Here is a 56759-nt window from a genome sequence, read left to right as displayed (position 1 = left end):
GGGCGTCGAGGCCGCGCGCGACGGCGTGACCGCCCAACTGGCGGCGGTGCGAGGCGAGCGTGGAGGCGGCCAACGAGGCGACGACGCGGTCCCGGTCGCCCAGCAGCCCGCCCAAGGCCGTGGCCGCGGCGGCGTAGTGGCCCTGGCCCCCGAGGACCACCGCGGCCAGCCAGCGGTCCCTCGCGGACCCCTCCGCGAGGGTGCTCCAGACGGGTGTCTCCGGGCAGTCCCCGAACGCCGCGCGTCTCAACTGGTCGTCCACGGTTACATCGTGCCGGGTTCCGACGACTCAGTCAGCAGACCGCCTGCTCGATCACGGCGGCCGCCGTGCCCAGGTCATCGATCCGCTCGGCCGTGGACGGGACGACACCCCGTTCCCAGCCGGGGCCGCCCACGAACAGGCGAGTCCGCTGCCTCGTTCGTGGCAACGCCGCGAGCGCCCCCGGATCGGCGTAGCGCGGCAGCTGCGCCCAGAGCACCACGGCGGCGGGCGCGACGCGCCGCACGGCGGACCGCAGCGCCTCGGCGGGCAGCGCCGCGCCGAGCTGACGAATCCCCACCCCGCGCTGCGACAGGACCGCCGCCAACGGGTACAGCGGGATGTTGTGGCGCTCGTCCGGCATGCACGCCAGCAGCACCGGGCGGTGGTTGCGGGGAGTGGTCACCACGGGCGTCACGCGGATCATCGCGGCGAGCACGCACTCGTTCAGGAGGTGCGACACCTCGACGCCCGCGCCCGAGTGCTCCCACCGCGCGGCCATCGCGCCGAGCAGCGGCCGCACCACCTCGTCCCACGTGGTGATCACGCCGTCCTCGCCGAGCGAGTCGGCCAGGATCTGCTGCGCGGCGGCGGAGTCCATCGCCAGCACCGCCCGGCCGAGACCCCGCGCGCGACGGCCCGCCCCCGGCATCCGCAGCCCGCGACCACCGCTGCCCGCCCCGACCTCGCCACCGGTCAACACCGGTTCCGGGGCCTCCGCGACCGACGACGTCGACCGGGGCGCGGGCACCCGCTCGGCGAGCGCGTACTTGGCGGCCTCCGCCGACGACGCCCCCCGCAGCAGGGCCCGCTGCATCAACTCCAAGCGGGCGATGTCACCCGGCGCGTACTTCCGGTGTCGCCCGGTCGTGTGATCACTGGGTCCGAGGCCGTAACGGCGGTCCCACGTCCGGAGAGTCGCCGGAGCCACCCCGAGCCGACGGGCGACCGCGGCCACCGACAACACCAGCCGATCGACCGGATCCTCTTCCGCAGCGCCGGATTCCGGCTCACCGCCGGTCGGCGCGGCGGGATGTTCCGGATGCGTCATCACGCGGTCATCGTCCGGTCACGGAGCCCTCGCGGCAACTCCGGCGGGTGAGTGCCCGAGCACCGGGCGATCACCCATCGGCTGAATAACCGGCTTTCTGGTGCTCGACCCCTTGAACAAGTTTTGGCGCGGTTCTACGGTGGATCAACATTAAGCCGAATGGAGCAGTCCACAGCAGTGGGCCAAGGAGGCGGTCTCGACATGGCGGACACCCGAAGGCTCCCCGGACCCAACGCCGACGTGTGGGACTGGCAGATGACCGGGTCTTGTCGCGGGATGGACAGCGCGTTCTTCTTCCACCCGGACGGGGAACGCGGGCCCGCACGGGCCCGGAGGGAAGCACGGGCCAAGGCGGTCTGCCTCGCCTGCCCCGTGCTGGAGATGTGCCGACGACACGCCCTGGCGGTGCAAGAGCCGTACGGGATCTGGGGCGGGCTGTCGGAGTCGGAACGGGACAACATCATCAAGTCGCGGAAGCGGCAGCTGGCGTTGACCTGAGCGGGACGGCGGGGCGGGTGCTCCGGGCGCGGTCGGCGTGTCGAGGGAGCCGACCGGGCGCGGAGTGCGCGACTCGGTGGTGAAGGGGCGGTTCCTCTGCTGAGGGGCCGCCCTTTCCGCTGTCCGGGGCTCGGCAAGGGGCCCTCTTGCCGAGTCGGTCAACGGGAGCTGGTCAACGCCTTCGGTCGGCGGAAACCGGCCGGCGAGCACTAGTCAGCGTGCTGTCGCCAGCAGAAGCCGGTCAGCACTGTCGATCGGCGGTCGCCGGTCGGTGCTGTCGGCTCGGGTGCCGGTCAGCGCTTCTGCGGCAGGACGCAGGTGGGGGCCGGGTCGTCGACCATGGCGGTCGTCACGGCGACCTGGTCGGGGTTGATCCGCTCGGCGACCAGGAGCAGCGTGCTGCCCTGGGGGATCGAGCTGGGCTGGATGAGGAAGCGGCTGCCCACGAGGTCGGTCGGGGCTCCCGCGCCACCGATCACGAAGGTGTCGCCCGTGACCGTGGACGCGCAGTTGGGGTCCGTCACGACGGCCTTGGCCCGCACCCCCAGCTCGGCGAGCCGGGCGTTGGCGCCGTCCAAGCCCGCTACCTGGGTGAAGGACACCTCCACGTCACCGTTGGACTGGACCTCCACCGCGAACGCGGGCGGTGCGCCGACCCCGCCGGTGGCGGTGAACGCCACCGCCGCCACGGCGGCCACCCCGAACGCGCCGAGCGTGAGCGGCACCGCGCGCCGCTTGGCCGGCCGCACCGTCCGCTCGGCCGTGGCGAGCGCGGAACCGTGCTCGTCGACCAGGTCGGACCACAGGTTCTCCTCGAAACTACCCATAACGCTTCTCCTCTGTGCGCAGTCGGGCACGGGCGCGGAACAACCGGATGCGCAGGGCACCGGAGGAAACCCCCACCGCCGTCGCCGCTTCCTTGGGGGTGAGGCCCGCCAGGTCGACCAGTTCGATCACCGTCTGGTCCAGCGGCGGCAGGGCACGCAGGCGGTCCATGAGCGGTTGGCCCGCTCGTTCGGCGTCGATGCGGCGGACCAGTTCGTCCGCTTCGTCGACGTCGAGGACCCGCCGTCCGGCGTGTCTGCGCGCCGCGTCCTCGCGCCGCGTGGCCTTCTCCAGGGACTGGGCGAAGACGCGGCGCGCGATGGCGAACAGCCATCCGCGAACCGTGCCCTTGGCCGGGTCGAACGTGGCGAACGAGGTCATCGCCTCCACGAAGGTGTCCGCCGTGAGATCGGCGACGGTCTGCGGATCGCTGCTGCGGCGCGCGAAGAACGCCGTGATCCGCTGGGCCTCGGCCCGGTAAACCGCCTCGAACTCAGCGAGCAACCCCTCAGTCGGCACCCGCGGGCCGGATCGGGTCAACGCGTCGGTCGGTTTGTTCACACCCATGACTTGCCCCTCACCCCTCCCACCGTTACGCACCAAGCTCCCCCACCCAGCCCAACCCCACCACCCAACAGCACCAGCCTCCCCTCCCAACACAACGCCCCCGCCCCGTCGACACGCCCCCGTACCGACGAACCGCCCCCGACCCAACGCCCCTGGCTTGAACGGCTCCGTCTCGACGAGACGGTCCCGTATCGACGAAACGGACCCGACGCACGATCACCCGCCATCTGGACAGGACGGTCACGTCCCGACGAGACAGACGCGACCCGACGAGCGGAGCTGGGCAGGCCAGCCTCAACTCGGCTAGGCAAGCGGGCCCTGGAACGGCTGGACTAGATCGGCCTGCCAGAACAAGCCCAGTCCGGCACGAGCTCAGGTGGGCGCGGCTCTGGCGGCGCGCGGTCCGAGTCGGCGCGGTTCGGCGGCGCACGGCCCGGCGGCGCGGCCCTGGCAGCGCGCGACTCGGGAGGTGGGCGGCTCGGGGGTGTGGAAGGCGTGGGCATGCGAAAGGGGCGGCACCGGTGAAGGTGCCGCCCCTTTTGTCGCGTGCTGGTGGAGCTAGTGGCCGTGTCCGTGGCCGTGGCCTGCGGCTGCCGCGGGTTCCTGTTCCTTCTTCTCCACGATGGCGCTCTCCGTGGTGAGCACCATGCGGGCGATGGAGGCCGCGTTGGTGACCGCGCTGCGGGTGACCTTGACCGGGTCGATGATGCCCCAGTCGAGGAGGTCGCCGTAGACCAGCGTGGCGGCGTTGAAGCCGAAGCCCCAGTCGCCTTCGCGGACCTTGTTCACCACGACCGCGCCTTCGAGGCCCGCGTTCGTGGAGATCCAGAACAGCGCCGACGAGAGGGCCTCGCGGACGATCGCGACACCGGTCGCCTCGTCGCCCGTGCGGTCGAGGCCGCCGTCGAGGACCTTCGCGGCGTGCACCAGTGCGGAGCCGCCGCCGGGGACGATGCCCTCCTCGACCGCTGCCTTGGTGGCGGCGACCGCGTCCTCGATGCGGTGCTTCCGCTCCTTCAGCTCGGTCTCGGTGGCGGCGCCGACCTTGATCACGGCGATGCCGCCGGAGAGCTTCGCGAGGCGCTCCTGGAGCTTCTCGCGGTCCCAGTCGGAGTCCGTCGCCTCGATCTCGCGGCGCAACTGCTCCGCGCGACCGGCGATGTCGGCCTTGGAGCCGCCACCGTCGACGATGGTCGTGTTGTCCTTGGACACCACGATGCGGCGGGCGGAGCCCAGCACGTCGAGGCCGACCTCGGACAGCTTCAGGCCCACCTCGGCGGCGATGACCTGGCCGCCGGTGACGACCGCGAGGTCGTCCAGGAACGCCTTGCGGCGGTCGCCGAAGAACGGCGCCTTCACGGCGACGACGCGGAGCGTCTTGCGCAGGGCGTTGACCACCAGGGTGGACAGCGCCTCGCCCTCGACGTCCTCGGCGATCACGACGAGCGACTTGCCGGACTCGGCGACCTTCTCCAGCAGCGGCAGGAAGTCGGCGAGCGCCGAGATCTTCTCGCGGTGCAGCAGGATGAGGGCGTCCTCGAAGACCGCTTCCTGGGCCTCGAGGTCCGTGGCGAAGTGCGCCGAGATGTAGCCCTTGTCGAACTGGACGCCCTCGGTGATCTGCAGCTCGGTGAGCATCGTCGAGGACTCCTCGACGGTGATCACACCGTCCTCGCCGACCTTCTCGATGGCTTCACCGAGGAGGGCGCCGATGGACTCGTCGCGCGAGGACACGGTGCCGACCTGCGCGATGTTCTCGCGGCCCTTCACCGGGGTGGCCTTCGCCTTGAGCGCGTCCACGACGGCGTCGGCGGCGGCCTGGATGCCGAGGCCGAGCGCGGTCGGGTTCGCGCCCGCGGCGACGTTGCGGAGACCGACGCGCACCATGGCCTGCGCGAGCACCGTGGCGGTCGTCGTGCCGTCACCGGCGACGTCGTTGGTCTTGGTCGCGACGGCCTTCGCCAGCTGCGCGCCCAGGTTCTCGAACGGGTCGTCCAGCTCGATCTCGCGAGCGATGGTGACACCGTCGTTGGTGACCGTGGGGCCACCGAACTTCTTGTCGAGGACGACGTGGCGGCCAGCCGGTCCAAGGGTGACCTTGACCGTGTCGGCCAGCTTGTTCACGCCGCGCTCGAGTGCCCGACGAGCGTCCTCGTCGAAGCTGATCTGCTTGGGCATTGCCTAGCCTCTCTTGTGCGAAACGCCCCGGTAGCCCCGGTGTGGGGTCGCCGGGGCGCTTGCGTGTCAGCCGAACGACTAGTTGATGACGGCCAGCACGTCGCGGGCAGAGAGGATGAGGTACTCCTCGCCGTTGTACTTGACCTCGGTGCCGCCGTACTTCGAGTAGATGACGACGTCGCCGACAGCCACGTCCACGGGGACGCGGTTGCCCTTGTCGTCGATTCGGCCCAGGCCGACCGCGATGACCTTGCCCTCCTGGGGCTTCTCCTTCGCGGTGTCCGGGATCACGAGGCCGGAAGCGGTCGTGGTCTCGGCCTCGCTGGCCTGGACGACGATCTTGTCCTCGAGCGGCTTGATGTTCACGCTCACCGGGCTGACCTCCACGGTCATTGAAAGCGTTGGCAGGTGGGTACGGCACCTGCCACCCCGCCGTCGCGGGGGTCGGGGCGGTACTGGCGCCGTGTGATTAGCACTCTACCCACTTGAGTGCCAACGCTTCAACGGAGGGGCGGGCTCGACTGTTCGGGGGAAGCCCCGGAACGCCCCAGCGCTGCGCCGAAGGGGTGGCCTGTGCGCCGGGACACGCCGTCTCAGAACACCTGGATCGTGCTCACCGGCAGGCCCGGAGTCGTGGACAGGTCGATCGGCGACGGCTTCGCGCCCGCCGCCACGAGGTGGGCGCCGATGGCGGCGATCATCGCCCCGTTGTCGCCGCACAGCTTCGGGCGCGGCACGCGCAGGTGGATGCCCGCCTCCGCGCAGCGCTCGGCCGCGAGGCCGGAGATGCGGGAGTTCGCGGCCACGCCGCCCGCGATGACGAGCGTGTCGATGTCCAGGTCCTGGCACGCCCGGATGGCCTTCATCGTGAGGACGTCGGCGACGGCCTCCTGGAACGACGCGGCCACGTCGGCGAGCGGGATCTCCTCGCCCGCGCGCTCGGCCTTCTCGACCCAGCGGGCCACGGACGTCTTCAGCCCGGAGAACGAGAAGTCGTAGCGGGCGTCGCGGGGTCCGGTGAGGCCGCGCGGGAACGCGATGGCGCAGCCGTTGCCGGTCTTGGCGAGCTTGTCGATCGGCGGGCCGCCGGGGTACGGCAGGTCGAGCAGCCGGGCGACCTTGTCGTAGGCCTCGCCCGCCGCGTCGTCGACCGTCGAGCCCAGCTCGGTGATCTTGTGCGCCAGGCCCTCGACCAGCAGGAGCTGGGAGTGGCCGCCGCTGACCAGCAGCGCGAGGCACCGCTCGGGCAGCGGGCCGTGCTGGAGGGTGTCCGCGGCGACGTGGCCCGCGAGGTGGTTCACGCCGTAGAGCGGCTTGCCGAGCGCCGCCGCGTACGCCTTGGCGGCCGAGACGCCGACCAGCAGCGCGCCCGCGAGGCCGGGACCGGCGGTGACGGCGATGGAGTCGATGTCGGACAGGCCGACGCCCGCGATCTCCAGCGAGCGGCGCATGGTCGGGACCATGGCCTCCAGGTGGGCGCGGCTGGCGACCTCGGGGACGACGCCGCCGAACCTGGCGTGCTGCTCGACGCTGGACGCGACCTCGTCGGACAGCAGTTCCACGGCCCCGTCCGGGCCCAGTCGGACGATGCCGACACCGGTCTCGTCGCACGAGCTCTCGATGCCGAGGATGAGCCTGTCGGTCACGGGTTTTCCCTCACAACGGCGGGGCGGGCCATCGTGTGCGCGTCCGCGCCCGACGGCTGGTAGTAGCGGCGGCGCAGGCCGATCTTCTCGAAGCCGTGCGCGACGTAGAGGCCGATGGCGGGGTCGTTGTCCGTGCGGACCTCGAGGAACACCGGGGCGCTCACCTCGTCCGCGCGCTCCAGCAGCGCGCGGAGCAGGCGCTTGCCGACGCCGCCGTGCTGGTAGCCCTGGTCGACGGCGAGGGTGTGGACGCTCGCCTCGAAGTCCGGGTCGCGGCCGGTGATGGCCAGTCCGCCGTAGCCGATGAGCGTGCCGTCGGCGAGGTACGCGCCGAGGTAGTGGTTCCCCACCGCCATCTCGGAGAGGAACGAGGTCGCGCTCCACGGGTCGTCGCCGGGGAACAGCTCGTGCTCGATCTCGACGCAGCGCGGCACGTCCTCGCGGCGCAGCGGCGCGATCGTCACCAGGCCTGCGCCGCTCATGCCCGCGTCACCTTCTTGCGGCCGACGGGCTCGACGGCGTCGGGCCTGCGCAGGTAGAGCGGGGTCAACGGGCCGGGCTCGGCGCCCGCGAGCACCTCGGCGCCGGCCACGGCGACCAGCGCCACCGGCGTCGGGTGGTGCGGTCCGACGACCGGGAAGCCGAGGACGTCGGCGTACAGGGCGGCCCCCTCCCCCACGGCGGAGCGCACGGCGAGGCCGCGGTCGGCCAGGTCGGCGGGGCGGTCGACGCCGGGACCGTCGGTCCGGTGACCGGCGGCGTCGTAGACGGCCCAGTACACCTCCTTGCGGCGCGCGTCGGTGGCGACCAGCAGCGGCTCACCCGTGCCCGCGGCGAGCGCGATGGCGTCCGGGGTCGGCACCGGGTACACCGGGCGGTCCAGCGCCTGGCCCAGCGCGGCGGCCGTGACGAGGCCGACCCGCAGGCCGGTGAACGGGCCGGGGCCCGCGCCGACGACGATCGCGTCCACGTCCGCGAACGTCTTCCCGGCTTCGGCGAGGGCGTCCTGGAGGTGCGGGGTGAGCAGCTCGCCGTGGGCCTTCGCGTCGAGCGTCACCCGCTCGGCGAGGAGTCGGGGCGGCGAATCGGCCGTCAGGTCGACTACACCGGCGGTGACCGCGGGTGTGGCGGTATCGATGGCGAGGACGAGCACGGTTGTCAAGGGTACGGGTGTTCGCGAAGCGGGCTTGCCTTGACGTCGGCGTCAAGGTGGAGCATCGCTGGCGGAGGAGGTCGGGATGCGCATCGGGGAGTTGGCCGAGATGGCCGGGACGACGACCAGGGCGCTGCGCTACTACGAGGCGCAGGGCCTGCTGCCCGCACGGCGGGACGCCAAGGGCCACCGGACCTACGACCGGTCCGACCTGCGGCTGGTCGCCGAGATCCGGTCGCTGACCGGCATCGGGTTCGCGCTGGAGGAGACCCGGCCGTTCGTGGAGTGCCTGCGGACGGGCCACCCGACCGGGGACTCGTGCCCGGCGTCGGTCGCGGTGTACCGGCGCAAGCTGGCCGAGGTCGACGACCTGATCGACCGGATGACGGCGGTGCGCGACCGGCTGCGCGAGCAGCTGGCGCTGGCCGACGTGCCCTTCTCCACGCCCGTGTGCGCGACGAGTGGTGGGAGCGAGCTTGAAGACGACGACTTTGCGGACGCTGACCGATGAGACGTTCGCCGACGCGGTGGGCAGCGGGACGGTGCTGGTCGAGTTCAGCGCCGTGTGGTGCGGGCCGTGCCGGATGATCGAGCCGGTGCTGGAGCAGATCGCCGAGGAGCGGGGTGACGCGCTGACCGTGGCCAAGCTCGACATCGACGCCAACCCGCGGACCGCGCGGGACCTGTCGGTGATGGCCGCGCCGACCCTGCACCTGTACAAGAACGGCGAGCTGGTGGCCCAGATGGTGGGCGCGAAGCCGAAGACGCACCTGGTGGCGTGGCTCGAACCACACTTGTGATGCACGGCGGGCTCGGGGGCCGGCATCGTTTGGCAGATGTTGATCCCCGCGCTCGCCACCGCTGAGATCTCGCTCGACCCTGCAAGCAGGTCTTCGGGAGACGAGATCGCGCTCGACTTCCCCGACAGGACGCTCACCTACCGGGAGCTGGCCGACGAGGCGCGCGCGGTCGCGGGTGGGCTGGCCGGGGTGGAGCGGGTGGCCGTGTGGGCGCACTCCACGGTCGAGGCGGTCGTCGCGATCGTGGGCGCGCTGCTGGCCGGGGTGCCCGTGGTGCCGATCAACCCGAAGATCGGCGAGCGGGAGCTGGCGCACATCATGTCCGACAGCTCGCCGGACCTGGTGCTGGACGGGACGCTGCCGTCCGGGCCGCCGGTCGAGGTGCGGGCGCTCGACCCCGAGACCCCCGCGCTGATCATCTACACGTCCGGGACCACCGGTCCACCCAAGGGCGTCGTGCTCCCCCACCGGGCGCTGACCAGCAACCTCGACTCGCTGGCCACCGCGTGGGAGTGGACGGCCGACGACGTGGTGGTGCACGCGCTGCCGCTGTTCCACGTGCACGGGCTGGGCATCGGCGTGCTCGGGCCGCTGCGGCGCGGCGGGACGGTGAAGCACCTCGGGAAGTTCTCCGTCGCCGCCGCCTCGGAGGCGTTGAGCGGTGGCGGGGTGATGTTCGGCGTGCCGACGATGTACTCGCGGATCGCCGCCGAGGTCGAGGCCGATCCCTCGCTGGCGGCCGGGTTCTCCGCCGCGCGGCTGCTGGTGTCCGGGTCCGCCGCGCTGCCCGCGACGGTGCACGAGCGGATCACCGCGGCCACCGGGCAGCGGGTGGTCGAGCGGTACGGGATGAGCGAGACCCTGATGAACACCAGCGTGCGGGCTGACGGGGACCGGCGGCCGGGGACGGTGGGGCTGCCGTTGGACGGGGTCGAGGTCCGGCTCGCCGGGGAAAACGACACTGCCGACGGCCAGGACAGCGACAGCGCAGGGATCGGCGAGATCGAGGTGCGCGGGCCGAACCTGTTCCTGGAGTACCTGAACCGGCCCGACGCCACGGCCGCCGCGTTCGTCGACGGGTGGTTCCGGACCGGCGACATGGCCGTGCTGGACCCGGACGGGTACGTGCGGATCGTCGGCCGCCGGGCCACGGACCTGATCAAGAGCGGCGGGTACAAGATCGGCGCGGGCGAGATCGAGAACGCCCTGCTGGAGCACCCCGGCGTCGCCGAGGCGGCCGTCACGGGCGAGCCGGACGAGGACCTCGGCGAGCGGATCGTGGCGTGGATCGTGCCCGCCCCCGGCGAGTTCCCGGCCGAGGCCGAGCTGGCCGACCACGTGGCGAGGCTGCTGTCCCCGCACAAGCGGCCGCGGGTGGTGCGGTTCCTGGAAGCGTTGCCGCGCAACGACATGGGCAAGGTCCTCAAGCGTTCCCTCGGAGCGTGATCCCGATGGGCGCGAACCCCCTCGGGTGGGCCGGGTACGGGGCCCAGTTGGGACGGGCCCGGTCGGTCACCGGGGGCGACGAGGCCGTGTCGTGGGAGCGGCGCGGCGACGCCGTGGCGATCTCGTTCGACTTCCGGTTCCTCGGCGGGTCGGTGGGCACGGCCACCGGCGACCTGATCGAGGAGGCGTTCGCGGAAGCCGGGTCCGAGGGGCTGCCGGTGGTGTCGGTGATCGCCACGGGCGGCAGCCGGATGCAGGAGGGGATGGCGTCGCTGCGGCAGTTGCAGCGGATCTCCCACCTGTGCGCGCGGCACGCCGAGGTGGGGCTGCCGCACGTGTCCGTGCTGTGCGACCCGACGACCGGCGGCATCTGGGCGTCGCTGGGCGCGGGGGCGGACGTGGTGCTGGCCGTGCCGGGGGCGCAGGTCGGCTTCGCCGGGTCACGGGTGCGGCCCGGCCCCGATCCCGCGTACACGAGCGAGGGCCAGTTCGACGCGGGCGCGGTGGACCTCGTCGTGGAACCGGCCGAACTGGGCGGCGTGCTCGGGGCGCTGCTGCCGCTGCTGATGGGCGGCGACCTGCGGCCCGCGTCCGTGCCGAGGGCGCTGGGCCTGACCGACCTGCCCGCCGACGGGTGGGCCGCCGTCGAACGGGCCCGCGCCGCGGAACGCCCCCGCGCCGCCGCCTACCTGGACGACTACTTCACCGCGCGGGTCCCGTTCAGCGGCGACCGGGCGGGCGGCGTCGATCCGGGGATGCTGTGCGGGATCGGGCTGCACGAGGGCCGGTCCGTGGTCTACGCGGCGCAGACCGGGACCGCGAACACGCCCGCCGGGTTCCGGACGGCCAGCCGGGTCGTGCGGCTCGCGGACCGGTTGGGACTGCCGGTGTTGACGCTGGTCGACACGCCGGGCGCGGCCAACGACGCCGCCGCCGAACGCGCGGGCGTCGGACCGGCCATCGCCGGGCTGTTCGCCACGATGGCCACCGCGCGGGTGCCCGTCACGACGCTGGTGATCGGCGAGGGCGGCTCCGGCGGTGCGCTGGCGCTGGCCTCGCCCGACCAGACGTGGATCGCACCCGACGCGTACTTCTCGGTGATCGCGCCGGAACTGGCGGCGGCCATCCTGAAGCGCGACCCCGCGCAGGTGGCCGCCACCGCGGACCAGCTCAAGCTCCGCCCGCAGGACCTGGTGGACCTGGGGATCGTCCGCGGGATCGCCGGGCCCTAGGGCAGTTCGCGGTCCACCCACGAGCCGTGCGGGAGCAGGTGGGCCAGGCGCACGTCGTCCTCGCGGCGCTCCAGGCGGATGAGCAGGTGGTCCTCGGAGAGGCGCTCGGCCGCGCCCTCGCCCCACTCGACCGCCACGACGGAGTCGACCAGGTCCGTGTCCAGGTCGAGGTCGTCCAGCTCCTCCAGGTCGCCGCCCAACCGGTAGGCGTCGACGTGGACGAGCGTGATGCCCCGCCCTTCCGGCGCGGGCTCGTGGACGCGCGCGATGACGAACGTCGGCGAGCTGACCCGGCCCGTCACCCCCAGCCCCGCGGCCAGTCCCCGCACCAGCGCCGTCTTGCCCGCGCCCAGCGGTCCAGCCAGGAGCAGCAGGTCACCGCCCCGGAGGAGCTTGCCCAACTGCTCGCCGAACGCCTCGGTGTCCTCCACCAGCGGGAGTTCCAAGGTCTTGTTCACGCTCGTCGCCACCATCGCCGTCGACTTTCGTCCTGCTCGGCGGCGGACCGCCGAATCAAACCGATCAGGTGCCCGGTGACCAGTTCCGGTTGTTCCAGCATGACCATGTGGCCCGCGCCGGGCGCGCGGACCAGTTCGCCGTCTGGCATCTCCTCGGCCATCCGCTCGGCGTGGCTGAACGGCGTGAGCCGGTCCGCGTCGCCGCTGATGACCAGCACCTCGCAGTGGCGGAGGCCCGCCAGCGCGCGGTAGCGGTTGTGCGTCCCCAGGGTCTCCAGGAACTCGGTGAGGACCTTGACGGAGGTCTGGTTGATCATCTTCTCCATCAGGTCCACCAGCAGCGGGCTGACCTTGCGGTCGCCGAACGCCAGCACCCGGATGCCGCCCCAGGTGAGCTTGTCGGCCCGCCTGCGCGCCCACTCGACGAGGCCCGGCTGGAACCCAGCCAGCCTGCCGACACCCAGCGTCACGGGGTTGTAGCGGGACAGCACGGACTTCGACAGGCCCGCGCCGCCGACCGCTCCGGCGGCCGTGCCGACCAGCGCCACGCCGCGCACGCGGTCCGCGAACAGCTCCGGCCGCTGCTCGGCCAGCGCCATGATCGTCATGCCGCCCATCGAGTGGCCGACGAGGACCAGCGGGCCGTCCGGGACGACCGCGCGGATCACCGCGTCCAGGTCGTGGGCCAGCTGCTCGATGGTGCTGCCCTCGGCGGTCGACCGCCCGGAACGGCCGTGGCTGCGCTGGTCGTAGAGGACTTGGCGGACCCGCGGCTCGGTGAGCTTCGCCAGGTCGCGGCGCTGGAAGTGCCAGCAGCGCCGGTCCAGCGCGAAGCCGTGGACCAGGACGACCGTGAGCTCCGGCTCCCCCTTGTCGTTGGGGAGCACCTCCTCGACGGACAGCGGCACGCCGTCGTCCGCGGCGACGGTGGACTCGTGGTCCGGCCGCAGTTCGCCGAGCGGCTCGTCGTCCAGCGGGTCGCCCGCCTGGCGCTCCTGGGACACCTTCTTGCGGTGCGCCGCCGCGCCCACGACCGCGCCCGTGGTGGCCGCGCCGAGGACACCCGCGGCCACGCCGACGGTCTTCCACAGGTTCATGTCTCCACCAGCTCCGGAGCGCCGACGTAGGTGCGGAGCAGGCGGGGGCGGTGCATCCCGGTGACGATCTCGTAGTCGATCGTGCCGGTCAGGTCGGCCCACTCGCGGGCCGTGGGCTCGCCCTGGTCGCCGGGGCCGAACAGCAGCACTTCGTCGCCCTCCTGGACGGGCAGGTCACCGCAGTCGACCATGACCTGGTCCATGCAGACCCGGCCGACGACCGGCAGCCGCCTGCCGCCGATCACGACCTCCATCCGGCCGGAGAGGCTGCGCGGCACGCCGTCCGCGTACCCGGCCGGGACGAGGGCGATCGTCGTGTCGCGCGGGGTCGTCCAGGTCAGGCCGTACGACACGCCCTCGCCCGCCGGGAGGCGCTTGGTCAGCGCCACGCCCGCGCGGAACGTCATGACCGGCTTCAGGTCCAGCGGCACGTGGACGGGGTTGAGGCCGTACGCGGCGATGCCGGGCCGGACGAGGTCGAAGTGCAGGTCCGGGCGGGTGATGAGGGCCGCGGAGTTGGCCAGGTGCCGCAACGGCGTGAGGCCCGCCGCGAGCGCCTGCCGGTAGGCCACGTCGAACCGCTCGGCCTGGAGGCTGATCGACGGGTGGCCGATCTCGTCCGCGCACGCCAGGTGCGACCACACGGCGACGACCCGGACGTCCGGCGTGGCGGCGGCCTCGGCGACCAGCGCGGGCCAGTCGGCGGGCTGGCAGCCGTTGCGGGACAGGCCGGTGTCGATCTTGAGGTGGATCCGGGCGCGCTTGCCGACGCGGGCCGCGGCCTCGGCGATCGTGCGGAGCATCCGCGTGGACGCGACCGAGATGTCCACGTCCGCGGTGACGCCTGCGGCGAAGTCCTCGCCCGGCAGGTCCAGCCACGACAGGACGGGCGCGGTGATGCCCGCCGCGCGCAGGGCCAGCGCCTCGGCCAGCGAGCAGGCGCCCAGCCACGTCGCGCCCGCGGTGAGGGCCGCCCGGCCCATGTCCACGGCGCCGTGGCCGTAGCCGTCGGCCTTGACCACGACCATGGTCGCCGCGCCGGTCCGGTCGGCCAGACCGGCGAGCACAGCGACGTTGCGGCGGAAGGCGGCGAGGTCGATGACGACTTCGGCGCGGGGGGTGGAGGCAGCCATGGCGCCAATCATGGTGTCACAGCCCGCACGGAACGAATCGCGTCCGGGATGGCGGCCAGCAGCGACGACGCCGGGATCGGGGCCCCGTCCGCCGCCAGCTCGCCCGCGAGCGAGTGGACGTGGGCGGCGCTCGCGGCCGCGAGCAGCGGGTAGACGCGCGCGGCCAGCAGCGAGCCGATCACGCCGGAGAGCACGTCACCGGAGCCCGCGGTGGCGGGCCACGCCCCCTTCGACCGGTTCACGGCCACCGCGCCGCCGGGGTCGGCGACGATCGTGGTGTTGCCCTTGAGCAGCACCACGGCGTTGAAGCGCTCGGCGGCCCGTTTGGCGGCGGCGACGCGGTCGTCGCCGACCTCCTCCCCCATCAGCCGCGCGTACTCGCGGTCGTGCGGGGTGAGGACGACGGTGGTGTCCGGGTCGCGGGCGTCCCACAGGTCCGGGTTGTTGGCGAACATGGTGATCGCGTCGGCGTCCGCGCACACCGGGACACCCGCGTCCAGGACGTAGCGGAGGACGTTCTCGGCGCTCAAGCCCGTGCCCAGACCGGGACCGACGGTCCACGCCTGCACCCGGCCCGCGTCGGTGATGGCCCCGGTGCAAATGGACTCGGGCCAACGGGCGCGCACGGCGTCCGCCGCCTGCCCGGCGTAGCGGACCAGGCCGGACGTGGCCAGCACCGACGCCCCGGTCGCGAGCACGGCAGCGCCGGGGTAGGTCGCCGACCCGGCGGCGATGCCCGTGACGCCCTGGCTGTACTTGTCGTCGCCGACACCAGGCACGGGCCAGGCCAGCGCCACGTCCGCGCGTTCCAGCTCCATGAGGTCCGGGCCGTGCAGCTCGGGCGTGAGGCCGATGTCGACCAGCCGCACGTCGCCGCAGGCGGCCAGGGCGTGGACCGGCTTGCGGCAGCCGAACGTGACGGTGGTGTGCGCCTCGACGAACGGGCCGCTGGTGGCGCCCGTGTCGGGGTCGACGCCGCTGGGCAGGTCCACGGCCAGGATCGGCGCGGTGACCCGCGCGACGTGCGCGGCGGCGTCCGGCCGGAGCGGGCCGTGCGCGGACAGGCCTACGACGCCGTCGACGACCAGGTCGACCTCGGGCAGTTCGGCGGCGACCCGGCCGCCCGCCTTCCGGAACGCGGCCAGGCCCGCCGGGTGCGCGCGGTCCGGGTTGAGCAGCACGGCGGTCACGGCCACGCCCCGGCGGCGGAGGAAGTACCCGGCCCAGAGAGCGTCCCCACCGTTGTTGCCCGCCCCGACCAGCAGACCCACCCGCCTGCGGCCGTTCAGCAGCTCCAGGGCGACCGTGGCCACCCCGAAGGAGGCGCGCCGCATGAGCGCGCCATCCGGGGTGCGGGCCAGCAGCCGGTCCTCGGCCTTCTTGACGTGTTCCGTGCTCCAGAAGCCGCGCATGGAACCAGCCTAGGGCGGCGGCCAATCCTCACCCGGTCTTTCCGGGCCCAGCCGCTCGCTCGCTCCACCGCCCCCGCGCCCCCGTACAACCAGTACGAGGGCGCGGGGGCGGCGAAGCGAGGGACCACCTGGACGACGGAACCACCGGATGAGGGTTAGCGGCCGCCGCCCTAGGGCGGCCTACTCGACCGTGACGGACTTCGCGAGGTTGCGGGGCTTGTCGACGTCGTAGCCGCGGCTGCGGGCGATCTCGGCGGCCAGCACCTGGAGCGGGACCGTCGAGATGAGCGGCTGGAGCAGCGTCGGCACGGCCGGGATCTCGATCAGGTGGTCGGCGAACGGCCGGACCGTCTCGTCGCCCTCCTCGGCGATCACGATCGTGCGGGCGCCGCGGGCCTGGATCTCGCTGATGTTGGACACCATCTTCGAGTGCAGGACCGCCCGGCCCTTCGGCGACGGCATGACGACGACGACCGGCAGGCCCTCCTCGATCAGCGCGATCGGGCCGTGCTTCAGCTCACCGGCGGCGAAGCCCTCGGCGTGCATGTACGCGAGTTCCTTGAGCTTCAGCGCGCCTTCGAGGGCCACCGGGTAGCCGACGTGGCGGCCGAGGAACAGCACCGCCTTCGAGTCGGCCAGCTCGCGGCCGAGCGCGCGGACCTGCTCGGTCGTGCCGAGCACCCGCGCGACGGCGTCGGGCATGGCCTCCAGCTCGCGGAACTCGCGGGCGACCTCGTCCGGGTACTTGGTGCCGCGCGCCTGCGCCAGGGCCAAGCCGACCAGGTAGTTCGCGGCGATCTGGGCGAGGAACGCCTTGGTCGACGCGACGCCGATCTCCGGGCCCGCGTGGGTGTAGAGCACGGCGTCGGACTCGCGCGGGATCTGCGCGCCGTTGGTGTTGCAGACGGCCAGCACGCGGGCCTTCTGCTCACGGGCGTGCCGGACGGCTTCGAGGGTGTCGGCGGTCTCGCCGGACTGGGAGACGGCGACGACGAGCGTGTCGCGGTCGAGCACCGGGTCGCGGTAGCGGAACTCGCTGGCCAGCTCGACCTCCACGGGGAGGCGCGTCCAGTGCTCGATGGCGTACTTCGCGATCAGGCCGGAGTGGTAGGCCGAGCCGCAGGCCACGACGATGACCTTGTCGACGTCGCGCAGGTCCTGGTCGGACAGCCGCTGCTCGTCGAGGATGATCCGGCCGCCGTCGAAGTGCCCGCGCAGGGTGTTCGCGAGCGCCTCCGGCTGCTCCTCGATCTCCTTGAGCATGAAGTAGTCGTGGCCGCCCTTCTCGGCGGCCGACAGGTCCCAGTCCACGGTGAACGGCTTCGCCGTGGCGGGCTCGCCGTGGAAGTCGGTGACCTCGTAGCCCTCGGAGGTGATCACGACGATCTGGTCCTGGCCCAGCTCGACGGCCTGGCGGGTGTGCTCGATGAACGCCGACACGTCCGAGGCGACGAAGTGCTCGCCCTCGCCGACGCCGACCACGAGCGGGGAGGAACGGCGGGCCGCGACGACCTGGTCCGGCACGTCGGCGTGCGTCACGACCAGCGTGAACGCGCCCTCCAGGCGGCGGACCACGGCGCGGACGCTCGCGGTCAGGTCACCGGCGGTCTCGCCCTCGGCGTACGCCCGCGCCACGAGGTGCGCGGCGGTCTCGGAGTCGGTGTCGCTGGCCATCTCGACGCCGAAGCCCTCGAGTTCGGTGCGCAGCGCGATGAAGTTCTCGATGATGCCGTTGTGGACGACCGCCACCCGGCCGGTCGCGTCCCGGTGCGGGTGCGAGTTCCGGTCCACGGGCGCCCCGTGCGTCGCCCACCGGGTGTGCCCCATGCCGGAGGTGCCGGTGAAGGCCTCCCGCCCGACCTCGTCGAGCCGGGCCTCCAGGTTCGCCAGCCGCCCGGCCTTCCGCTCGACGGTCAGACCGCCCTCGCCGTCCAGGACGGCGACACCCGCCGAGTCGTACCCCCGGTACTCCATCCGCCTCAGTCCGTCGAGCACGACGTCGAGCGCCGACCGGTGACCCACGTATCCCACGATTCCGCACACCCGGACAGAGTAGCTAGACCACGGCCGTAACCCGAAAGTGTGACCGGCTCGAGTTTGCCCAGGTCACAGGTCAATTTGGTGTAGACCAATCTGGCCGTGTGGCGCGAGTCTCGGGAACGGCCGCCATCCACTACGGTTCCAGGGGTGAGCGGCTACTCGGCGAAGCAGGCGTTGGACCAGCTCAGCAAGCCCGGCGAGCACGAGGTGCTGCGGGGCGACCTGGCTCTCGTCGGGCTGCCGGGGGCGGTGTTCACCCCCGCCTCCGGGTACGGGCTGCCCGCCGTCGCGTTCGGCCACGGCTGGCTCCAGCCCGTGGGCCGCTACCTCGGCCTGCTGCGCCACCTGGCGTCGTGGGGCATCGTCGCGGCGGCCCCGAACACCCAGCGCGGCCCGCTGCTGTCCGCCCGGCTGCACGCCGCGAACCTCAGCACGACCCTCGACATCTGCGCGGGCGTCCGGCTCGGCGACGGCGACATCAGCGTCGACCCGGCCAAGCTCGCCGTCGCGGGCCACTCGCTCGGCGGCGGCGCGGCCGTGCTGGCGGCGGCCGACGACGAGCGCGTGCGCGCCGTGATCACGTTGGCGGCCACGGAAACCCGACCGTCCGCATTGGACGCGGCCCGTCGCGTGACCGTCCCCGGACTGCACCTCGCCGCGGGCGAGGACCGGATCGCGCCGCCCGTCGGGCACGCCGAGGCCATCGCGGAGGCGTGGCTCGGACCGGTGCAGGTGCGGACGCTGCCGAAGGCCGGGCACCTCGGGTTCGCCGAGGGCAGGCACTGGAGCGAACTCCTGTTGGACGGCAAGGGGGAACGCGTCGCGAACAAGCTCGCGAAGGCGTTCACGACGGCGTTCCTGCTGCGGACGCTGACCGGCGACAAGACGTACGACGCGTTGCTGGACAACGACGTCAAGGGCGGCACCCTGACCTACCAGCGCGGCGCGCTGGCCCGCGCCCGGCACTGACCGGGTGGACCTGCGCCAACACGGCCTTCCCGGCGTGGACGACCCGCTACCGTCGGGGCCGTGACGCAACAACCACCACCGGGCTGGGCCCCTCCTCGCCAGGGGAGCATGGTCTTCGTCGTCGTAGCGGCTGTCGCGGCCGCCGGAGTCGCGCTGTTCTGGGCCGTGCTCGGCCTGATCAGCGTGCTGCACGCCGACGAGTTCGACACGAACCCGGACCTCGTCGCGGTGCAGATGAAGCAGACCGGCGGCAGCGCCGACACGTTGGCGCTGCTGGGGCGGCTCGCCGAGTGGAGCCAGTTCCTGCCCGTGCTGCTGTTCGGGTTCGCGGCGGTGCTGCTGGTGGCCCGGAAGATGGCCGGGGTGCTGGTGATCTGGCTCGGGGCGCTGCTCGCCGTGGCGCCGACGGTGCTGAAGGTCGTGTACCTGGACTACTTCGGGTTCACCGGGGTGAGCGTGGACGGCACGCAGGTGTTCGCGGTGGTGCTGGGCGTGGTCGCCGCGCTGCTGTCGGTGCTGCCGCCGTCGATCGCCGCACTGCGGGCGGGGAAGCCGCCGCAGGGGCCGCCTCCCGGTTTTGGGCCACCGCAAGGGTTCGGGCCGCCGCAGGGGTACGGACAGCCGCCGCAGCAAGGTTTTGGCCCGCCGCAGCAGGGTTACGGGCCGCCGCAGCAAGGGTATGGCCCGCCGCAGACCGGGTACGGGCCACCCGCGCCGGGCTACGGCCCGCCTCCGCGCTGACGATGTGACAAGGGCCTCCCCGCTTCGGCGGGGAGGCCCTTCGTCGTGGAGCAGATCAGGTGAGGTAGCTCTCGTTGCCGAAGTCGTCATCGTCGTCGGTCACCGGGCGGTGAGCGGGGCGGCGCGACGGCGGGGGCAGCGGCGGCCGGACCGGCGGCTGGGCCGGTTGTTCCGGGGCCTGGTGCTCACGGGCCCAGCGGCTGGGAGCCGGGGCCGGTGCGCCCTGGAGGAACGAGCCCTCCTCGGTGTGGGAGTTGCCCGCCAGGCGGGCGCGTTCCATCGCGGCCAGCTGCGCGGCGAACTCGTCCGGGGTGGCGTCGTCGTCCTCCACCGCGAAGTCGAGCTCGCTCGGCTTCTTCTTGACCGCGCCCTCGCGCTGGGTCTTCGCCATCTCACGCAGGCGGTCCACCAGGCGCTTCTGCTTGTCGACGAATTCCTTGTGGTTCTCGGCCGTGGCCTTGTCGACCTCGTCGAGTTTGCGGGTCGCCAGCTCCATCCGGGCCGAGTGCTCCGCCCGGATGCCCTCGAACGTCCGCTTGACGCTCTCCAAGGACTCCGTCATCGTGCGTTCTCCTCACCGAGAGCGCTCTGCACGCGGCCCAGCACGGCGTCGTCGTCGAACAGCGACCCGGTGGTGCGCCACTGGCTCGCGCCGCGCTCGGACTCGCCGTTGCCGCTCTGCTGCTGGCCGCCGCCCATCGGAGCGCCGCCCATCATGCCGCCACCCATCATGCCGCCGCCGGTCTGCGCCGCCTGGCCGCCGTCCTGCATGGACGGCAGCGTGGCCGAGCCGGGGTGGTCCGCCTGCGCGGCCGTGGTGTCGGCGAGGCTCGCGTCACCGCTCGGCGCGGGCGGGCCCCACATGGGGTCCGGGGCGGGCGCGGTGGGGATCTGCGGGCCGAACGCGCCGTCAGCGCGGTCGAAACCGCCGACCGGGCCCGCCGCCGACGCGCCGGACGTGGAGGTGGTGCCCTCCAGCGACGGCTCGCGGAACACCGGGTCCGCGCCGGACTGGGAGAAGCCCGGCTCGGTGAAGAACGACTGGGACGCCGAGGCGGGCTCGGTGAACCCCTGCTGCGCGAAACCCTGGTCGCTGAAACCGGGCTCGGTGAACCCCTGACCCGCGAAGCTCTGGCCCGCCGGCTCGGTGAAGCCCTGCCCGCTGAAACTCGGCTCGGCGAAGCTCTGGCCGCCGTCGAACGACTGGGCGGCGAAGCTCTGGTTCGCGGGCTCGGCGAAGCTCTGACCGCCCTCGAACGCGGGGTTGCCGAAGCTCTGGGCGAACGCCGGGTCGGTGAAGCCCTGGCCGCTGGTGAAGTCGCGGCCGAACGCGCGGTCGGCACCCGGTTCGGTGAAGGCCGGACCGCCGTCGGCGTACGCGGGCATCGTGGAGACGTCCGGCTTGCCGCCCGTCTCGGGCTCGTCCTCGCCGAACTCGACGCCGTACTGCTGCGGCTCGCCCTCGCCGTCGTCGACGGAGAGGCTGATCTCCCCGGTCAGCGGGTCGACCTCGGCCGTGATGGTCAGGCCGTCCAGTTCGATCACGGCCTTGCCGTCCGGGCCCGCCTGGATCGGGGTCGAGCCGTCAGGGGGCGAACCGGGCGTCGTGCCGCCCTGACCGCCACCCGCGGCCTGGCCGCTGGAACCGGCACCGGCACCGGCCTGACCGGACAGCGCCTGCGCCAGGCCCGCCGCGCCGTTCTGGCCCATCAGGGCCCTGGCGGCGTCCGGGTTCTTGCTGAAGTCGAGGTCGTAGGTCTTCGGCGGGGCGTTCGGCGTGTCGACGGTGACCTTGACGTGGCCGCGCGCGTCCGGCTCGGTGATCTTGATCTCGTTGGCGCCACTGGTGATCGTGACGCTCTCCGGGTTCTTCTCCTCGCCCTTGGTCGGGTCCGGCTTGCCGCCGTCGCCACCGGGGTGGTCCGGCTTCCCGTCGCCGTTGGCGTCGTCGGGCTTGCCGTCGCCGTCCTTGTCGAGCGGGTTCTGCGGCGTCGGCATCTCCGGGATCGGCGGCGTCGGAGGCGGGGTCCCGCCACCACCGCCACCCGTGCCCGAACCGCCGCCGCTCCCGCTGCCACCGCCGGTCCCGGAACCGCCACCGGTGCCCGTGCCGCTACTGCCGCTGGTGTTCGTGTTGCCGTTCCCGTTGCCGTTCTGCTGCGGCTTCTCCGCCGGGGGCTGCTCCTTGGGCGGGTCGAACGGCTTCGTGTTGAAGGCGTCGATCTGCTTGCCCAGCTCTTCCCACGTCTTGTCGACGGAGTCCTTCGTGGTCTTGCAGATGGTGTCGAACTGCGTCCACTTGCCGCTCACGTCGGGCTTGAACGTGTTCCTGATCCACTTGTTCGCCTCGTCGCGGACCAGGCGCTTCCACTCGTCGCCGTCGCCGCAGCTGTCGTCGATCGTGTAGTGCACGAACCCGGCGACGCGGCGCAGCTTCGCCTCGTCCTCGGCCGTGCAGCCGTCCACGACCTCCTTGATCTGGTCCGGGCTCAGACCGGCGATGTCGTTGACGTTGCGCACGCCTTCGAGGACGGTCCTGGCCTTGGTGTTCACCAGGCCGGACACGGTGTGGCACGCGGCCCTGGTGACCTCGGCGATGTGGTCGATGGCGTCGGCGTGGGTCGCGGCCTTCTGCGACATGCTCGTCACGAACGCGCGGGACGCGTCGGCGGCCTTGCCCGACCAGCCGGACCAGAGCTTGCTCATCGACTTCTCGGCGTCGCCCTGGCGGTCGCGGGAGTCCTGCGCGACCTGGCGCAGCTCGACGATGTCGATGTCGATCTTGTGGAAGTCGATGTCGCGCTGCTCGTCGTACCGCTTGCGCATGTTGTCGACGTTCGTGTCGACGGTGCCGCCGTCGATGATCTTCTTGGCGTACTCGTACACCGGCAGGAAGTTCTCGAAGTACTTCAGGCCGGGCGCGCCCGCGTTCAGCAGGTCGTTCGAGTTGCCGACACCCGCGCCGCCGTCGGACGCGCGCTGGTTCGACGCGTCCAGCGCGTCCTGCCCGGCCTTCTTGTCCTTCTCGTGCTGGGCGTTGCGCGCGTCACCGGCGTCCGCGGCCTTCTTGCCCTTGTCGTAGGCGTCGTTCAGCCGGTCTTCCGAGCTGTCCGCCCACGGCATGGCGTCCTTGGTCGCCTGCCACTGCCCGTCGCCCCACGAGATGTCGTAGTCGTCGAGGTACTCCTCCAGCTCGTCGTTGTGCGTGCCGGTGATGTCGTCCTTGACGTCGTTCGTGTAGTAGGCGAGGAGCAGCGCTTTCTTGTCCTCGTAGGACACCGCCGGGTTGTCGGCGACCTTCTTGACGTCTTCCCACGACGGAGTCGCCATCACTTGCCCCCGGCGTTGGAGAGGTTCTGCGCGTTCGCCGTGTCGGACCAGTCGTAGCCGTTGGCGGAGTTGCGGAGCTTGTCGGAGAGGCCCTTGAGCGCGGCGGCGTGCGAGGCGACCGCCTCGGCGATCTTCGGCAGCCCGGCGAGGTAGCGGGAGCCACCGGCGGTGTGCGCCCGACCGAAGTCCTGGGCGCCGACCGCGCTGGCCGTGACCTTCGCCTTGTACTCCTCGACGTCGGACGCGACCCCCTGGATGGTGGTCGCCGACGACATCATCTCGCCCGCATTGGCCTGGTAACCCGCCATGTGCTCCTGCCTCCCCTGAAGTCCCCGGTGAGACGCGGCCATGGCCCGCCGGGTTCCGCCCAGACTCCCAGGCCGCCGGTCCGCAAGGGGCCGGTTGGACCAGTCGGTTGCCTTAGTAAACAGCGACCGGGCGCGGTCGGCAGCGGATCACCACTGGCGGGGCGGCTGCTGGCCCTGGTTCGGCGGGTAGCCCGGCTGCTGGGGCGGGAAGCCCTGGTTCGGCGGCGGAAAGCCCTGGTTGGGCGGCGGAAAGCCCTGGTTGGGCGGCGGGAACTGCCGCTGCTGCTGCGCCTTGGCCTTGGTGATGGCGAAGACGCCACCACCGCCCACGGCCAGCCCGACGACGAACCCCAGCACCAGATTGACCACAGCCGCCAGCCCCCAACTCCGAGATCAGTGGACCGAGGAAACCACACCGGCGAGCCTGCGCGCGGCGGACTCGGCCACCTCGTGGCTGGTGGCCTCGACCATCACCCGGACGAGCTGCTCCGTGCCCGACGGGCGCAGCAGCACACGACCGGTGTCGCCCAGCTCGGCGGACACCTCGGCCACGGCGTCGCTGACCGACGTGTCCTTCGCCACCACGGCCTTGTCCGACACACGGACGTTGATCAGGACCTGCGGCAGCCTGCTCATCACGCCCGCCAGCTCGGCGAGGGACTTGCCGGTCTCCGCCATCCGCGCCATCAGCCGCAACGCCGTCAGCAGGCCGTCACCGGTCGTGGCGTGCGCGGGGAGCACGACGTGACCGGACTGCTCGCCGCCGAGCGCGAGGCCACCGGCCCGCAGCTCCTCCAGCACGTACCGGTCGCCCACCCCGGTCGTGCGGAGCGCGATGCCCTGCTCGCGCATGGCGATGTGCAGCCCGAGGTTGCTCATGACCGTGGCGACGAGCGTGTTGTCGGTCAGCTCGCCCGCGTCGCGCATGGCGACCGCGATGACGGCCATGATCTGGTCGCCGTCGATCTCGTTGCCCTGCGCGTCCACGGCCAGGCAGCGGTCGGCGTCGCCGTCGTGCGCGATGCCCAGGTCGGCGCCGTGCTCGAGGACCGCGGCGCGCACCACGTCGAGGTGCGTCGACCCGCAGTTGTCGTTGATGTTCAGACCGTCCGGAGTGGAGTTGATCTCCACGACCTCGGCGCCCGCGCGGCGGTAGGCGTCCGGCGCGGCGATCGAGGCGGCGCCGTTGGCGCAGTCCACGACGACCTTGATGCCCTCGAGGCGGTGCGGGGTGATCTTGAGCAGGTGCTCGACGTACTGGACCTCCGCGTCCTCGACGTCGCGAACCCGACCGATGGCGGCACCCGTCGGGCGGCCGTCGTGGGTGAGCATCTTCTGCTCGATCTCGTCCTCGACCGAGTCGGGGAGCTTGTGGCCACCGGCGGCGAACAGCTTGATGCCGTTGTCCGGCATGGCGTTGTGCGACGCGGAGATCATCACGCCGACGTCCGCGCCGAGCGCGGCGACCAGGAACGCGACGGCGGGCGTCGGCAGCACGCCGACCCGCAGCACGTCCGCGCCCGCGGAGCTGAGACCGGCGACGACCGCGGCCTCCAGCATCTCGCCGCTGGCACGGGGGTCACGACCCACCAGTGCCACCGGCCGGTGCGTTCGATCGTGCTCGGCGAGCACCCGCGCCGCGGCGGCGGCCACGGACAGTGCCAGTTCGGGGGTGAGGTCCGCATTGGCGAGACCGCGTACTCCGTCGGTGCCGAACAGGCGAGCCATGATCCGAGGGTCCTCCGTGATCAACCGCACAGCAAAAGGGGCCGGAAAGCACTGCGGGAGCAGCAGTTCGGTGAAGAACTGGCTGCTCCCGCAGGGTAGAACTGGGCTCGATCAGCGCTTGCTGTACTGCGGCGCCTTGCGGGCCTTCTTCAGACCGTACTTCTTGCGCTCCTTGACCCGCGGGTCACGAGTGAGGAAGCCGGCCTTCTTGAGGACCGGGCGGTCCTCGATGTCGATCGCGATCAGCGCACGCGCGATGGCGAGGCGCAGCGCACCGGCCTGGCCGGTGGTGCCGCCGCCACGCAGGGTGGCGAGCACGTCGAACGTCTCGGGCTTCTCCGTGGTGACCAGGGGCTCACGGATGAGCTGCTGGTGCACCTTGTTGGGGAAGTACTGCTCGAGGGACTTGCCGTTCAGCGTGAACTTGCCGGTGCCGGGCACGAGGCGCACGCGGACGATGGCCTCCTTGCGCCGACCGACGGTCTGCGCGAGGTGGTGGGCACCGTTCAGCGAGTGCTTGACGACGGGCGCGACCTCGACCTCGGCCTCTTCGGCGTCGGTCTCGTCGGCGTCGGCCTCAACGGCCTCGACCTCGGTGGCGTCGTCGGCCTCAACGGCGTCGTCGACGACGACGTCGGTCTCGACGGCCTCGACTTCGTTCTCAGGGGTGGTCACAGTGACTTCCTCGGTGTGCTCGTCGCCGGTCACTGGGCGATCTTGGTGATCTCGAAGGGCTGCGGCTGCTGCGCTGCGTGGGGGTGCTCAGGGCCGCTGTAGACCTTCAGCTTGCTGCCGATCACGCTGCCGAGGCGGTTCTTGGGCAGCATGCCCTTGATGGCCTTCTCGACGAGCCGGTCAGCGCGGGTGTCAAGCACCTCACCGAACGACTGCTTGCGCAGACCGCCCGGGTGACCGCTGTGGCGGTAGACGAACTCCTGGTCCCGCTTGTTGCCGGTCAGGGCAACCTTGTCAGCATTGATGATGACGACGAAGTCGCCAGTGTCGACATGCGGGGCATAAGTCGGCTTGTGCTTGCCGCGCAGCAGCGTCGCGGCCTGGGTGGCGAGCCGACCGAGCACCACGTCCTGGGCGTCGATCACATGCCAGGCGCGGGTCACCTCGCCGGCCTTCGGGCTGTACGTGCGCACGGATCTACCTCGTCGTCACTTGCGTCTGGTGGACATTGCGGCGGCTGCTCCAGGCCGGATTGCCCCTCGAGAACGAGCTGGGCAAGTGGACCAGAACACACGCGGCGCGCAATGTCGCACCGGATACCGCACAACAACGTAGGAAGATACCGGTTGGGTCATGGCCGGGTCAAAACGGCCCCCGTGAACCGGCGTTCGGAACGTGCGCGGGCCCCGAAACCGTGGAGGTTCCGGGGCCCGCGAGGTCACGCTGGGTGACGAGAGTGCTCAGCCGCCCCAGCGGGCGGTGTTCTGCTGCTCGCCCTGCTGGAAGGCCTCGCCCGCAGCGCGGACGGCGGTGGCGATCTGCGCGAGCACCTGCTGGAGGTCGAGCGCGGCGTCGTCCCACTTCTTCTGGGCGGCGGCGTAGGCGGCCCCACCGGAACCGTCCCACTGCGCGACGACGGGCGCGATGCGGCCCTTCAAGTCTTCGAGGGTGCTCTCGAGGGTGCTCGCCTGGGAGCTGATGTCGCCTGCGAGGCCCTCCAACTGCGCGAAATCGACGGCAATGTGCTGGTCGCTCATGAAATTCCCCAAGTCCTGTTAACGGTGAGAAGCTGGAATGGTCGAGCGGGAGTCGAGAATCAGCTGCCGCCGCCGAGGCGGTTTGCAACGTTGCTCATCGCCTGCGCCTGCTCTTCCTGCTGCTGGATGTACAGGTTCGCGCCGCCGGTCATCTGCTCGGCGATTTCCTTCAGCGCCTGGTTCAGCTTCTTCGCGTCCTCGTCGAACCGGAGGTTCAGCGTGTCGAAGGCGCTCTTGGCGTTACCCTGCCACTGGCCGCCGATGCCATCGATGATGCTGTTCAGGTTCTTCAGGATGCCGTCGATCTGGTCGCCGGTGTTGACGATGTCCTGACCCGCGGTCAGGAGTTCCTGGCTACCGGTTGAAAACTTGGCCATCGGTAAAACCCCCTACTTAGATGTTTCATCGGGCCGCACGTTCTCGGCTTGCACTGCCCCTACGACGGACACAGTGCCATGCCGGTTCCACCCTGTCGCGACTTCGCTCGAAACAGTTGCTCTAGTGAACGGCACCGGGTGAACCCGTGACGGTCAGTAGAGGATTTGCCCTTGCGAAAAGTCCTCGTCATCGTCACCCGCACGGGGAAGTTGACCCCGCGGACCGGGTGCCGGACGAGAACTCGGAACATTTGCATTCGCGTCGACAGACTTTTCAGGAGCAAACGCTTCTGTCGCCTCGGGCAGCTTTTCGACGGGCAGCCCGCGCTCCTCGCGGAACCCGTTGGCCACCCGGCGGACGTCCGGCGACGTGGCTTCCACGCCCGGCGCGGGCGTGCGACTCCTGGCCTGCTCGGCCAGCTCCCGGTTGCGGTCGCGGGCCCGGCCGTTGCGCGCCCCGGCGTCGGCGGCGGCCCTCCGACCCCTGGTGACGGCCGCCGCGAGGTCCGCGCGGAACCTGGCAAACGCTTCCGAGGTCATGCCGAACCCTCCTGCTCGATCAGCTCGTCACGGCCATCGACCTGACCACCTGCTCACACGCCGTGCGCACCTTCTGCTCGCCCGTCGGCGTGTACTGGCAGCCCACGCTGACCTGAGCCTTGCCCTTGAGCACGATGTACCAGTCGATGGTCAGGCCTTGCGGCCGTTCCCTGTAGTGCACGACATCCTTGTCGCCGAAGCGGGTCGACGGGGTGAAATCGGCGAGGTTCTTCGCCTTGTCGTACTCGGTGCGGAGTTCGTCGACGGCCCGATCGCGATTCGCGCTGCTGTCATAGGTCAGCTGTTGTTCCTGAACCGCTATGACGTCCTTCGTCGAATCCCCGCCGATCGGCCGGACCTGCACCTTCCGCGTTGTCGGATCGCCGCCGCTCTGCTCCCATTCGACGGGCGCGGTGAAGCTGTAGTCGTAGATGGAAATCTGCTTTCCGGACGGCGTGCTCTGCGTCGTGCTCGGTCCCGCTTCGGGCGATCCGTTGTCCGAATTGAGCGCGTAGGCGACCGAAGCCCCTATCACCACGACCAGCAGAACCGCGCCGCCGATGAAGAACGGGACGCGCGATCGACGTTTCGCCGGAATCTTCACCACGGGGAACTGCGTTGGCGGGGGAAATCCCGGTGCGGGGGTTGCCGGGTACGCGGCGCGGTAGGCCTCGACCGCCTGCTGGGTCTCGGCCGCGCCGATCCGTCGGGTGATCTTGCGGGTGCTCTCCTCGGGAACAGGGACCAGTGGTCTAGGAGCCGACTCCACCCGCACTGCCCGCAGCGCTCCCCGCGCGACCACGGTTTCCGGCTGGTCGATGCTCGTCGGCACGACCCCGGACTGCTCCATGACCAACCGCGCCACCATCGGGATCCGACTCGACCCGCCGACCAGGAAGATCCCGGTGAGCTGCCGGGGGTTCAACCCGGTGTTGCGGACCGCCCCGAGCACCAGCGCGACCGCGCGGTTGAGCGGCGAGCTGATCAGCCGCTCCAGGTCGCCGCGGGTCACGTGCGCGTCCCGAAACGGGGGCGGCATCGGCACGTCGGTGTACGCGTGCCGCGACAACGTCTCCTTGGCCCCGCGCACGTCCTGCCGCAGCACTCGGCGACGACGCCGGTCGGCGAGCGCCTGGCCTTCCACGAGCTGCTGCCAGGCCTCGCGCTCGGCGGGCGGCACCTGGGAGCCGAGGTGCTCCAGCAGCATCTGGTCGACGTCCGCGCCGCCGAAGCTCTGGTCCCCCTTGGTCGCCAGCACCCGGAACGCGCCGCCTTGGCGGCTGATCACCGTGGCGTCCACCGTCCCCGCCCCGAGGTCGAGCACGGCCAACGTCGACCCTTCGGCCATCGCGTGGCCTGCGGAGTGGAAGACGGCGGCGGCCACCGGCTCCGGCACCAGCCGCACCTCGTTCGCCAGCCCGTTAGCGGCCTGGAGCAGCACACGGGTCCGGACCGCACCCCAGTCGGCCGGGTGCGTGAGCACCAGCAGGTCAACGGGCACCCCGCCCGCGACCCGCCGAGCCTCCCCCACGGCCCTGGTCAACACGGCCCGCACGACGTCCGACACCCGCAACACGCTCGTGCCCAGCAGGAGTTCGCCCTCGTCGATCCGCCGCTTGGGGTTCGGCTCGTACCGCGACGGGTCCACAGCGGCCTGCCGCTCGGCCTCGTGACCGACGAACAACGTCCCGTCGGCGGCCGCGAACACGGCGGACGGCACCAACGGCTGCCCGTCGAACACGACGACCTGCGGCTCCCGCCCGTGCACCGACAGGGCGACGCAGGTGCTGGACGTGCCGAAGTCGACAGCGACGTGCAAGCTCATACCCATCCCCTCGTCCGGCCGCTCCCCGGCCTGGACCGCGCAGGCATAGCCAATCACGCCTCCCCGGCCGCCGCGACGAGTCTCGCCCTCAAGGCGTGCGCTTCCGGCATGTCCAACTCGGTGAAAACGTCGAGCGCCTGCTTGCGGTAGACCTCCGCGCCCGCCTCGTCCCCACCCGCCTCCCGGACGTCGCCGAGCAGGGACAGACTGGTCGCCTCGTTGTAGCGACTGCCATTGGCCCTGCTCAACTCCAACGCCTCCACCAGGACCTCTCTGGCCTGGTCCCACTTCCGCAGCTCGCAGTAGGTCTCGCCGAGGACAACCAGGTTCTGGCTGACCGTATGGGTGTCGTCACGCAGCCGGTTCAGCTCGAGGGCCTCGCGGAGGCAGCCTTCCGCCTTGTCATGTTCTCCCAACCTCCCGTAGATGATGGCCAGGGTGTTGAGCACAAGTCGCCTACCCATGCCGCCACGGTCCCTGGAGCTGACCTCCAGAGCGGCCTCGGCGAATTCGACGGCCTCCTGGTGGCGCCCGAGTTCGGTGTAGGCCATCGCCATGTTGTTCAGCGCCTTGCGCTGGAGGTGGAGTTCACCTCGTTCGTGCCCCGCGTCCAGCACCGCACGTGAGTACTCGATGGACTTCTCGAACCGCCCTCGCCGACCATGCGACGCCGCGAGGTCGATCTTCATCCGGGGCGCGAACTCGTACGGGTCCTCCACTTCCTCGAAGTACTCGAGTACCAGTTCGGACAACGCCACGGTCTGCTCCCACCGGGACGTCATGTCCATGAACAGCCAGAGGGCGTTCTGCAAGACATCGACGTACTCGGAGAAGCGCCCGGAGATCGCGAGACGCAGCAGCGACGCGAGGGTGTTGTGCTCTGCCTCGTACCACTCCATCGCCTCCGCCTGGGACCCGACACCCACGACGACGACGACGCCGTCCAGAATGGGTTCGTGCGGGGTGAACCAGTCCAGCTCCATGATCTTGGCCGCGTTGGCGGAGTACAGGTAATGGCTGAACAGGCGTTTCTGCACCAGCCGCCGTTCGGCGGCGTCCTCGACCTCGTTGGATAGCTCCGCGGCGTACATGCGCAGCAGGTCGTGGTACTGGAAGCGGTCGGAGCCCAAGCTCAGCAGGAGGTTCGTCCGCACCAGTTCGAGCAGCGCTTCCCGCGCGGCCTCGATGGGGATGGCCGCCGCGCTCGCGACCGCCGGTACGGCGAAGTGCGCGCCCGGATGCAGGGCGAGCACGCGGAACACCCTGGCGGTCGGTTCGCTGAGGTGCTTGTAGGACCAGGAGAAGACGCCGCGGACGCTCGTGGCGAGGTCGCCCGTGTCCAGGACGTCGAGCCTGCCCTGCTCGGAGGAGAGTTCGTCGGCGATGGTGGCCAGGCTCGACCGCGGGTTCGCGACCACGCGGGCGGCGACGATGGCGAGGGCGAGCGGCAGGCCTCCGCACAGGGCGACGATCCGTTCCACGGCCTGGGGTTCGGCGGTCAGGGCCGCGGTGCCGATCCGGCGACCCAGCAGCGCCAGGGACTCGGCGTCGTCGAGCACGTCGAGTGCCAGGAGAGACGCGTCGTCTGTCACGACCAGGCCTTCCAGCCTGTTCCGGCTGGTGATCACGGTGAAGCACGTCGGGCTGCCCGGCAGCAGCGGCCGGACCTGTTCGGCGTCGCGGGCGTTGTCCAGCACGACCAGCACCCGCTTGGTCGACAGGAGGCTCCGGTAGAGCGACACCTGCGCGTCGCCGTCGTCCGGGATGCCCTTGGGATCGGCAATGAACGCCCCGAGGAACCCGCGCAGCGCGTCGGCGGCGGCGAGCGGTTCCCGCCGCGGGTCGAACCCGCGCAGGTTGACGTACAGCTGGCCGTCGGGGAAGCGGTCCTTCATCCGGTTCGCCCAGTGCAGCGCCAACGTCGTCTTGCCGACGCCGCCGGTGCCGTTCACCGCGGACACGATCACCGAGCCGCCCGCCGCCTCCGCCGAGTCCAGCAGACCGCCCAGCAGGTCCAACTCCTGGGAGCGGCCGACGAAGTGGGTGGTGCCGGACGGCAGTTGGCGCGGTGCCGCCGTAGGTCGGGGCCCGGCGAGGTCCGGGTCGGACCGGAGCACCCGGTCGTGCAGGTCGCGCAGCGCGGGTCCGGGGTCGATGCCCAGTTCCTCGCCCAGCACCCCGCTCACCGCCCGGTACGCGGCCAGCGCCTCGGCCTGCTGCTCCGAGCGGTAGAGGACCAGCATCAGCTGCGCCCAGAACCGTTCCCGCAGCGGGTGCTGCCGGGTCAGCACCCGCAGCTCCGCGACCAGGCCGGTGAGCGCGCCCGCCTCGACATCGGCGTCGATCCGCCGTTCCAGGACTTCGAGGCGCTCGTCGACCAGCGGCGCGACCTCGTCGCGGTGCAACGAGTCCGACGCCACGTTCGCCAGCACCGGCCCCCGCCACAGCGCGAGCGCGTCGGCGAACCGCTTCTCGTCGACCAGCGCCCGAAAGCGGTGCAGATCGAGCGTTCCCGGTGCCACGGAAGCGAAGTAGCCCTCCGCGGACGTCCGCACGCAGTCGGCGTCACCCAAAGCCTGACGCAGCCGGGAAACCACCATGTGCAACGTCGACTTCGCCCGCGCCGGAGTGGGCGGCGAGCCGTCCCACAACCGGTCGACCAGCTCGTCGATCGACACGACCACGTTGGCGCGCAACAACAACGTCGCCAACAGCACCCGACTCCGCCCGGACGGCAACGGAACCGGCACGCCGTCGAGGCGCACCTCCAACGGACCGAGGACGGCGAACTCGACGGTCATCGCCTCACCTGCTCGCACCGCGCCAGCACCTCGCGGGACCTCGACTCGTCGAGCCGCTGCCCGGTCTCCTGGTGCACCGCGAGACCGCGCGAGGCCAAGGCGACGGCCTCGTCGGCCGCGCCCTCGAAGAGGCGTGCCTCGGCGAGGGACGTCAGCGCCTCGCCGAGTTCGACGCGGATGTTCCTGTCCTGAGCCAGTTCCACCGCGCGCTCCGCGTGCGGCACCGCCTCCGCGTCCTTCCCCATCGACCGGAACGCTCGCGCGATGATCAGTTGGGACTGGATCTCCCCGCGCATGTAGTCGCAGTCCACAGCCATGGTCAACGCGGTCTCGGCGTAGTCGACCGCCGTGGGCGCATCGCCGAGGTGCAGCGAGACCAAGGCCAGGACACGATGGCAATCCGACTCGTCCTTGGGACTCGCGATCTCCCGAATCCCGACGAGCGCCTCCTCGACGAGCGTGCGAGCCTCTTCCACCCGCCCCAACTCCAACAAGGCCTCGGCGCTGAGCCACAGTGCTTGGGGAAGACGTTGCCTCGCCCTCGACTCGACGGAGAGGTCGAGCGCGCAGGACGCCTGGGCCAGACCTCCTTCCAGGTCCCCCAGTTCGACGAGCGCTTCGGCAAGGTTCACGTGCGCGGTGATCTGGCCTCCCAGGGACTTCAGGTCGCGGTACAGGTCGAGCGCGTCGGAGAGTTGCTTGGCTCCTTCGTCGTACCGCCCCAGTTCCAGGGAAACGCAGCCGAGGTTGAGGATCGCGGTAGCTCGCCCCGACACGGAACCGAGTCGGGTCTTGGCTTGCAGCGAGCGCCGGAAGCAGTCGGCCGCTCGTTCCAGATCACCGGTGACCTGGTGGTAGACACCGAGGTTGAGGATGGTGCTCGCCCACGGGTCGAGTTCGCCCACCTCTCGATAGACCGCTTCGGCCTCCGAGGTGACCTTGATCGCGAGGCCGACATCGCCCTGCGCGTAGGTGAGGTTGCCATGTGCGGAAGTCATGGCCGCCCACGCCCGACGATCACCGGCGGCTTCCGCCGCCCCCTTGCCACCCGCCAGCGACAACGCCCACAGCGCGTCGTCCCGCGTCTCGAAGAAGTGCCAGGACAGGCCACTGGCCATCTGCCACGCCACCTGGTGCGGACCGTGCTGGGCCGTGTGACCGATCACCGCGACCAGGTTGGCCTTCTCGGCTTCGAGCCAGGCCAACGCGCCGGTGTTGCCGTCGTGCACGACTTCCGGCAGGTGGAGGGTGACAGGCCTGATCGAGAGGCGGTTGACGTCCGAGTACAGCATGGTCGCCGCGTCGTCGACCATGCGGAGGTACCAGTCGTGCAGCCGTGCGCGTGATCCCTCGCACCCGTCGGCCCCGTCCTCCTCGACCGCCCTGTCGAGCGCGTACAGCCGGAGGAGGTCGTGCAGCGCGAAGCGACCGTCGTCGCGCCGCTCCACCAAGTGCACGCTGACGAGGTGGGCGACGACTCGGCGGGCCCGAACGAGCGGCAGTTCACCGAGCACCGCCGCGGCGTGGTCGGTGAAGGTCGCCCCCGGCACGAGCCCAAGCCTGCGGAACACCAGGCGGGTCTCCTCGTCCAACGCCGCGTACGACCCGCGGAACGCGGTCAGCACGGCGGCGTCCGGGTCACCGGGGACGGCGAGCACCTCCAGCACGTCAGCGGACTCGAGGGCGGCCACGTAGTCGGCGACCGCTGTGCGGGGCTGCGAGGCCAGGTCCGCCGCCGCGATGCGCAGCGCGAGCGGCAGGTGGCCGCACGCCGCGGCCAGCCGCGCCACTGCGTCCGGCTCCGCCGAGGCCCGGTCGGCGCCCAGGACACGCGCGAGGAGGGCGTAGGCCTCGTTGGGCGGCAGCGTGCCCAACCGGTGCACGTGGGCGTCGTCCAGGACGGCCAGGCCACGCAGGTCGCTGCGGCTGGTGACGACGACCAGGCAGGTCGGGGTCGACGGCAGCAGCGGGCGGACCTGCTCCGGAGCCGAAACGTTGTCGAGCACTACCAGCATCCGCCGGTCTGCCGTCAGCGAGCGGAACAGGTTCGTCTGGTCCGCTGTCTCCGCGGGGATGGAGCCGGGGTCGACCCCCAGCCCCCGCAGCAGCCTCGCGAGGGCCTCCTGGACCGTCATCGGGCGTTCGAGGTCGTAACCGCGCAGGTTGACGAAGAGCTGGCCGTCGGGAAACCGGTCGCGGACGCTGTGCGCCCAGTGGACGGCCAGCGCGGTCTTGCCGACGCCGCCGGACCCCGCGATGGCCGAGATGACGACCGCGGGCGCCGAGCCGCCCGCCAAGAGCCCGTCCAGCACGGCGAGGTCTTCGGCCCGGCCAGAGAAGCTGGCCACGGCGGGCGGCAACTGGCGGGGCACGGTGGCGGTGACGACCTCGGCGGGAGCGAGGGGTTCGCCCGCGAGCACGAGCCGCTGGAGGTCACGCAACTCCGGACCGGGATCGACGCCCAACTCGTCGGCCAGCACCGCGCTCACGTCGCGGTAGGCCGCCAAGGCCTCGGCCTGCCTGCTGGTGCGGTAGAGGACGGTCATGAGCTGGGCCCAGAAGCGCTCGCGGAGCGGATACCGCTGGGTCAGGGCGCGGAGTTCAGCGGCGAGACCGGTCAACGAGCCCGACTCCAGGTCGGCGTCGACGCGGCGTTCGAGCGCCTCGACCCGTTCCTCCAACAGCGCCGGGACTTCATCTCGACGCAAGGAGTCGGACGCGACATCGGACAGCGGCGAGCCGCGCCACAGCTCCAGGGCCTCCGCGCACCGCCCCGCGTCGACGAGGGCGCGGAACCGGTGCAGGTCGAGGCGGTCGGGGTCGATCTCGACGCGGTAGCCGTCGACCTCGGTGCGAACGCTGTCGGCCGCGCCAAGCGACTGCCGCAACCGGGACACCACCATGTGCAGGGAGGCCTTGGCCCTGGCCGGGGTCGGCGGGGCGCCGTCCCAGAGCCGGTCGACCAGCTCGTCCACCGGTACGACCTCGTTGGCGCGCAACAACAACGACGCCAACAACACTCGCGCCCTGCCGGACGGCAGCGGGACGGGAACACCGTCGTGCACGACCTCCAGTGGGCCAAGAACGCGGTACTCGGTGGTCATCGACGACCTCCGGGCACGGTCGAGGTGCATCCGCTTTCCCCCACCACGACTCCGAACGGTGCGAAAACCCGTAACTCGACAATCACTCACATTCCCCCTGATCGAGACCAGCATATGACAACCGGTCCCGCCGTGGCAGGAGTGTGAGCGTTGTGTGAGCGGCGCCCGGCAGAGTAGGTCTCGTTCACCGCGGCAGAGTTGCCACCAGCGGAAACAGAGGTTGCCTTGGTAGGGGGGAACCGGGTTTTCCGCTGGAGACGCGAACGGGTTTGGGAGTCCCGAGGGGGGTGGTTCCCACATTCCGGGAGCGTTGCGGTGACGAGCGTGAGAACGCCGAACGCCCGCTGTCCCGGCTTGTGCTCCCCCACCGGCCGGGTCCGCGGGCTTTCGGGGTAGGCCGACCCCCGACCGGCCGACGGCGAAGGGCCCGCACCTCATCACGAGGTGCGGGCCCTTCGTCCGTTCGGGAGCGCCCTACTCCGGGTCGACCCAGGAGAACTGGATGCGCTGCTGGCCGTTCTTGCGGGTGACCAGGGTGCCCCGGCCGGGGGGCTGGGGCGACGCCTTGAGGTTGCCCACGATGTTGCCCTCCTCCTTGGAGCCGCTGCCGACCATGAACGGCGACGCGATCTCCTTCAGCTTGCCGAGGATCGGGTCGAACATGGCGCGCGAGGCGCCACCCATGCGGCGGACCACGATGATGTGCAGGCCGACGTCCTTGGCCTGCGGGATGAACTCCGCCAACGGCTGCAACGGGTTCTGGCCGCCCTGCGGCGCCACGAGGTCGTAGTCGTCGATGACGACGAACAGCTCGGGGCCCTTCCACCAGGACCGGTTGCGCAGCTGGTCCTGCGTGACGTCCGGGCCGGGGAGCCTGCCGAGCATCGACGTCCTGATGTCCTTGACCAGGTCCGTGAGCTGCGCGGAGGACACCGCGTAGCTGAGCAGGTGGTCGGTGTCGATGAAGCCCAGCATCGTGCGGCGGTAGTCCACCAGCATGATCAGCGCCTCGGACGACGTGTAGTGGGTCATGATGCCGCGCACGATCGCGCGGAGCATGCCCGTCTTGCCGGACTCGCCGTCGGCCAACGACATGAAGTGCGGGTCGTTGTCGAAGTCGAGGTACACCGGGGCCAGTTCGTCCTCGTCCACGCCGATCGGCACGAGGTGGCCGCGGTTCGGCCTGACCTGCTCGACCTGGGCCATGAACTGCTGGTACGGCAGCAGGTCCGGCAGCAGGCGGACGGACGGGGCGTGCGGGCCGCGCCACGCCTGCGTCACCTTCGCGATCAGGTCGCCGATGCCCTGCGCGACGTTCGTCGGGTCCGACGAGGCGTCGATGCGGGGCAGCGCCGTGAGGAAGTGCAGCTTCTGCGGCGACAACCCGCGACCGGGCCTGCCGGGCGGGATGTTCACGGCGACCTTGCGGTCCACATCGGACTCCGACGGGTCGCCGAGGCGCAGTTCGAACCTCGTGCCCAGCAGGTCCTTCATGGCCGGGCGGATCTCCGCCCACCGGTTCGCCGCGATCACGACGTGCACGCCGTACGACAACCCCTGCGCCGCCAACGCCTGCACCTGCGGTTCGAGGGACTCGAACTCCTGGCGGAAGTTCATCCAGCCGTCGACGATCAGGAACGCGTCGCCGAACTGGTCGTCCTTGATCTCGCCGCGCCGCTTGCGGTTGCGGAACTCGACCATGGAGTCGATGCCCTGCGCGCGGAACCGCTGCTCGCGCTCGGAGATCAGCCCGGACAGCTCGGCGACCATGCGCCGCGCCTTGTCCACGTCCAACCGGCTGGCGAAGCCGCCGACGTGCGGCATCCGCTCCAGCGCGGCGAGCGTGCCGCCGCCGAGGTCGAGGCAGTAGAACTGCGCTTCCTGCGGGGTGTGCGTGAGCGCCATCGACGTGATGAGCGTGCGCAGCATCATCGACTTGCCCGACTGCGGGCCGCCGACGATCGCGCCGTGCCCGGCCGCGCCGGAGAAGTCCGCCCACAGCAGGTCGCGGCGCTGCTCGAACGGCTTGTCCACGACGCCGATCGCGACCTGGAGCTTGCCGTTGGTGAAGAAGCCGGGCGAGGTGAGGCCGCGGTCCTCGGTGGGCTGCAACGGCGGCAGCAGCGTGTCCAGCGACGGCGGCTCGTTCAGCGGCGGCAGCCACACCTCGTGCGCGGGCGGGCCCTGGCCGACGAGCTTCTTGACGATGACCTCGAGCTGGCTGGGCTCGTTGCTGTCGTCCTTCTTCTCCTCGACGACCGGCTGAACGGGCCGGATCGGCTCCTTGGGGATCTCGATGTAGTCCGGCACGAAGTAGCGCGGCCGCTTGTCGCCGCTGACCGCGGCGGACGGGCCCGCGGCCTGGAGACCGGCTGGCCGGTACGGGCCGGACACGTAGAGCGCCTTGAACCGGACCAGCGGCGACCCCTGGATGCCCAGGTAGCCGGAGCCGGGGATGGGCGGCAGCTCGTACGCGTCGGGCACGCCGATCGCGGCGCGGGATTCCGCCGCGGAGAACGTCTTCAGGCCGATCCGGTAGGACAGGAACGTGTCCAGGCCGCGCAGCTTGCCCTCCTCCAGGCGCTGCGACGCGAGCAGCATGTGGATCTGGAGGGACCGGCCGACGCGGCCGATCTGGAGGAAGATGTCGATGAAGTCCGGCTTCGCCGTCAGCATCTCGGAGAACTCGTCGATGCAGATGAACAGCGCGGGCAGCGGGTCGAGGTCGGCGCCGTTCTCACGGGCCTTCTCGTAGTCCCAGACGTTCTTGTAGTTGCCCTTCGCCAGCACCTCCTGGCGCCGCGACACCTCGCCCGCGATGGCGTCCTTCATGCGGTCGACCAGCGTCAGGTCGCCCGCGAGGTTGGTGATCGTCGCGGCGACGTGCGGGGCCTTGTCCAGGCCAAGGAACGTCGCGCCACCCTTGAAGTCGACCAGGATCATGTTGAGCGAGGTCGACGAGTGCGTGGCCAGCATGCCCAGCACGAGGGTGCGCAGGAACTCCGATTTCCCGGAACCGGTCGCGCCGATGCACAGGCCGTGCGGGCCCATGCCCTCCATCGCGGATTCCTTGATGTCCAGCTCGACCTGCTGACCGAACTCGCCGATGCCGAACGGCACCCGGTAGCGGTCGCGCACCGGCCGGGGCCGCCACGCCTGCTGCACGTCGAACGTCATCGGGTCGCCGGGGATGCCGAGGAACTCCAGCAGCGGCGGGTTGTTGCTCATCGACAGCGGGTCCTCCTCGCTGCCGCCGGTGTCGACGCCGCCGACCCGGTACGGCGAGAGGCGGCGGGCCAGCGCCTCGGCCTCGACCACGCTCAGCCAGTCCGGGCGGCCGAACCACTCGACGCCGCTGGCGCTGCGGGCGCCGAGCTTGTCGTCCTCGATCACCAGCCGCAGGCCGCGGCGGGCGGTCAGGTTGCCCAGCGACTCGGACAGGTCCAGCAGCGTCACGCCGACCAGGCCCTCTTCGAGCAGGATCTGCTCTTCGCGGGTCACGTCGCCGTCGTCGATCACGATCACGACGTGCGGCTGGTCGGCGGGCGGCGGGGCGTTGCGGGTGAACCGCTGGCGGTCGCGCAGCTGCTCGTCCAGCATCTGCTCGACCTCGCCGAGCGAGCCCGCCATCATCCGCATCTGGCCGATGCCGTCGACGATCGTCGGGTGCTGCACGTGCGGCAGCCACTTCGTCCACTCCCACTGGGCCTTGGTGCGGCCCGCGGTGACGACGGCGATCAGCAGGTCGTCCGGGCAGTGGAACGTGGCGAGCTGGGCCAGCAGGGCGCGGGCCAGACCGCGTTTGACCTCGATGTCGCCGATCAGGCCGACCGCGGCGAACCCGCGCAGCGCGATGGAGATCGGCAGCTCGGGCACGAGCGAGTGGGCGCGCACGAAGCGGCGCAGCGCCAGGGTGGCGATCGGTTCGAGCTCCTCGACGGGCCCGGTCTGCGGCGGCACGAGCCGGGTGGCCAGCCGCTGCGAGCCGCGGCCCGCGCGCAGGTGGCAGAAGTCCGGGTCGTTCTGCCTGCGCTCCCACATGCGGCGGGTGGTGGCGAGCGACCACAGCATCTGCGGGTCCGGGTGGACCCATTCGCGTTCCGCGCGCTGCTCGTCGGCGGCTTCACGGGCGCGGTCCCGCATTTGTCCGAGGTACCGCAGGTAATCCTTGCGGTCCTCATTCATCTCGGCCTTCTTCTGGCCTTTTCCACCGCCCATGCCGCCCGCCATCATGCCGACGGTCGAGATCATCATCATGCCCGGCATGATCATGGCGGCGGGCGCACGGGAACCCGTGCTGAACATCAGCGCCATCATCCCGAGCGAGGACGCGATCATGACGGCGGGCAGCGCCTTCATCATGATGTTGCCGGGAATGATCCTCGGCACCTCCGGCGGCGGTTCGAGGTGCACCTCACCGCCGGGCGGCCGTGGGGCGGCAAGGCGTGGCGTTCGCTTGAACTGCAGCGTGCTCACCTAACAGGCACCTCTTCGAGTCGATGTCGAACAACCGCTCGGCGCATTCCCGCTCCGCGTCGCGGGACCGCCACCAGCACTTCACCGACACTATGGCGCACTCGTCCGCACGGCGGACTCGGGTCGACGGAAAAACCGGACGAACGTGTTCCCCCGAACCGGCGGTGCGCGCGTGACCGGTGCGGCCATACTAGGGTCGCTCGCCGGGCCGGTGTGCGTGTTCGGGGCGAAAACGGAAACTCAGGAGGTACTGGTGGCGACCGGTACGACGGTGTTCAGCCGGGTGACGGTGGTGGCGCCGCGAACGCGCATCGACGTCGCACTGCCCGCCGACGTGGCGGTGGCCGACCTGCTGCCGATGCTGCTGGACATGGCCAAGGAGGCGACTCCGGACGGCGGTGTGCGGCACGGCGGCTGGTGCCTGGCGAAGCTCGGCGACGCCGCGCTCGACCCCGGCAGGACGCTCGCGTCGCTCGGCGTCGTCGACGGCGACCTGCTCCAGCTCCGGCGGCGCAACGAGAACCCGCCGCCCCCGCTGTTCGACGACGTGGTGGACGCCATCGCGGAGTCCAACCCGGACAGCTTCCGCCCGTGGACCAAGGAGACGGCCCGCCGGTACGGCCACATCGCGGGCGCGCTGGCGCTGATCGCCGCCGCCGTGTCGCTGCTGATGGCGGGCGCGATGACCGGCGGCAGCAGCCTCCCGGTCGCCATCACCGCCGGTGTCACGGCCGTCGCGGCGCTCGCCGCGGGCACGGTCGTGGCCCGCTCGTACAACGCGGTCGACACCGGGGTGCTGATCGCCGCGGCCGGGGCGCTGCCGATGGCGTTCGTCTCCGGCCTCTACATCGTGCCCGGCTCGGTCGGCAGGCCGAACCTGCTGCTGGCCAGCGTGCTGGTGCTGATCTTCGCCTCGGCCGCGATCATGCTGATCGGCCAGGAGATCACGGTGTTCGTGGGCGTCGCGACGGCCGCGGGCCTCGGCGCCATCGCCTTCCTCTTCGCCACGCTGATCGCGCACCCGTCGGCGGGCATCGCCGCGGCCGCCGCGGCGGTCTCGCTGGCGGCCCTGTCCGGCCTGCCGCGGTTGACGATCTCGCTCGCGGGCCTGCCCCGGCCGATCGTGCCCGGCAACGCCGAGGACCTCAAGGAGGACACCGGCTTCCCCGAGTACGCCGTGATCGAGCGGCGCACCGCCACCGCGCACGAGTACATGACCGGCATGATCATCGGCAGCGGCACGGTCGCGGCGGTCTCCGCCGTCATCGCCGCCTCCGACGACTCGATCTGGGGCCCGCTGCTGGCGGGCGTCGTGACCCTCGTCCTGCTGCTGCGCGGCCGGGCCTACGCCAACGGCGCGCAGGCCGTGGCGCTGCTGGCCAGCGGCATGGTCGCGGGCGCGGGAGTGCTGCTCGGCTGGATGATGGGCGCCAGCCCGACGACCCGGCTGCTGTACGTGTTCGGCGCGCTGGTCGTCGTCGCGGCGGGCGCGCTGGTGCTCGGCGTGATCTTCCCCAACCAGAAGTTCTCGCCGGTGCTGCGCCGCACCGTGGACGTGCTGGAAGGGGTCCTGATCGCCTCCGTGCTGCCGCTCGCGCTGGCCGTGATGGACCTCTACACCGTGATGCGCCAACTCATCGCGCCCTGACCCGCGAGGACGCCTACCACCATGCGTGTTTCCCGCACCGTCAAGAAGGCCGCCGCCACCGCGGCGACCGCGCTGCTGCTCGTGACCGGTCCGCTCGCGCTCGCCCCGGCCGTCGCCCAGACCCAGCCGAACTCGGTGCCGCCGCCGGTCGACCAGAGCCTGCTCGAAGCGCCGAGCGAGCCCAAGCCCGACGTGCCGTACACCCGCACGAACAAGGCCTGCATCGAGTCCAACACGGGCGGCAAGCAGGTCGAGACCAAGCCGCACGCGCAGATGGTGCTCAAGCTGGAGGAAGCGCACCGGTTCGCCACCGGCAAGGGCGTGAAGATCGCCATCATCGACACCGGCGTGCAGGAGCACCCGCGGCTCAAGGGCCGGGTCGAGGCGGGCGGCGACTACGTGGCCAACGAGAAGGGCACGACGGACTGCGACGGGCACGGCACCGAGGTCGCGGGCGTCGCCGCCGCCAGCCAGGACCCGGCGACCGGGTTCGTCGGCGCAGCCCCGGACGCGCAGGTCCTGGCCATCCGGCAGACCAGCGACCGGTACGAGTTCAAGGACAACACCGGGGCGGACGCCCGGAAGTCCGCGGGCAAGGTGACGACGCTGGCCTCGGCCATCGTGCGCGCCGTGGACCGCGGGGCGAACGTCATCAACATCTCGCTGACCTCGTGCGACACCCCGAAGGCGCCCAGCGCGGGCGAGCGGAAGCTGCAAGCCGCGATCGACTGGGCCGTCAACAAGAAGAACGTCGTGATCGTCACCGCCGCGGGCAACATCGGCTCCGACGGCACCGGCTGCAAGGACCAGAACGACAATCAGAACCCGGACACCGTGAAGGTGGTCGCGTCGCCGCCCTGGTACAGCAAGGACGTGCTGTCGGTCGCGTCGATCAACGACAAGGGCGAGCCGTCCGGGTTCAGCGTGTGGGGCCCGTGGGTGAGCATCGCCGCGCCGGGCGAGGACATCACCACGATCGACCCCAAGGGCACCGGCCTGACCAACGCCAACGCGAACGACAAGGGCGAGCTGACCACCATCCAGGGCACGTCGTTCGCGTCGCCCTACGTGGCGGGCGTCGCCGCGCTGGTCCGCGAGCGCTACCCCGACCTGACCGCCCGCCAGGTGATGGACCGCCTGACGACCACCGCCCAGCACCCCGGCAACCCGTCCGGCCGCGACCACAAGGTCGGCGCGGGCATGATCAACCCCATCGCGGCCCTGACCTCGGAACTGCCCGCCGAACAGCCGGGCGCGCTGTCACCGCAGGTCGCGCCCCTGATGACGGACCTGGGGCCGGGGATCGCGAAGGACAACACGCCCCTGGTCGTGGCGCTGTCGGGCTCCGGGATCGGCGTGGGCCTGCTGCTGCTGACGCTGTTCGTGGTGCACACGGTCTCGCGCAACCGCTCCCGCCGGGCCTGACCCCTACTCCCCGAGGACGGGGGGCGCGGTCTTCTTCGGCTTGCCGAGCAGTTCCTCGGCGGAGCCAGCGATGCGGACCTTGGACTTGTGCTCCTTGTCGCCGCCCTGCTGGCCGCCCGCGCCACCCATGGGGGCGCCGCCCATCATGCCGCCGCCCGCGGGCTGGCCGCCGGACTGCACGCCACCCGGAGCGGCCGCCGCGGCCGCGGCCGGACGCGTCGCACCCGAGTCGACCGGGTGGGGTTCCTGCACCGCCGTGAAACCGCCGGACTGGGTCGGCCCGGAGGCCGTGCCGCTCCCGCCGCTCTCCGCGGAGCCACCACCGACCGAACCGCCGCCAACCGAGCCACCGACCGAACCGCCGCCGACCGGGAGTTGGCCGCTCATCGAACTCACCCCGCCGCCCACCGGTGCCGTGGCCGCCTCGTGCGCCGCGGCCGGAACGCTCGGCGTCGCCACGCTAGCCGGAGCACCGTGCGCCGCGGCCACGCCGGTCATCGCCTGTGGCCCGCCGCCAGCCTGCCCGGCCGGTTCGCTGAACGCCCAGTTCTGCTCCGGGTAGCGGTGCTCCATCCTCGGGCCGGTGAACGTCCCGTCGGCCCCGCTCAGACCGTCGCACAGCCGGACGAACGCCTCCAGGACGTCCCGCACCGACTCGTACATCTCCTTCGCGGGCTCCTTGAGGTCGTCGAGGTGGCCGATGATCCGCGCGTCGCCGTCCAGCGGCAGACCGGCCGCGCCGGACACCACGTCGGCGGTGTCCTTGAAGACCTCGGACATGTCCGCGACGATGCCGCGCAGGCCTTCGGCGGTCTCGTCCAGCGCGTCGCCCAGCGCGCTCATCGTGTCGGTCAGGTCGTTGCCCGCCAGCCCGACCGTCCTCATGTGGTCCACGAAGGAGTCGGCCGACGCGCCCTGCCACGCGGAGTCCAAGCGCCCCAACGGTTTCAGCAGGTCCTTGGTCACCGCTTCCGCGGCCCGGCCCGCCGCGCGCCAGCGCTCGGCCTCGTCGTGCAGGTCGTTCCAGTCGCCCACGACGGGCGTGAAGTAGTCCTCGACCAGGTCCGCCACGCCGAGGCGGCGGCTGATCTGGGACAGGTAGTCGAGTTCGGCGCTCGCGTCCGACTCGATCCCCCGGCCGTCCTTGCCTCGCTGCATCTCGTCCCCTAGCGGCGGTCGGCCTGCTTGATCACGTGGACGGCCTCGTCCTCGACGCCCCCGTAGTGGCCCGCGACGTCGTGCAGGCCCTGGCCCGCCGCCGTCAGCACCTCGCAGGCGCGGTCCAGCTGCTCCTGGAGCAGCGCGGCGGCCCGGCCGTACGCCTCCGCGCCGCGCACGGTCCGGCCGATCTCGCCGAACGTGCGCGGGCTCAGCGGGGCCTCGCGCAGGTGGGCGCGGGCCTGGCCCAGCTCCTCGGCGGCCTCGTCCACGCGCCGCGCGTACAGCTCCAGCCAGCGGGCGTCCACGGAGACGCCGCCGGACGGGGTCCGCGCGGCTCCCGTGCCGCCCAGACGTCGTGCGACGTCGCTCATGCGTACCTCCCCAGGCCCCCAGCGTGCACCACGACCTCGGACGCCGCCCGGCGCCCGGCGGTTCCGTCAGCCGCCCGCGGTCGTGGCCTTGGCCGCGTCCTCGGGCAGCACGCCGCTCGGGGCGGGCACGGAGTCGTAGCTGCGGCTCGCGGAGTTGCGGTTGAGCTGCGGACCGTCCGGCAGGAGGTTCAGGATGCCCGCGGGGGCGGGCATGAAGCCGTCCTTGCCGAGGCCCAGCCCGGCGCTGGTCGTCGTGTCCGGGACGCCGTACTTCACGCCGCGGCCGGTGATCAGCTGGATCGCGCCGCTGGCGAAGTTCTCCGGCCCGGTCGCGCTGCGCACCACGCCGACCTTGCCCTCGGCCATGATGAACTGGCTGACGACCTCGCCGGTGGCGCCGACCTGGTTGATCTGCACCGGGACGAGGTCCTTGCCGCCGGGCAGCGAGGGCGCGATGGTGACCTCGGTGTGCTCGGACTTGTTGGCCGCGTTCACGTTGTCCGCGCGCCAGCCCAGGCACATCACGACGTTGTCCTCGTTGAGGTCGACGACGTTCGGGACCTCGGTCGGGAAGTCGCTGAAGTTGAGCGGCGAGATCACCTTGTCCACCTCGGACAGCGTGATCTCCTTCGGCGCGGTGGTGCCGCCCTTGAAGGTGAACCGGATGATGTCGGCGACCGCGATCGGCACCTCCTGCATGCCGTCCTGGAGTGCGACGTAGTACACGTCCTTCTCACCGGTGCGGTGCGCCAGCAGGACGTCGCCGACCGAGACACCGCCGCCGATGTAGTTCACCAGCGTGCCGACACCGGGGATGTCGGGGGCCTTGAGGTTGCTCGCCTGCGGGATCGTGTTCAGCAGGCCCGCGCTGATCGGCCGGGGCGTCTTGTCCTGCAACCGGAGCGCGTTGACCAGCTTCTCGTTCGTCAGGTCGACCTCGGCCCGCACCGTGCTGGTCGACGTGAAGTGGCTGTTCGCCGGGGGCTTGTAGACCAGGAACGCCTTCTTGCTGTCCTTGTTGGTCGTCACGAGCATCGCGCGGTTGCCGTCGAGCTGCTTGCCGCCGCCGGAGATGCCCGCGAGGACCGTGGTCTTGAACTTGGTGTTCGCCTCGGGGTCGATCTGCGTGCGGTCGATGGTGGTCTGGTCGCACACCGACCACTCCGCGCCGATCCGCTGGTCCGTGCTGCCGGGCATCATGTCCGGCGCGTCGACGATGCCGGTGAGGCGGCCCTTGGGGATCTTCGCCAGCGTCTTCTCGCTGACGATCTTCAGCTCGCCGCCCGCGATGTTCGCCGGGGCGCTCGCCGAGTCCTGGCCCTCGCCCGCCTTGCTCTTGTCCGGGGTGGTCTCGCCCAGCAGGAGCAGCCGCGCGGACGCGAGGTTGAACACCGGGATCAGCTGGCGCGGCGACTGGCGCACCACGTAGATCTGGCCGCTCTCCTTGCTCATGACGATCTGCGTCTCGCCCTCGAGCTGGGGGTCCGGGGAGAACAGGCCCCACACCAGGAATCCGATCATCCCCACCGCACCGAGGACCACGCCCACGAGCGTCGCGCGGGAGTGGTTGCGCATCGGGTCGTGCAGCATCACCGCGTCCCTGCGGACCAGCGCGGACTGCATCCTGCGCAGCACGAAGCGATAGGCCTGGACCTGTGACTTGGTGGTGGGTGTTGATGCCATTCTCGGCTCGCTGCTCTCCCAGTCGCGGTACGGTTCGGCAGGATATCCCGGTGGAGGTACCTCCGTGGGCGGGTTGACGAGACCCGGCCCGTCCACCTTCGCAGGACATCTTCCTCGTAGTCGAGGCGCACCGAACACCGAGGGGAAAGAGACCAGAACGGATGTCCGTGACCACTCCCCATCAGGGCCCGCCCAACCCTGGCACGGCACGCCCGTCCGGACCTCCGCGACCGGGCGCGCCATCGGGTCCCCCGCCCGCCGCCACGCCGCCACGCCCGGTGGGCCGCGCGCGCCGCCGTCCGGTGGGGGCGAGCCTCGGGGCGCTGCCGGTCGCCAACCTGGTCGTCCTGGAGGTCGGGGTCGCGATCGGGCTGGTGCTGCTGGCCATCTCCCTCGACCTGAAGTACGTCGCGGGCGGCATCGCGTTCGTCGCGCTGGTGCTCGCGTTCGCGCGCAGGCGCGGCCGCTGGCTGACCCAGTGGATCGGCCTGACCTTCCGCTACAACTTCCGCTCGCACACCCGCACGGCCAAGCGCGACGCCCCGACGGAGATGAAGCCGCCGTCGGAGGAGGAGACCTCGGTCATCGGACCGGAGGACCCCCGCGTCGCCCTGCTGCGGCTGGCGGTGCCGGACCTCGTCGTCGCCCACGGCCAGGACCACGAGCGCAGGCCGCTCGGCCTCGCGTGGCACCAGGGCGCGTGGACGGCCGTGCTGCTGGTCGACCCCGTGCCGAGCCTCATCACCCCCGTCGGCAGCGCGCCGAGCCTGCCGCTGGGCGCGCTCGCCCCGTGCCTGGAGGACCGCGGCGTGGTGCTGGACGCCATCTCGGTGATCTGGCACTGCTACCCCGGCAGCGCGGCCCTGCCGCCCGGCTCCCCGGCGCTCGCGTCGTACCTGGAGGTGCTCGGCCCGCTGCCCGCGGCGGCCAGGCGCACCACGTGGATCGCGGTCCGGCTCGACCCCCAGCGCTGCGCCGCGGCGATCCGGGAACGCGGCGGCGGTGTGGTCGGGGCGCACCGCGCCCTGATCGGCGCCCTGTCCCGCGTGCGCAACGCCCTGGAGTCGGCGGGCGTGACCATCCGCCCGCTGGACCCGGACGAGCTGATCCGCGCGGGCATCTCGGCCGCCGAGCTGACGGCCGCCGCGGCGGGCACGAACCCCGTGTCGCTGCGGGAGAAGTGGTCCGGCGTGACCGCGGGCGGCGTCGGGCACGCCAGCTACGCGATCACCGGCTGGCCGTCCAAGGGCATGCGGGAGAACCTGAACTCGCTGACCGGCGTGCGCGCGCTGTCGTCGACGCTGTCCATGTCGATCTCGCCGAGCAGCGAGGACGGCCAGATCGGCCTGCGCGGCCTGGTGCGCGTGAGCGCCCGGACGCAGACCGAGCTGGACAAGGCCGACGACCGGCTGCGGACGTTGAGCGACAAGCTGGACATCACCCTCACCCCGCTGCGCGGCCTCCAGGTCGCGGGCCTGGCCGCGACGCTCCCGCTGGGAGGCGTGGCATGAGCACCTCCCGGTTGATGGACACGCGGCGCGGCAAGCGCATCGCGCCCGAGTTCCTGGTGTCGCCCGCGATGCTGGACGTGGTCAGCCCCAGCGGCGACCGCGGCGGCATGGTGCTCGGCTCCGGCCTGAACGGCGAGCCGCTGACGATCTCCGTGCTGCGGTCCGCGCCGACCCGCATGGTCGTCGTGGGCGGCCTCTACCTGGCCCGCCAGGTCGCGCTGCGGGCGATGGCGACCGGGGCGTGGATCACCATCGCCACCGGCAGGCCCGCCGCGTGGCAGCCGGTCATGCGGGCCGCGGGCACCGGTTCGGACGGACGGCCGTCGCCGTTGGCCCAGATGCGCAGGCTCAGCCCCGTCGAACTGCCCCGCCCGTCGGAGGACGCGCCGCTGCTCGTCGTGCACGACGGCGGCCACGTGCCGCAGGAGCTGTTCCCGCCGCGGTCGCCGTGGCAGACGACGATGTACGTGCTCCCCTACCTGCACCCGCAGGCGACGAACACGGCGTCGTCGGCGGACCTGGTGCTGGTGCAGCGGTTGCCGGTCGGGCAGGCCCAACTGGCGGGTCAGATCTGGCGGTTGCCGCCGCAGATGGCGCACCAGCTGACGACGTTGAAGGACGACCAGGTGATCGCGCTCGGCCAGAACCTGTGGCGGCCCTTGCGCTTGGTCACGACACCGGGTGAGACGCAGATCCTCGGGGCCGTGCGCCGAGGAGACTGATCTTTCCCATTGTTCGAAACCGTTGTGCCCCGGTCCGATCAGGACCGGGGCACAATTTTTTGCGCGTGTCGATCAGCCCCGCGAAGCAATTCATTCACAGCCGAAGTAAATCTGTGGACATTTCATGGACCGGTTTATCCCGCGAAATTCTTGCGCTGCCCGACGCGAAAGAACTATCAACTGCCGTAGGGCACGGAGCGGATCGGTGACGACACGCTCCGTGTACACCCTGCGACGAGGGAGAACCCAGATATGGGAGACGTTCGGGCATCTTGGGCGAGAAGGGCGGCCGTCGTCGGACTGGCCACCACGACCGCGGTGGCGATCACCGCGGCGTTGACCGGCGCGACGGCCGGCGCGGCCCCTGAGGGCGCGATCCGCGGCATCGGCGCCGCGAAAGCGCTGAAGGACAGCTACATCGTGGTCCTCAAGGACACCGACTCCAGCGGTGTCGGCGCGAAGACCGCGAGCCTGAGCGCCAAGTACGACGCGAAGGTCAAGCACACCTACCAGAGCGCCGTCCGCGGCTTCTCCGCGACGATGACCGAGGCGCAGGCCCGCAAGCTCGCCGCGGACCCGTCGGTCGCCTACGTGGAGCAGGACTCCGAGGTCAGCGTGTCCGACACGCAGACGCCCACGACGTCGTGGGGCATCGACCGGATCGACCAGCACGCGCTTCCGCTGGACAACTCCTACACCTACCCGAACAGCGGCGAAGGGGTGACGGCGTACATCATCGACACCGGCATCCGCTTCAGCCACAGCGAGTTCGCGGGCGGCCGGGCGGTCTCCGGCATCGACACCGTCGACAACGACAACGACGCCACCGACTGCGCGGGCCACGGCACGCACGTCTCCGGCACCGTCGGCGGCACGAAGTACGGCGTGGCGAAGGCCGTGAAGCTCGTCGGCGTCCGCGTGCTCAACTGCGCGGGCTCCGGCACCTACGAGGGCGTCATCGCGGGCATCGACTGGGTCACCGCGAACCACCAGGCCAACCCCGGCCCGGCGGTCGCGAACATGAGCCTCGGCGGCGGCGCGAACGACACCGTCGACCTGGCCGTGACGAACTCCATCGCCTCCGGCGTGACCTACGGCCTCGCCGCGGGCAACAGCTACGGCGCGGACGCCTGCAACACCTCGCCCGCCCGCACGCCGAACGCCATCACGGTCGGCGCGACCGAGCGGACCGACGTCAAGGCCGTGTACTCCAACATCGGCACCTGCCTGGACATCTTCGGCCCCGGCACGGACATCACGTCGTCCTGGCTGACCGACGACAACGCCAGCAACACCATCAGCGGCACCTCGATGGCCACGCCCCACGTGGTCGGCGCGGCCGCGGTCTACCTGGCCTCGCACCCGGCCGCCACGCCCGCGGAGGTCCGCGACGCGCTGGTGGACGGCGCCACCCCGAACGTCATCCCGGACGCGGGCGCGGGTTCGCCGAACAAGCTGCTGTTCCTGGTCGGCGGCACCACCGGCCCGCCGCCCACCGGCTGCACCGCGCAGACCAACGACACCGACGTCGCCATCCCGGACCACGGCGCGGGCGTGACCAGCTCGATCACCATCTCCGGGTGCGCGGGCAAGGCCGCGAAGGCCGCCAAGGTCGAGGTGCACGTCAAGCACACCTACCGCGGTGACGTGGAGCTGGCGCTCATCACGCCGAGCGGCGCGGTCCGGACGCTGAAGGTGGCGAACGGCAGCGACAGCGCGGACGACGTGAACGCGACGTACACCCTGGACGTGTCCACGGACAACGCCAACGGCGAGTGGAAGCTCCAGGCGAAGGACTGGTACGCGCAGGACACCGGGTACATCGACAGCTGGAAGCTGACGATCTAGTCCCCGCACGCCACAAGGACCCCCGTCTCCTCGCGACGGGGGTCCTTGTCGTTGTCGCTAACCTCGACACCCTGGGAGGTCGAGGGTTGTCGACGTTCGACGAGGTCGCCAAGGTGTGCCAGGAGGTCGTCGGGCTGACCGCCGACCTCGCCGCCCGGCTGCGCGCGCTGGACGACCTGGCGGACGTCGCGCCCGTGCTGGAGCGGACCGTCGCGGGCGCTGTGCAGGACCACGTGGGCTTCACCGCGGCGGGCGCGCCGGTGTACCCCGTGCCGACCGCTCCCGAGCCGTTCACGCTGCCGCGCTGGTCGATGCCGGACCCGCTGCACACGCACATCTTCGAGGGCCACCGCCGCAGGCTGCGGCTCCTCGGCTACCACCACCACTCCGGCGGCCGGATCGACCTGCTGGGCCGCACCACGCCGGACCTCCACCACGTCTACGAGGCCCGCCTGGAGCACGTGCTGCCGGACGGCCGCACCGCCGCGAAGGTCAACAGCTCGTTCTTCCCGGACCACTGGTCCAGGCACGAGGTGGCGCACGCGGTCCGCTGCGCCTTCCAGAACCGCGTCCCGGTCGTGCGCGACGACGGCAGGCCCACCCTGTCGCAGTGGGAAGGCCGCTACCGGGGTGTCCTGATCCGCGGTTTCGTGACCGCGGGGCAGGATTCCCGGACAGCCGCGTTCGACGACGTGAGCACCGCGTGGCCGGTGTACGCGCCAAGGGAGGCCCCGTGAAGGTCCGGTTCACCCGCAGGGACGACGGCACCGTCGCCATCCACCCGGACGACGACGCCGCGGCCCTCCACGACTTCCTCAAGGACGTGCCCCGGCGGTACCTCGTGGAGGCCGCCGACGCCGCGCGCGACGCGCCGGACGACGACCAGAGCTGGGGCGGCGACTACACGACGGCCGTGGTGCGGCAGGACGACGTGCTGGTCCTGAACGAGTACACCGACGAGGAAACCGTGCTCAGCCGCGAGGAGTTCGTCGAGGTCGTCGAGGCTTACCTGGGATCACTGGACGCCTAGCGGCGGATTCCCGCCGGAAAGGCCGAGCGCATTGATTCTCCGACTGGAAACAACAGTTAACCCAGCACTCGCACATTTCGGGTAATGGCGGAGCGGGCGGCCAATTCGCTGTCCGGCGGGTAGTCGACGCGGACGAGGGCGAGGCCGTGCGGGGGCGCCACGGTGACCTGGCTGGAACGCTCGGTGGACGTCAGCAGGGACGCGGGCCACGCCGGGGGCTTGCGGCCCTCACCGACGGCCAGGAGCGCCCCCACGAGGCTGCGGACCATGGAGTGGCAGAACGCGTCCGCGGACACGTACGCGGTCAGCACGCCGTCCTCGGCGCGCGTCCAGTCCAGGCGCTGCAACTCGCGGATCGTGGTCGCGCCCTCGCGGCGGCGGCAGAAGGCGCAGAAGTCGCGCTCGCCCAGCAGCAGCGCGGAAGCCTCGACGAGGGCGTCCAGGTCCAGCGGGCGGGGCCAGGAGAGGGTGTCCAGGCGGCGCAACGGGTGCGCGCCCGCCACGGCGTCCGTGACGCGGTACTCGTAGTGCCTGCGCATCGCGGAGAACCGGGCGTCGAACTCCGGCGGCACGATCCGGGCCTCGAACACGCGGACGTCGGCCGGAAGGGCGCGGGACAAGCGCTTGGGGAGCGCCGAAACGTCCACTGTGGACGGCAGGTCGACGTGGGCGACCTGGCCGGTGGCGTGGACCCCGGCGTCGGTGCGGCCCGCGACGGTGAGGCGGACGTCCTCGCGGAGCACCATCGACAGGGTGTCCTCCAGGACACCGCAGACGGTGCGGCGGCCCGGCTGACGGGCCCACCCGGAGAAGTCGGTGCCGTCGTAGGCGAGGTCGAGGCGCACGCGAACGAGCCCGTCGTCCCCAGCGGGGACAACGGGCTCGTCTGCGATGAGCGGGTCCGTCAGGACTCGTCCTTCTTGTCCTCGGCCTTCGGGGCCTCGTCAGCACCCTCGGCGGGGTCCTTCGCGGCGTCCTTGGTGGCGGACTCGGGCGCCTCGGCGTCCTGGTCCACGACCTCGGCCTCGTCGGACTCGACGGCGGCCGGAGCGGCAGCCTTCTCGTCCTTGGCGAACTTGGTCTTCCGGGCCGCCTCGGCCTCGGTGGAGACCAGCTTCTGCTGCACCAGCTCGATGACGGCCATGGGGGCGTTGTCGCCCTTGCGCGCCAGCGTCTTCGTGATGCGGGTGTAGCCGCCGTTGCGGTCGACGAAGAACGGGCCGATCTCCGCGAACAGCTTGTGGACGACGTCCTTGTCGCGGATGACCTTCAGGATCTCGCGACGGTTGTGCAGGTCGCCGACCTTGGCCTTGCTGATCAGCTTCTCGGCGTACGGCCGCAGCCGCTTCGCCTTCGCCTCGGTGGTCGTGATCCGGCCGTGGGTGAACAGCGCGGTGGCCAGGTTGGCCAGCATGAGCCGCTCGTGGGCCGGCGACCCGCCGAGACGGGGTCCCTTAGTGGGGGTGGGCATCGCTTGCTCCTCGGATTACTTTCTGATCCTCTGCTCCGGCCCAGCCGTTGTCACGGCCTTCAGAGCTGCTCGGTCTCCGCGTAGTCCTGACCGTCGTCGTGGGTGTCCACGCCGCCGTCCGCCCAGCCCTCTGCCGGGTAGTCGGCAGCAGCGGCGGACGGGTCGAACCCAGGGGGGCTGTCCTTCAGCGCCAGGCCGAGACCGACGAGCTTCATCTTGACCTCGTCGATCGACTTCGCGCCGAAGTTGCGAATGTCCAGCAGGTCCGCCTCGCTGCGCGAGACGAGCTCGCCCACCGTGTGGATGCCCTCGCGCTTGAGGCAGTTGTACGACCGCACGGTGAGGTCGAGGTCCTCGATCGGCATCGCGAACGCCGCGATGGTGTCCGCCTCGGCGGGCGAGGGGCCGATCTCGATGCCCTCGGCGTCGATGTTCAGCTCGCGGGCGAGACCGAACAGCTCCACCAGGGTCTTGCCTGCGGACGCGACCGCGTCCCTCGGCGTGATGGACGGCTTCGTCTCCACGTCGAGGATCAACTTGTCGAAGTCGGTGCGCTGCTCGACACGGGTGGCCTCGACCTTGTAGGTCACCTTCATGACGGGCGAGTAGATCGAGTCAACCGGGATGCGGCCGATCTCGGCGCCGGCCTGCTTGTTCTGGACGGCGGGGACGTAGCCGCGACCGCGCTCGACGACGAGCTCGATCTCCAGCTTGCCCTTGCCGTTCAGGGTGGCGATGTGCAGGTCGGGGTTGTGCACGGTGACACCGGCCGGGGGCACGATGTCGCCTGCGGTCACCGCACCAGGGCCCTGCTTGCGCAGGTACATGGTCACCGGCTCGTCCTCCTCGGAGCTGACGACCAGCTCCTTGAGGTTCAGGATCACGTCGGTGACGTCCTCCTTGACACCGGGCACGGTGGTGAACTCGTGCAGCACGCCGTCGATGCGGATGCTGGTCACGGCTGCGCCGGGGATCGAGGAGAGCAGGGTGCGGCGGATGGAGTTGCCGAGGGTGTAGCCGAAGCCCGGCTCGAGCGGCTCGATCACGAACCGAGAGCGGGTCTCGTTGACGGACTCCTCGCCGAGCGAGGGGCGCTGGGAAATAAGCACTGGGTTCTTCTTTCAGCTCAACGACGCCCGCTATTTGACGCCGAGGGACAGCCACCGGTCGCGGAGACCGGCAAACACGTGCGGCACACCATTCGCGCCGCCGTGGGACCCGACTCCGGCCAGCCACCTGGAGTGGTGGCCGGCCGGAAGAGGATCACTTCGAGTAGAGCTCGACGATGAGCTGTTCGGTCACCGGCGTGTCGATCTGCGCCCGCTCCGGAACCTGGTGGACCAGGATGCGGAGGGTCGAGGGGACGACCTGGAGCCAGCCGGGGATCGGACGGTCACCGAAGGTGGCCTTGGCGACCTCGAAGGGCAGCGTCGGCAGCGACTTCGGCTTCACGTCGATGATGTCGAACTTCGACACCCGGAAGCTGGGGATGTTGACCTTCTGGCCGTTCACGATGAAGTGACCGTGAGCGACGAGCTGGCGGGCCATCCGACGGGTGCGGGCCAGACCGGCCCGGTACACCACGTTGTCCAGACGGGTCTCGAGGATCTGCAGCAGGTTCTCGCCGGTCTTGCCCGGGCGACGAACCGCTTCCTCGTAGTAGCGGCGGAACTGCTTCTCCAGCACGCCGTACGTGTAGCGAGCCTTCTGCTTCTCCTGGAGCTGAAGCAGGTACTCGGACTCCTTGATCCGACCGCGGCCGTGCTGGCCGGGCGGGTAAGGACGACGCTCGAACGCCTTGTCGCCGCCGACGAGGTCGACCTTGAGCCGGCGCGAGATGCGCGTTGCTGGTCCCGTGTAACGAGCCATGGTTTCTTACTCCTCCCCGTGCCTCAGACCCGGCGCCGCTTGGGCGGGCGGCAGCCGTTGTGGGGCTGCGGGGTCACGTCCTGGATGGTGCCGACCTCGAGGCCAGCGGCCTGCAGCGAACGGATCGCGGTCTCCCGGCCGGAGCCGGGACCCTTCACGAAGACGTCCACCTTGCGCATGCCGTGCTCGGCGGCCTTGCGGGCAGCGCTCTCAGCAGCCATCTGCGCGGCGAACGGCGTGGACTTGCGAGAGCCCTTGAAGCCGACGTGTCCGGCAGACGCCCAGGCGATCACGTTCCCGGTCGGGTCGGTGATCGACACGATCGTGTTGTTGAACGTGCTCTTGATGTGAGCCTGGCCGTGCGAGATGTTCTTCTTTTCCTTGCGCCGGACTTTCTTGACCCCGGCGCCCGTGCGGGACTTGGGTGGCACTTCGGTGATCTCCTACCTAAAGACGCGAGGTCTTACTTCTTTCCGGCCTTCTTCTTGCCGGCGACGGTCTTCTTCGGCCCCTTGCGGGTACGCGCGTTCGTCTTGGTGCGCTGCCCGCGGACGGGCAGGTTGCGACGGTGGCGCAAACCCTCGTAGCAGCCGATTTCCATCTTCCGGCGGATGTCGGCCTGAACCTCGCGGCGAAGGTCACCCTCAACCTTGAAGTTGGATTCGACGTACTCGCGCAGCTTCGCGAGGTCGTCGTCACCCAGGTCCTTGACCCGGAGGTCAAAGCTGATCCCGGTAGCGGTCAGCAGCTCTTTCGAGCGCGTGCGACCAATACCGAAGATGTAGGTCAGCGCGATCTCCATCCGCTTTTCGCGGGGGAGGTCGACGCCAGCGAGTCGTGCCATACGGCGCTTGCTCCTAACAGGTGTCTCTCCAGGTCTGCTCCTCGTCCGGTTCCGGGACTGACTCGCTGTGCCGTTCCGCGTGCTTTCGCACGTGGTGTCCCGGCCCCGGCCTGGAGTCCGGGGGTGCGCCAGGCGTCGGAACGCCTGGCAGGTACGAGGAGGCTTGACTACTTGGTCGCGTCCATCTGAGGACCGCGACGAAGTGGCAAGGGGGAGATCAGCCCTGACGCTGCTTGTGACGCAGGTTCTCGCAGATCACCATGACTCGCCCGTGACGGCGGATCACCTTGCACTTGTCGCAGATCTTCTTGACGCTCGGCTGAACCTTCACGCCTGAGCTCTCCTGCTTTGCCGCGTGCCCGAGGCGGCTGCCCCGAGCACCGTGGAGGTCACTTGTAGCGGTAGACGATGCGCCCTCGGGACAGGTCGTAGGGCGAGAGCTCCACGACAACCCGGTCCTCAGGAAGGATGCGGATGTAGTGCTGACGCATCTTGCCGCTGATGTGTGCCAGGACCTTGTGACCGTTCTCCAACTCGACTCGGAACATCGCGTTGGGGAGCGGCTCGACTACGCGGCCCTCGACCTCAATGGCCCCGTCCTTCTTGCCCATGTCCTCCGCGTTTCGTGACGGTGGTATTCCCGGATGTGGACACGCGCGACCCCGACTCCGACCGGCCCTTGCGAACCCTGGACACCTGGAGCTCGACCATCGCTGGCCACCATCACAGGCATGACGGAACCGGCGCTACGTGTGCGCCACCTACCCATAGTACGCAGTTCAGCCCCGCAACCCAAATCGGGTCATCCGCCCTGCAAGAATCAACGCCCCCCACGGCCCGGCCACCCAGATCCACCACGGGTACACCAGCTCCAGGTTCGTGATGCTGACCAGCCCCCAGATCACAAAATTGATCATGCTGGCAGCAACCCAAGCCCGAAAGAAGAACCGCGCGGCCTTACCGGACTCGGCAACCTCACGCGGTTCAGGCTGGTAGACGACCTGGTGCTGATAGGTCGGAGGCGGCGGAGACGCCTGAACCTGCCCATCGGGCAGGTCAGCGATGAGCACGGCCAAGTCCGCATACGTTTGCGCCACCCAGACCAGCCGAACCCGCTCATCGAACTCGGCCAGATCCAACCGCCCCTCAGCCTGCGCACGCGCCAGGTGCTCGACAACCGCTTCGCGGTCGTTGTCAGCGGCCCTCATGGTGGGCGTGTCGTCGGTCACGCAGTCGATGGTCGCGCGGGTCGGGGGCTGGGACCATGGGGCTAGCCCCCGTGCTTCGGGGTGAACGTTTGCCGGGGTTCGGGGTTGGGCTTGCGGCCGCCGCTTCCAGCCTGGCTGGTTGGCGGCTACGGCTTCCAGCCGGGCCACCGGGCGGCTTCGGCTCTCAGCGTGCTGTGTCCGATTTGATTTGGGGCCCCTAGATTTGCCCCTTGATCGGGCCAAAAGGCAGTGCCCCAAAGCC

The 56759-nt window shown here is 71.0% G+C and carries 54 protein-coding genes (1 of these 54 running past the window's edge); 14 read left to right on the top strand and 40 right to left on the bottom strand.

Going from position 1 to position 56759, the window contains the following annotated elements:
- Together ACFWW9_RS06185 and ACFWW9_RS06180 are read right to left on the bottom strand one after the other, a co-directional pair.
- Positions 1 to 262, bottom strand: the beginning of a protein-coding gene (locus ACFWW9_RS06185) for a hypothetical protein (protein ID WP_390372149.1). It extends 632 nt beyond the left edge of the window; only the first 262 of its 894 coding nucleotides appear in the window; its start codon is at positions 260 to 262; its stop codon lies beyond the left edge, outside the window.
- Positions 263 to 293: 31 nt separating this feature from the next.
- Entirely contained in the window at positions 294 to 1310 is a 1017-nt protein-coding gene (locus tag ACFWW9_RS06180; RefSeq protein WP_390372324.1) for a MerR family transcriptional regulator, read from the bottom strand.
- 201 nt (positions 1311 to 1511) lie between these two features.
- Between ACFWW9_RS06180 and ACFWW9_RS06175 the strand changes: the two genes are divergently transcribed.
- The gene (locus ACFWW9_RS06175; protein ID WP_259627765.1) at positions 1512 to 1808 is read left to right on the top strand and encodes a WhiB family transcriptional regulator; all 297 of its coding nucleotides are present in this window, start codon (positions 1512 to 1514) and stop codon (positions 1806 to 1808) included.
- A 293-nt stretch (positions 1809 to 2101) separates the two neighbouring features.
- Here ACFWW9_RS06175 and ACFWW9_RS06170 read toward each other — a convergent pair whose 3' ends face one another.
- From ACFWW9_RS06170 to tsaB, 7 genes are all read right to left on the bottom strand, one after another.
- Positions 2102 to 2635, bottom strand: a complete 534-nt coding sequence (locus tag ACFWW9_RS06170; RefSeq protein ID WP_390372145.1) for a hypothetical protein — start codon at positions 2633 to 2635, stop codon at positions 2102 to 2104.
- Complete coding sequence (locus ACFWW9_RS06165; protein WP_390372142.1) at positions 2628 to 3200, bottom strand: RNA polymerase sigma factor; 573 nt, start codon at positions 3198 to 3200, stop codon at positions 2628 to 2630. The genes ACFWW9_RS06170 and ACFWW9_RS06165 overlap by 8 nt, the downstream gene beginning before the upstream one ends.
- Before the next feature lie 558 nt (positions 3201 to 3758).
- Positions 3759 to 5378, bottom strand: coding sequence for a chaperonin GroEL (gene groL / locus ACFWW9_RS06160; RefSeq protein ID WP_390372139.1), 1620 nt, complete (start codon positions 5376 to 5378; stop codon positions 3759 to 3761).
- Between the two features lie 78 nt (positions 5379 to 5456).
- Entirely contained in the window at positions 5457 to 5771 is a 315-nt protein-coding gene (gene groES / locus ACFWW9_RS06155) for a co-chaperone GroES (protein ID WP_245886307.1), read from the bottom strand.
- Positions 5772 to 5971: 200 nt separating this feature from the next.
- Entirely contained in the window at positions 5972 to 7024 is a 1053-nt protein-coding gene (tsaD, locus tag ACFWW9_RS06150) for a tRNA (adenosine(37)-N6)-threonylcarbamoyltransferase complex transferase subunit TsaD (protein ID WP_390372135.1), read from the bottom strand.
- The gene (gene rimI, locus ACFWW9_RS06145) at positions 7021 to 7506 is read right to left on the bottom strand and encodes a ribosomal protein S18-alanine N-acetyltransferase (RefSeq protein WP_390372133.1); all 486 of its coding nucleotides are present in this window, start codon (positions 7504 to 7506) and stop codon (positions 7021 to 7023) included. The genes tsaD and rimI overlap by 4 nt, the downstream gene beginning before the upstream one ends.
- Entirely contained in the window at positions 7503 to 8177 is a 675-nt protein-coding gene (gene tsaB, locus ACFWW9_RS06140) for a tRNA (adenosine(37)-N6)-threonylcarbamoyltransferase complex dimerization subunit type 1 TsaB (RefSeq protein WP_390372131.1), read from the bottom strand. The genes rimI and tsaB overlap by 4 nt, the downstream gene beginning before the upstream one ends.
- A gap of 85 nt (positions 8178 to 8262) precedes the next feature.
- Between tsaB and ACFWW9_RS06135 the strand changes: the two genes are divergently transcribed.
- Genes ACFWW9_RS06135 through ACFWW9_RS06120 form a run of 4 tightly spaced genes read left to right on the top strand, consistent with a single transcriptional unit; the run spans position 8263 to position 11655 of the window.
- Positions 8263 to 8688 (top strand): MerR family transcriptional regulator, encoded by a 426-nt coding sequence (locus tag ACFWW9_RS06135; protein WP_390372130.1) that lies wholly within the window; start codon positions 8263 to 8265, stop codon positions 8686 to 8688.
- Entirely contained in the window at positions 8654 to 8977 is a 324-nt protein-coding gene (gene trxA / locus ACFWW9_RS06130) for a thioredoxin (RefSeq protein WP_390372128.1), read from the top strand. The genes ACFWW9_RS06135 and trxA overlap by 35 nt, the downstream gene beginning before the upstream one ends.
- Positions 8978 to 9013: 36 nt before the next feature.
- Entirely contained in the window at positions 9014 to 10423 is a 1410-nt protein-coding gene (locus tag ACFWW9_RS06125; RefSeq protein WP_390372125.1) for an acyl-CoA synthetase, read from the top strand.
- A 5-nt stretch (positions 10424 to 10428) separates the two neighbouring features.
- Complete coding sequence (locus tag ACFWW9_RS06120; RefSeq protein WP_390372123.1) at positions 10429 to 11655, top strand: carboxyl transferase domain-containing protein; 1227 nt, start codon at positions 10429 to 10431, stop codon at positions 11653 to 11655.
- On the opposite strand, the gene tsaE is transcribed toward ACFWW9_RS06120, so the two are convergent.
- From tsaE to glmS, 5 genes are all read right to left on the bottom strand, one after another.
- Entirely contained in the window at positions 11652 to 12128 is a 477-nt protein-coding gene (tsaE, locus tag ACFWW9_RS06115) for a tRNA (adenosine(37)-N6)-threonylcarbamoyltransferase complex ATPase subunit type 1 TsaE (RefSeq protein ID WP_390372120.1), read from the bottom strand. The two genes, ACFWW9_RS06120 and tsaE, sit on opposite strands and share 4 nt — an antisense overlap.
- Positions 12110 to 13210 carry an alpha/beta fold hydrolase gene (locus ACFWW9_RS06110; RefSeq protein ID WP_390372117.1) on the bottom strand — a complete coding sequence of 367 codons (1101 nt, stop codon included), beginning with the start codon at positions 13208 to 13210 and terminating at the stop codon, positions 12110 to 12112. The genes tsaE and ACFWW9_RS06110 overlap by 19 nt, the downstream gene beginning before the upstream one ends.
- Complete coding sequence (gene alr / locus ACFWW9_RS06105) at positions 13207 to 14343, bottom strand: alanine racemase (protein ID WP_390372115.1); 1137 nt, start codon at positions 14341 to 14343, stop codon at positions 13207 to 13209. Before alr ends, ACFWW9_RS06110 begins: the two co-directional genes overlap by 4 nt.
- A gap of 8 nt (positions 14344 to 14351) precedes the next feature.
- Complete coding sequence (locus tag ACFWW9_RS06100; protein WP_390372112.1) at positions 14352 to 15755, bottom strand: NAD(P)H-hydrate dehydratase; 1404 nt, start codon at positions 15753 to 15755, stop codon at positions 14352 to 14354.
- A gap of 180 nt (positions 15756 to 15935) precedes the next feature.
- Positions 15936 to 17798 (bottom strand): glutamine--fructose-6-phosphate transaminase (isomerizing), encoded by a 1863-nt coding sequence (gene glmS, locus ACFWW9_RS06095; RefSeq protein WP_390372110.1) that lies wholly within the window; start codon positions 17796 to 17798, stop codon positions 15936 to 15938.
- A 144-nt stretch (positions 17799 to 17942) separates the two neighbouring features.
- Between glmS and ACFWW9_RS06090 the strand changes: the two genes are divergently transcribed.
- Both ACFWW9_RS06090 and ACFWW9_RS06085 read left to right on the top strand, forming a co-directional pair.
- A complete protein-coding gene (locus ACFWW9_RS06090; protein ID WP_390372107.1) occupies positions 17943 to 18764 on the top strand; it encodes a dienelactone hydrolase family protein in 822 nt (273 codons plus the stop codon).
- 60 nt (positions 18765 to 18824) lie between these two features.
- Positions 18825 to 19505, top strand: a complete 681-nt coding sequence (locus ACFWW9_RS06085; RefSeq protein ID WP_390372105.1) for a hypothetical protein — start codon at positions 18825 to 18827, stop codon at positions 19503 to 19505.
- A gap of 55 nt (positions 19506 to 19560) precedes the next feature.
- Here ACFWW9_RS06085 and ACFWW9_RS06080 read toward each other — a convergent pair whose 3' ends face one another.
- From ACFWW9_RS06080 to eccCa, 14 genes are all read right to left on the bottom strand, one after another.
- Positions 19561 to 20067: a hypothetical protein gene (locus ACFWW9_RS06080; RefSeq protein WP_390372103.1), complete on the bottom strand. Its 507-nt coding sequence runs from the start codon at positions 20065 to 20067 to the stop codon at positions 19561 to 19563.
- Positions 20064 to 22835 carry a WXG100 family type VII secretion target gene (locus tag ACFWW9_RS06075; RefSeq protein WP_390372101.1) on the bottom strand — a complete coding sequence of 924 codons (2772 nt, stop codon included), beginning with the start codon at positions 22833 to 22835 and terminating at the stop codon, positions 20064 to 20066. The genes ACFWW9_RS06080 and ACFWW9_RS06075 overlap by 4 nt, the downstream gene beginning before the upstream one ends.
- Positions 22835 to 23143, bottom strand: a complete 309-nt coding sequence (locus ACFWW9_RS06070; protein ID WP_390372099.1) for a hypothetical protein — start codon at positions 23141 to 23143, stop codon at positions 22835 to 22837. Before ACFWW9_RS06070 ends, ACFWW9_RS06075 begins: the two co-directional genes overlap by 1 nt.
- A 147-nt stretch (positions 23144 to 23290) precedes the next feature.
- On the bottom strand, positions 23291 to 23500 hold the full coding sequence (locus ACFWW9_RS06065; protein WP_390372097.1) for a hypothetical protein: 210 nt from the start codon (positions 23498 to 23500) through the stop codon (positions 23291 to 23293).
- 36 nt (positions 23501 to 23536) lie between these two features.
- Complete coding sequence (gene glmM / locus ACFWW9_RS06060) at positions 23537 to 24871, bottom strand: phosphoglucosamine mutase (protein ID WP_390372095.1); 1335 nt, start codon at positions 24869 to 24871, stop codon at positions 23537 to 23539.
- Positions 24872 to 24982: 111 nt separating this feature from the next.
- The gene (rpsI, locus tag ACFWW9_RS06055; protein WP_390372092.1) at positions 24983 to 25579 is read right to left on the bottom strand and encodes a 30S ribosomal protein S9; all 597 of its coding nucleotides are present in this window, start codon (positions 25577 to 25579) and stop codon (positions 24983 to 24985) included.
- Entirely contained in the window at positions 25576 to 26019 is a 444-nt protein-coding gene (gene rplM / locus ACFWW9_RS06050; protein WP_259627787.1) for a 50S ribosomal protein L13, read from the bottom strand. Before rplM ends, rpsI begins: the two co-directional genes overlap by 4 nt.
- Before the next feature lie 267 nt (positions 26020 to 26286).
- The gene (locus ACFWW9_RS06045; RefSeq protein WP_390372088.1) at positions 26287 to 26583 is read right to left on the bottom strand and encodes a WXG100 family type VII secretion target; all 297 of its coding nucleotides are present in this window, start codon (positions 26581 to 26583) and stop codon (positions 26287 to 26289) included.
- 59 nt (positions 26584 to 26642) lie between these two features.
- The gene (locus ACFWW9_RS06040; RefSeq protein WP_390372086.1) at positions 26643 to 26960 is read right to left on the bottom strand and encodes a WXG100 family type VII secretion target; all 318 of its coding nucleotides are present in this window, start codon (positions 26958 to 26960) and stop codon (positions 26643 to 26645) included.
- A gap of 153 nt (positions 26961 to 27113) precedes the next feature.
- Complete coding sequence (locus ACFWW9_RS06035) at positions 27114 to 27500, bottom strand: hypothetical protein (protein WP_390372082.1); 387 nt, start codon at positions 27498 to 27500, stop codon at positions 27114 to 27116.
- A 19-nt stretch (positions 27501 to 27519) separates the two neighbouring features.
- Positions 27520 to 29325: a type VII secretion-associated protein gene (locus ACFWW9_RS06030; protein ID WP_390372079.1), complete on the bottom strand. Its 1806-nt coding sequence runs from the start codon at positions 29323 to 29325 to the stop codon at positions 27520 to 27522.
- Positions 29326 to 29378: 53 nt separating this feature from the next.
- On the bottom strand, positions 29379 to 32126 hold the full coding sequence (locus ACFWW9_RS06025; RefSeq protein WP_390372076.1) for a BTAD domain-containing putative transcriptional regulator: 2748 nt from the start codon (positions 32124 to 32126) through the stop codon (positions 29379 to 29381).
- On the bottom strand, positions 32123 to 35230 hold the full coding sequence (locus tag ACFWW9_RS06020; RefSeq protein ID WP_390372073.1) for a BTAD domain-containing putative transcriptional regulator: 3108 nt from the start codon (positions 35228 to 35230) through the stop codon (positions 32123 to 32125). The genes ACFWW9_RS06025 and ACFWW9_RS06020 overlap by 4 nt, the downstream gene beginning before the upstream one ends.
- Positions 35231 to 35704: 474 nt before the next feature.
- Positions 35705 to 39706, bottom strand: a complete 4002-nt coding sequence (eccCa, locus tag ACFWW9_RS06015) for a type VII secretion protein EccCa (RefSeq protein ID WP_390372071.1) — start codon at positions 39704 to 39706, stop codon at positions 35705 to 35707.
- 253 nt (positions 39707 to 39959) lie between these two features.
- Between eccCa and eccD the strand changes: the two genes are divergently transcribed.
- Together eccD and mycP are read left to right on the top strand one after the other, a co-directional pair.
- Positions 39960 to 41354 carry a type VII secretion integral membrane protein EccD gene (gene eccD / locus ACFWW9_RS06010; RefSeq protein WP_390372068.1) on the top strand — a complete coding sequence of 465 codons (1395 nt, stop codon included), beginning with the start codon at positions 39960 to 39962 and terminating at the stop codon, positions 41352 to 41354.
- A gap of 21 nt (positions 41355 to 41375) precedes the next feature.
- Positions 41376 to 42779 carry a type VII secretion-associated serine protease mycosin gene (gene mycP, locus ACFWW9_RS06005; protein WP_390372065.1) on the top strand — a complete coding sequence of 468 codons (1404 nt, stop codon included), beginning with the start codon at positions 41376 to 41378 and terminating at the stop codon, positions 42777 to 42779.
- 3 nt (positions 42780 to 42782) lie between these two features.
- On the opposite strand, the gene ACFWW9_RS06000 is transcribed toward mycP, so the two are convergent.
- The 3 genes from ACFWW9_RS06000 to eccB all read right to left on the bottom strand — a co-directional run bounded on the left by ACFWW9_RS06000 (position 42783) and on the right by eccB (position 45994).
- A complete protein-coding gene (locus ACFWW9_RS06000; RefSeq protein ID WP_390372062.1) occupies positions 42783 to 43937 on the bottom strand; it encodes a WXG100 family type VII secretion target in 1155 nt (384 codons plus the stop codon).
- A gap of 8 nt (positions 43938 to 43945) precedes the next feature.
- A complete protein-coding gene (locus ACFWW9_RS05995; RefSeq protein WP_390372060.1) occupies positions 43946 to 44311 on the bottom strand; it encodes a hypothetical protein in 366 nt (121 codons plus the stop codon).
- Positions 44312 to 44377: 66 nt separating this feature from the next.
- Positions 44378 to 45994, bottom strand: coding sequence for a type VII secretion protein EccB (eccB, locus tag ACFWW9_RS05990; protein WP_390372058.1), 1617 nt, complete (start codon positions 45992 to 45994; stop codon positions 44378 to 44380).
- Positions 45995 to 46155: 161 nt separating this feature from the next.
- Here eccB and eccE point away from each other — a divergent pair, with 161 nt between their 5' ends.
- From eccE to ACFWW9_RS05965, 5 genes are all read left to right on the top strand, one after another.
- Entirely contained in the window at positions 46156 to 47505 is a 1350-nt protein-coding gene (eccE, locus tag ACFWW9_RS05985; protein WP_390372055.1) for a type VII secretion protein EccE, read from the top strand.
- On the top strand, positions 47502 to 48227 hold the full coding sequence (locus tag ACFWW9_RS05980) for a hypothetical protein (RefSeq protein ID WP_390372051.1): 726 nt from the start codon (positions 47502 to 47504) through the stop codon (positions 48225 to 48227). Before eccE ends, ACFWW9_RS05980 begins: the two co-directional genes overlap by 4 nt.
- A 252-nt stretch (positions 48228 to 48479) precedes the next feature.
- Positions 48480 to 50075: a S8 family serine peptidase gene (locus ACFWW9_RS05975; RefSeq protein WP_390372048.1), complete on the top strand. Its 1596-nt coding sequence runs from the start codon at positions 48480 to 48482 to the stop codon at positions 50073 to 50075.
- Between the two features lie 86 nt (positions 50076 to 50161).
- A complete protein-coding gene (locus ACFWW9_RS05970; RefSeq protein WP_390372044.1) occupies positions 50162 to 50812 on the top strand; it encodes an EndoU domain-containing protein in 651 nt (216 codons plus the stop codon).
- Entirely contained in the window at positions 50809 to 51105 is a 297-nt protein-coding gene (locus ACFWW9_RS05965; protein ID WP_390372042.1) for a hypothetical protein, read from the top strand. The genes ACFWW9_RS05970 and ACFWW9_RS05965 overlap by 4 nt, the downstream gene beginning before the upstream one ends.
- 56 nt (positions 51106 to 51161) lie before the next feature.
- Here ACFWW9_RS05965 and truA read toward each other — a convergent pair whose 3' ends face one another.
- From truA to ACFWW9_RS05920, 9 genes are all read right to left on the bottom strand, one after another.
- Positions 51162 to 51950 carry a tRNA pseudouridine(38-40) synthase TruA gene (truA, locus tag ACFWW9_RS05960; protein ID WP_390372040.1) on the bottom strand — a complete coding sequence of 263 codons (789 nt, stop codon included), beginning with the start codon at positions 51948 to 51950 and terminating at the stop codon, positions 51162 to 51164.
- A 59-nt stretch (positions 51951 to 52009) separates the two neighbouring features.
- Positions 52010 to 52576 (bottom strand): 50S ribosomal protein L17, encoded by a 567-nt coding sequence (gene rplQ, locus ACFWW9_RS05955; RefSeq protein WP_390372037.1) that lies wholly within the window; start codon positions 52574 to 52576, stop codon positions 52010 to 52012.
- A 59-nt stretch (positions 52577 to 52635) separates the two neighbouring features.
- Positions 52636 to 53685, bottom strand: a complete 1050-nt coding sequence (locus ACFWW9_RS05950) for a DNA-directed RNA polymerase subunit alpha (RefSeq protein ID WP_106187136.1) — start codon at positions 53683 to 53685, stop codon at positions 52636 to 52638.
- Between the two features lie 154 nt (positions 53686 to 53839).
- A complete protein-coding gene (rpsD, locus tag ACFWW9_RS05945; RefSeq protein ID WP_259627806.1) occupies positions 53840 to 54445 on the bottom strand; it encodes a 30S ribosomal protein S4 in 606 nt (201 codons plus the stop codon).
- Positions 54446 to 54468: 23 nt separating this feature from the next.
- Complete coding sequence (rpsK, locus tag ACFWW9_RS05940; protein WP_106187134.1) at positions 54469 to 54876, bottom strand: 30S ribosomal protein S11; 408 nt, start codon at positions 54874 to 54876, stop codon at positions 54469 to 54471.
- A 32-nt stretch (positions 54877 to 54908) separates the two neighbouring features.
- Positions 54909 to 55289, bottom strand: coding sequence for a 30S ribosomal protein S13 (gene rpsM, locus ACFWW9_RS05935; protein ID WP_390372033.1), 381 nt, complete (start codon positions 55287 to 55289; stop codon positions 54909 to 54911).
- 217 nt (positions 55290 to 55506) lie between these two features.
- The gene (rpmJ, locus tag ACFWW9_RS05930; RefSeq protein ID WP_010148647.1) at positions 55507 to 55620 is read right to left on the bottom strand and encodes a 50S ribosomal protein L36; all 114 of its coding nucleotides are present in this window, start codon (positions 55618 to 55620) and stop codon (positions 55507 to 55509) included.
- Between the two features lie 58 nt (positions 55621 to 55678).
- Positions 55679 to 55900: a translation initiation factor IF-1 gene (infA, locus tag ACFWW9_RS05925; protein WP_005166804.1), complete on the bottom strand. Its 222-nt coding sequence runs from the start codon at positions 55898 to 55900 to the stop codon at positions 55679 to 55681.
- A 168-nt stretch (positions 55901 to 56068) separates the two neighbouring features.
- Positions 56069 to 56518 carry a DUF1707 domain-containing protein gene (locus ACFWW9_RS05920; protein WP_390372029.1) on the bottom strand — a complete coding sequence of 150 codons (450 nt, stop codon included), beginning with the start codon at positions 56516 to 56518 and terminating at the stop codon, positions 56069 to 56071.
- Between the last annotated feature and the right edge of the window lie 241 nt (positions 56519 to 56759).

The sequence above is a fragment of the Umezawaea sp. NPDC059074 genome, from assembly GCF_042738955.1.
GTDB lineage: Bacteria > Actinomycetota > Actinomycetes > Mycobacteriales > Pseudonocardiaceae > Umezawaea.
This window is presented reverse-complemented; position numbering and strand designations above follow the sequence as displayed.

Excerpts from the sequence above, each read along its gene's own strand:
- ACFWW9_RS06180 (WP_390372324.1), bottom strand. The coding sequence starts at position 1,310 with ATGACGCATCCGGAACATCCCGCCGCGCCGACCGGCGGTGAGCCGGAA.
- ACFWW9_RS06175 (WP_259627765.1), top strand. The coding sequence starts at position 1,512 with ATGGCGGACACCCGAAGGCTCCCCGGACCCAACGCCGACGTGTGGGAC.
- ACFWW9_RS06170 (WP_390372145.1), bottom strand. The coding sequence starts at position 2,635 with ATGGGTAGTTTCGAGGAGAACCTGTGGTCCGACCTGGTCGACGAGCAC.
- ACFWW9_RS06165 (WP_390372142.1), bottom strand. The coding sequence starts at position 3,200 with ATGGGTGTGAACAAACCGACCGACGCGTTGACCCGATCCGGCCCGCGG.
- groL (WP_390372139.1), bottom strand. The coding sequence starts at position 5,378 with ATGCCCAAGCAGATCAGCTTCGACGAGGACGCTCGTCGGGCACTCGAG.
- groES (WP_245886307.1), bottom strand. The coding sequence starts at position 5,771 with ATGACCGTGGAGGTCAGCCCGGTGAGCGTGAACATCAAGCCGCTCGAG.
- rimI (WP_390372133.1), bottom strand. The coding sequence starts at position 7,506 with ATGAGCGGCGCAGGCCTGGTGACGATCGCGCCGCTGCGCCGCGAGGAC.
- ACFWW9_RS06135 (WP_390372130.1), top strand. The coding sequence starts at position 8,263 with ATGCGCATCGGGGAGTTGGCCGAGATGGCCGGGACGACGACCAGGGCG.
- ACFWW9_RS06125 (WP_390372125.1), top strand. The coding sequence starts at position 9,014 with ATGTTGATCCCCGCGCTCGCCACCGCTGAGATCTCGCTCGACCCTGCA.
- ACFWW9_RS06120 (WP_390372123.1), top strand. The coding sequence starts at position 10,429 with ATGGGCGCGAACCCCCTCGGGTGGGCCGGGTACGGGGCCCAGTTGGGA.
- tsaE (WP_390372120.1), bottom strand. The coding sequence starts at position 12,128 with ATGGTGGCGACGAGCGTGAACAAGACCTTGGAACTCCCGCTGGTGGAG.
- ACFWW9_RS06110 (WP_390372117.1), bottom strand. The coding sequence starts at position 13,210 with ATGAACCTGTGGAAGACCGTCGGCGTGGCCGCGGGTGTCCTCGGCGCG.
- alr (WP_390372115.1), bottom strand. The coding sequence starts at position 14,343 with ATGGCTGCCTCCACCCCCCGCGCCGAAGTCGTCATCGACCTCGCCGCC.
- ACFWW9_RS06100 (WP_390372112.1), bottom strand. The coding sequence starts at position 15,755 with ATGCGCGGCTTCTGGAGCACGGAACACGTCAAGAAGGCCGAGGACCGG.
- ACFWW9_RS06080 (WP_390372103.1), bottom strand. The coding sequence starts at position 20,067 with ATGACGGAGTCCTTGGAGAGCGTCAAGCGGACGTTCGAGGGCATCCGG.
- ACFWW9_RS06075 (WP_390372101.1), bottom strand. The coding sequence starts at position 22,835 with ATGGCGACTCCGTCGTGGGAAGACGTCAAGAAGGTCGCCGACAACCCG.
- ACFWW9_RS06070 (WP_390372099.1), bottom strand. The coding sequence starts at position 23,143 with ATGGCGGGTTACCAGGCCAATGCGGGCGAGATGATGTCGTCGGCGACC.
- glmM (WP_390372095.1), bottom strand. The coding sequence starts at position 24,871 with ATGGCTCGCCTGTTCGGCACCGACGGAGTACGCGGTCTCGCCAATGCG.
- ACFWW9_RS06045 (WP_390372088.1), bottom strand. The coding sequence starts at position 26,583 with ATGAGCGACCAGCACATTGCCGTCGATTTCGCGCAGTTGGAGGGCCTC.
- ACFWW9_RS06040 (WP_390372086.1), bottom strand. The coding sequence starts at position 26,960 with ATGGCCAAGTTTTCAACCGGTAGCCAGGAACTCCTGACCGCGGGTCAG.
- ACFWW9_RS06035 (WP_390372082.1), bottom strand. The coding sequence starts at position 27,500 with ATGACCTCGGAAGCGTTTGCCAGGTTCCGCGCGGACCTCGCGGCGGCC.
- ACFWW9_RS06030 (WP_390372079.1), bottom strand. The coding sequence starts at position 29,325 with ATGAGCTTGCACGTCGCTGTCGACTTCGGCACGTCCAGCACCTGCGTC.
- ACFWW9_RS06025 (WP_390372076.1), bottom strand. The coding sequence starts at position 32,126 with ATGACCGTCGAGTTCGCCGTCCTCGGTCCGTTGGAGGTGCGCCTCGAC.
- ACFWW9_RS06020 (WP_390372073.1), bottom strand. The coding sequence starts at position 35,230 with ATGACCACCGAGTACCGCGTTCTTGGCCCACTGGAGGTCGTGCACGAC.
- mycP (WP_390372065.1), top strand. The coding sequence starts at position 41,376 with ATGCGTGTTTCCCGCACCGTCAAGAAGGCCGCCGCCACCGCGGCGACC.
- ACFWW9_RS06000 (WP_390372062.1), bottom strand. The coding sequence starts at position 43,937 with ATGCAGCGAGGCAAGGACGGCCGGGGGATCGAGTCGGACGCGAGCGCC.
- ACFWW9_RS05995 (WP_390372060.1), bottom strand. The coding sequence starts at position 44,311 with ATGAGCGACGTCGCACGACGTCTGGGCGGCACGGGAGCCGCGCGGACC.
- eccB (WP_390372058.1), bottom strand. The coding sequence starts at position 45,994 with ATGGCATCAACACCCACCACCAAGTCACAGGTCCAGGCCTATCGCTTC.
- eccE (WP_390372055.1), top strand. The coding sequence starts at position 46,156 with ATGTCCGTGACCACTCCCCATCAGGGCCCGCCCAACCCTGGCACGGCA.
- ACFWW9_RS05980 (WP_390372051.1), top strand. The coding sequence starts at position 47,502 with ATGAGCACCTCCCGGTTGATGGACACGCGGCGCGGCAAGCGCATCGCG.
- ACFWW9_RS05975 (WP_390372048.1), top strand. The coding sequence starts at position 48,480 with ATGGGAGACGTTCGGGCATCTTGGGCGAGAAGGGCGGCCGTCGTCGGA.
- rplQ (WP_390372037.1), bottom strand. The coding sequence starts at position 52,576 with ATGCCCACCCCCACTAAGGGACCCCGTCTCGGCGGGTCGCCGGCCCAC.
- rpsD (WP_259627806.1), bottom strand. The coding sequence starts at position 54,445 with ATGGCTCGTTACACGGGACCAGCAACGCGCATCTCGCGCCGGCTCAAG.
- rpsM (WP_390372033.1), bottom strand. The coding sequence starts at position 55,289 with ATGGCACGACTCGCTGGCGTCGACCTCCCCCGCGAAAAGCGGATGGAG.
- infA (WP_005166804.1), bottom strand. The coding sequence starts at position 55,900 with ATGGGCAAGAAGGACGGGGCCATTGAGGTCGAGGGCCGCGTAGTCGAG.